The organism is Lysobacter firmicutimachus, assembly GCF_037027445.1.
Lineage (GTDB): Bacteria > Pseudomonadota > Gammaproteobacteria > Xanthomonadales > Xanthomonadaceae > Lysobacter > Lysobacter firmicutimachus.
The window spans coordinates 3,211,114-3,268,784 of sequence record NZ_JBANDL010000002.1; the positions used below are offsets into that span (position 1 = coordinate 3,211,114).

Annotated in this window: 28 protein-coding genes and 3 tRNA genes (2 of these 31 only partly in view); 13 read left to right on the plus strand and 18 right to left on the minus strand. The window is 66.9% G+C overall.

Annotated features, from left to right (window positions below):
- Together V2J18_RS14055 and V2J18_RS14060 are read left to right on the plus strand one after the other, a co-directional pair.
- Nucleotides 1-1,918 carry the 3' portion of an ATP-binding protein gene (locus V2J18_RS14055; RefSeq protein ID WP_336132066.1) on the plus strand. 803 nt of this gene lie to the left of the window's left edge, so only the last 1,918 of its 2,721 coding nucleotides appear in the window; its start codon lies beyond the left edge, outside the window; the stop codon is at nucleotides 1,916-1,918.
- On the plus strand, nucleotides 1,915-2,634 hold the full coding sequence (locus V2J18_RS14060; protein ID WP_064748081.1) for a response regulator: 720 nt from the start codon (nucleotides 1,915-1,917) through the stop codon (nucleotides 2,632-2,634). The genes V2J18_RS14055 and V2J18_RS14060 overlap by 4 nt, the downstream gene beginning before the upstream one ends.
- Nucleotides 2,635-3,010: 376 nt before the next feature.
- On the opposite strand, the gene V2J18_RS14065 is transcribed toward V2J18_RS14060, so the two are convergent.
- The 8 genes from V2J18_RS14065 to lexA form a co-directional block, all read right to left on the minus strand.
- Nucleotides 3,011-3,087, minus strand: a tRNA-Arg gene (locus V2J18_RS14065).
- 825 nt (nucleotides 3,088-3,912) lie between these two features.
- Nucleotides 3,913-3,989 (minus strand) — tRNA-Arg (locus V2J18_RS14070).
- A 125-nt stretch (nucleotides 3,990-4,114) separates the two neighbouring features.
- Nucleotides 4,115-4,207 (minus strand) — tRNA-Ser (locus tag V2J18_RS14075).
- 75 nt (nucleotides 4,208-4,282) lie between these two features.
- Nucleotides 4,283-4,486: a carbon storage regulator CsrA gene (gene csrA / locus V2J18_RS14080; RefSeq protein WP_064748080.1), complete on the minus strand. Its 204-nt coding sequence runs from the start codon at nucleotides 4,484-4,486 to the stop codon at nucleotides 4,283-4,285.
- A 144-nt stretch (nucleotides 4,487-4,630) separates the two neighbouring features.
- Nucleotides 4,631-7,264, minus strand: a complete 2,634-nt coding sequence (gene alaS / locus V2J18_RS14085) for an alanine--tRNA ligase (protein WP_064748079.1) — start codon at nucleotides 7,262-7,264, stop codon at nucleotides 4,631-4,633.
- A gap of 164 nt (nucleotides 7,265-7,428) precedes the next feature.
- The gene (gene recX / locus V2J18_RS14090) at nucleotides 7,429-7,926 is read right to left on the minus strand and encodes a recombination regulator RecX (protein ID WP_064748107.1); all 498 of its coding nucleotides are present in this window, start codon (nucleotides 7,924-7,926) and stop codon (nucleotides 7,429-7,431) included.
- Between the two features lie 552 nt (nucleotides 7,927-8,478).
- A complete protein-coding gene (gene recA / locus V2J18_RS14095) occupies nucleotides 8,479-9,504 on the minus strand; it encodes a recombinase RecA (RefSeq protein ID WP_064748078.1) in 1,026 nt (341 codons plus the stop codon).
- Between the two features lie 267 nt (nucleotides 9,505-9,771).
- Complete coding sequence (gene lexA, locus V2J18_RS14100) at nucleotides 9,772-10,419, minus strand: transcriptional repressor LexA (protein WP_064748077.1); 648 nt, start codon at nucleotides 10,417-10,419, stop codon at nucleotides 9,772-9,774.
- A gap of 114 nt (nucleotides 10,420-10,533) precedes the next feature.
- On the opposite strand from lexA, the gene V2J18_RS14105 reads away from it, so the two are divergent.
- Complete coding sequence (locus tag V2J18_RS14105) at nucleotides 10,534-11,475, plus strand: bifunctional helix-turn-helix transcriptional regulator/GNAT family N-acetyltransferase (protein WP_336132067.1); 942 nt, start codon at nucleotides 10,534-10,536, stop codon at nucleotides 11,473-11,475.
- 22 nt (nucleotides 11,476-11,497) lie between these two features.
- Here the strand turns inward: V2J18_RS14105 and V2J18_RS14110 are convergent, their stop codons facing one another.
- The 5 genes from V2J18_RS14110 to V2J18_RS14130 form a co-directional block, all read right to left on the minus strand.
- On the minus strand, nucleotides 11,498-11,998 hold the full coding sequence (locus V2J18_RS14110; protein WP_336132068.1) for a CinA family protein: 501 nt from the start codon (nucleotides 11,996-11,998) through the stop codon (nucleotides 11,498-11,500).
- Nucleotides 11,999-12,659: 661 nt separating this feature from the next.
- Nucleotides 12,660-15,134: a TonB-dependent receptor gene (locus V2J18_RS14115; protein ID WP_336132069.1), complete on the minus strand. Its 2,475-nt coding sequence runs from the start codon at nucleotides 15,132-15,134 to the stop codon at nucleotides 12,660-12,662.
- Nucleotides 15,135-15,184: 50 nt separating this feature from the next.
- Entirely contained in the window at nucleotides 15,185-15,397 is a 213-nt protein-coding gene (locus V2J18_RS14120; RefSeq protein ID WP_064749938.1) for a hypothetical protein, read from the minus strand.
- 448 nt (nucleotides 15,398-15,845) lie between these two features.
- Nucleotides 15,846-16,769 (minus strand): arginase, encoded by a 924-nt coding sequence (gene rocF / locus V2J18_RS14125; protein ID WP_064750170.1) that lies wholly within the window; start codon nucleotides 16,767-16,769, stop codon nucleotides 15,846-15,848.
- Nucleotides 16,770-16,869: 100 nt separating this feature from the next.
- Nucleotides 16,870-17,643, minus strand: coding sequence for a ferredoxin--NADP reductase (locus tag V2J18_RS14130; RefSeq protein WP_064750169.1), 774 nt, complete (start codon nucleotides 17,641-17,643; stop codon nucleotides 16,870-16,872).
- A 702-nt stretch (nucleotides 17,644-18,345) separates the two neighbouring features.
- On the opposite strand from V2J18_RS14130, the gene V2J18_RS14135 reads away from it, so the two are divergent.
- From V2J18_RS14135 to V2J18_RS14170, 8 genes are all read left to right on the plus strand, one after another.
- Nucleotides 18,346-19,134 (plus strand): sterol desaturase family protein, encoded by a 789-nt coding sequence (locus V2J18_RS14135; RefSeq protein WP_222423813.1) that lies wholly within the window; start codon nucleotides 18,346-18,348, stop codon nucleotides 19,132-19,134.
- Between the two features lie 99 nt (nucleotides 19,135-19,233).
- Nucleotides 19,234-28,728, plus strand: a complete 9,495-nt coding sequence (locus V2J18_RS14140; protein ID WP_336132070.1) for an HSAF biosynthetic non-ribosomal peptide synthetase/polyketide synthase — start codon at nucleotides 19,234-19,236, stop codon at nucleotides 28,726-28,728.
- The gene (locus V2J18_RS14145; RefSeq protein ID WP_336132071.1) at nucleotides 28,718-30,496 is read left to right on the plus strand and encodes a phytoene desaturase family protein; all 1,779 of its coding nucleotides are present in this window, start codon (nucleotides 28,718-28,720) and stop codon (nucleotides 30,494-30,496) included. The genes V2J18_RS14140 and V2J18_RS14145 overlap by 11 nt, the downstream gene beginning before the upstream one ends.
- Nucleotides 30,497-30,515: 19 nt before the next feature.
- The gene (locus V2J18_RS14150; RefSeq protein ID WP_064750168.1) at nucleotides 30,516-32,249 is read left to right on the plus strand and encodes a phytoene desaturase family protein; all 1,734 of its coding nucleotides are present in this window, start codon (nucleotides 30,516-30,518) and stop codon (nucleotides 32,247-32,249) included.
- A complete protein-coding gene (locus tag V2J18_RS14155) occupies nucleotides 32,246-33,709 on the plus strand; it encodes an MFS transporter (protein WP_064750167.1) in 1,464 nt (487 codons plus the stop codon). Before V2J18_RS14150 ends, V2J18_RS14155 begins: the two co-directional genes overlap by 4 nt.
- A gap of 138 nt (nucleotides 33,710-33,847) precedes the next feature.
- Nucleotides 33,848-34,861: a M15 family metallopeptidase gene (locus tag V2J18_RS14160; protein WP_064750166.1), complete on the plus strand. Its 1,014-nt coding sequence runs from the start codon at nucleotides 33,848-33,850 to the stop codon at nucleotides 34,859-34,861.
- 43 nt (nucleotides 34,862-34,904) lie between these two features.
- Nucleotides 34,905-35,666: a hypothetical protein gene (locus V2J18_RS14165; protein WP_336132072.1), complete on the plus strand. Its 762-nt coding sequence runs from the start codon at nucleotides 34,905-34,907 to the stop codon at nucleotides 35,664-35,666.
- 142 nt (nucleotides 35,667-35,808) lie between these two features.
- Nucleotides 35,809-36,870 (plus strand): DUF5694 domain-containing protein, encoded by a 1,062-nt coding sequence (locus V2J18_RS14170; RefSeq protein ID WP_336132073.1) that lies wholly within the window; start codon nucleotides 35,809-35,811, stop codon nucleotides 36,868-36,870.
- A gap of 67 nt (nucleotides 36,871-36,937) precedes the next feature.
- On the opposite strand, the gene lnt is transcribed toward V2J18_RS14170, so the two are convergent.
- From lnt to V2J18_RS14185, 3 genes are all read right to left on the minus strand, one after another.
- Entirely contained in the window at nucleotides 36,938-39,400 is a 2,463-nt protein-coding gene (lnt, locus tag V2J18_RS14175; protein ID WP_336132074.1) for an apolipoprotein N-acyltransferase, read from the minus strand.
- 24 nt (nucleotides 39,401-39,424) lie between these two features.
- Entirely contained in the window at nucleotides 39,425-40,042 is a 618-nt protein-coding gene (locus V2J18_RS14180) for a hypothetical protein (protein WP_336132075.1), read from the minus strand.
- 81 nt (nucleotides 40,043-40,123) lie between these two features.
- Nucleotides 40,124-41,212: an SGNH/GDSL hydrolase family protein gene (locus V2J18_RS14185; protein ID WP_336132076.1), complete on the minus strand. Its 1,089-nt coding sequence runs from the start codon at nucleotides 41,210-41,212 to the stop codon at nucleotides 40,124-40,126.
- A 208-nt stretch (nucleotides 41,213-41,420) separates the two neighbouring features.
- Between V2J18_RS14185 and V2J18_RS14190 the strand changes: the two genes are divergently transcribed.
- Nucleotides 41,421-41,762, plus strand: coding sequence for a hypothetical protein (locus V2J18_RS14190; protein WP_336132077.1), 342 nt, complete (start codon nucleotides 41,421-41,423; stop codon nucleotides 41,760-41,762).
- Nucleotides 41,763-41,982: 220 nt separating this feature from the next.
- Here V2J18_RS14190 and V2J18_RS14195 read toward each other — a convergent pair whose 3' ends face one another.
- Entirely contained in the window at nucleotides 41,983-54,462 is a 12,480-nt protein-coding gene (locus V2J18_RS14195) for a C80 family cysteine peptidase (RefSeq protein ID WP_336132078.1), read from the minus strand.
- 49 nt (nucleotides 54,463-54,511) lie between these two features.
- Nucleotides 54,512-56,209: a ShlB/FhaC/HecB family hemolysin secretion/activation protein gene (locus V2J18_RS14200; protein ID WP_079248386.1), complete on the minus strand. Its 1,698-nt coding sequence runs from the start codon at nucleotides 56,207-56,209 to the stop codon at nucleotides 54,512-54,514.
- Nucleotides 56,210-56,984: 775 nt separating this feature from the next.
- Between V2J18_RS14200 and mutS the strand changes: the two genes are divergently transcribed.
- Nucleotides 56,985-57,671, plus strand: partial view of a DNA mismatch repair protein MutS gene (gene mutS / locus V2J18_RS14205; RefSeq protein ID WP_336133116.1) — the 5' portion only. 1,857 nt of this gene lie beyond the right edge of the window; the window shows 687 of its 2,544 coding nt (coding positions 1-687); its start codon is at nucleotides 56,985-56,987; the stop codon falls past the right edge of the window.

Consider the following 57,671-nt stretch of genomic DNA (forward strand, 5'->3'; position numbering starts at 1 on the left):
GCGGCGCCTGGCCGAGCGGCGCGATGCGCCCTGGCTGGTAGTCACGGTGGAGACCGGCGGCGCGCCCGACGCACCGCGGCAGAGCGAGCTCGACCGCGCCTTCGCCCTGGCCCGGCGGCTCGGCGGCGAGGCCGTGGTCCTGCACGGCAACAGCATCGTCGACGCGCTGCTCGATCATGCCGAACGCGCCGGCGCATCGACGATCGTTTTGGGCCGCACCCGCGAGCGGCCGCTGGCGCGGATGATCAACCGCACCTTGACCCAACAACTGATCCAACGCGGCGCCCATTACGAGCTGACCATCGTCAGCACGCCCGAAGCGCGCGCCCGCGCGCGCCGTTCGCTGCGCGACAGCGGCAGCCGTCTGCGCGGCCTGCTCAGCCGCAGCGACGCCGCGCTGGCGGTGGTCGCGGTCGCCATCGCGACCCTGCTCGCCGGCTTCGCCGAGCGCTGGATCGGCCTGGACGACCTGTCCCTGGTGTTCATCGTCGCGGTGGTGATGGTGGCCGCGCGCACCCGCATGACCGCGGCGGTGCTCGCCTCGGCGCTGTGCTTCCTCGCCTACAACTTCTTTTTCATCGAACCGCGCTACACCCTGCTGATCGGGGCCAGCCAGGGCGTGACCACGGTGACCTTGTTCCTGGTCGCCGCCCTGGTCGCCGGGCGGCTGGCGTCCAAGCTGCGAATGCAGGTGCTGGCGCTGCGCGCGGCGAATGCGCACGCCACCGAACTGCAGACGCTGGGCCGCGAGCTGGCCACAGCCGCGGACGCGGGCCAGGTGGTACGCGCCGGCAAGCGCGCGCTCAAACGCTCGCTCGGCGCCGAGGTGTTCGTTTACGTCGGCGCGGCGCCGCTGGCCGGATCGAACCTGCCCGAACTCAGCGACAAGGACCGCGCCGCCGCCGACTGGGCGCTCAAGCACCGCCAGCCCGCCGGCCGTTACACCGATACCCTGGCCGGCTCGGACTGGTGGCTGTTGCCGCTGAGCGGCGACGCCGGCGACAAGCCCGCCGCGGGCCTGGTCGGGCTGCGCTTCGCACCCTCGCTGACGCGGCTCGGCCCAGAACAGCGCCGGCTCGCCGAAGCCATGACCGACGACATCGCCCAGGCGGTGTTGCGCACGCGCCTGGTCGCCGACCTGGAGGACTCGCGCGTCAGCGGCGAGACCGAACGCCTGCGCTCGGCCCTGCTGTCCTCGGTCTCGCACGACCTGCGCTCGCCGCTGGCCTCGATCATCGGCGCCGCCAGCAGTCTGGACCACTACGCCGAAGCGATGCCGCGCGAGGATCGCCACGCCCTGCTCGACACCATCCGCATCGAAGGCGAGCGGCTGGACCGCTATATCCAGAACCTGCTCGACATGACCCGGCTCGGCCATGGCGGCCTGGCGCTCAATCGCGACTGGATCGGCGTCGACGAACTGATCGGCTCGGCGGTCTCGCGACTGCAGCGCTACCAGCCGGGCGCGCGCTTCGACATCCGCATCGAACCCGGCCTCGCACCGATCTGGGTGCATCCGGCGTTGATCGAACAGGCCTTGTTCAACGTATTGGAGAACGCGGTGAAGTTCTCTCCGGACGATGCTCCGGTGACGGTGGACGCGCGCTGCGTCGACGGCGAGCCCGATGGTCCGGAACGCGTGCTGCGGATCGATGTCGCCGACCGCGGCCCGGGCATACCCGAGGACGAGCGGGCACGGATTTTCGACATGTTCTACAGCGTCGAGCGCGGCGACCGCGGCCGCCAGGGCACCGGTCTGGGGCTGGCGATCTGCCAGGGCATGATCGGCGCCCACGGCGGCAGCGTGGTGGCCTTGCCCGGCCAGCCCGACGCCCCGGGTCGCCGCGGCACCACGATCCGCATTACCCTGCCGCCCATCGAACCCGAACCCAAGGCCGACGCCGCCCCCGCGCCATGACCGAGGACCACGCCGCCCCCGCCTCCGCCGCACCCGCGCGCGTGCTGGTGATCGACGACGAACCGCAGATCCGCAAGTTCCTCGACATCGCCCTGCGCGCGCAAGGCTATGCGGTGGAGTCGGCGGACAGCGGCAATGCCGGCCTGGAACGCCTGGCCACGCGCGGCGCCGACCTGGTGATCCTCGACCTGGGCTTGCCCGACCGCGACGGCCATGACGTGCTGCGCGAACTGCGCCAATGGTCGGGCGTGCCGGTGATCCTGCTGACCGTGCGCTCCAGCGAGGCCGAAAAAGTCGCCGCGCTCGATGGCGGCGCCAACGACTACGTGACCAAGCCGTTCGGCGTGCAGGAGCTGATGGCGCGCGTGCGCGCCCTGCTGCGCGCACACGGCCCGCAAGGCGAGACCTTGCCGGTGTTCGACGACGGCCGCCTGCGCATCGACCTGGCCCGGCGCGAAGTGCAACTGCACGGCGAACCGCTGGCGCTGGCGCGCAAGGAATACGCCCTGCTGGCGCTACTGTTCCAGCATGCCGGGCGCGTGGTCACCCAGCCGCAGCTGCTGCGCGAGCTGTGGGGGCCGACGCACCAGGAAGACACCCACTACCTGCGCATCCTGGTCGGCAAGCTGCGACACAAACTCGGCGACGACGCCGCCGCGCCGCGCTACATCGCCACCGAACCCGGCGTCGGCCTGCGCTTCATCGACAAGCGTTGAGCCCTGCCGACGCGGCGGCGTCGCCCTTGTAGGAGCCGCGCAAGCCGCGACAGCCGCAGCGACGATCGGAAGCGATGCGGCCGAAACCCGGGAGCCGGATGGCGTCCCGATGCCGGCGCCGCTTGGCCGGATATCGGACAGAACGGCTGCGCTGCGCGTCGTCGCGGCTTACGCCGCTCCTACAGGAGATTCGGATGCGCTGGCTGCGCGTGGCCGCAGGGCGGCGTGCGCTGCATGCGTTTGCCGATTCTGGCGCAAGCGTCTTCGCTGCGCGCATAAGCGCGAATGGCGTGCGCTGTGCGCATGCCCAGGCCTGCGTGCGACGCGCGGGCAAAGAAAAACCCGGCAATCTTGCGATTGCCGGGTTCGAAAAAAGTGGCGCGCCCGGAAGGATTCGAACCTCCGACCCCCAAGTTCGTAGCCTGGTGCTCTATCCAGCTGAGCTACGGGCGCCCAAGGCGAAGAATTATGCCGTGTAATTCACGCGACGGGAAGTCTCTGCGCGGCATGGCGGGCATGTCGCGCATCGACGTCATGCGTATCGCCGATGCCCCGCACCTCAGGCACAGACAAGCCCCGCACCTCAGGCGCAGACAAGCCCCGCATCGGCGCAGCATCGCGCCGCCGCACGAAGTGCAGCCCATGAGGACGGTACGAGCCTGGCGCTATCGTGGCGGCGCGCACGCGTTCGGTTCGAAGTCTGGGCAAACGGCATGGTGGACGCGGCGCCTTGCGGTTGCGCGGGCTTCGGGCGCATCGCTTTCGAATTCCGCACGAGCCGACGCCAAAAAGTTCGTTCGGTTATCGGGGCTGCGGACAGAACGTTTTTTGCGCGCGCCTCTGCGGTGGGTCGCAGCTTGCGCCGCTCCTACCCTGTTCTTCGTGCGGCGATGAGGTGCGGCGGCGCTCGGCGATCGCGGTTGGGGCTGGTTGCGCGCAGGCCGACGCCGAGAAATCATCCGGCTATCGGGGCTGCGGACAGAACGCTTGCGGGCGCTGCTACGGTGGGTCGGGGCTTGCGCCGCTCCTGCCAGGGCGGCTGGCCGCGTCGGGCACGATCAGCGAGGCAAATCCAGTCCGTCCGATGGGTCGTCGGTACGAAACGGCCTCGGGGCCGGCCAGTACCGCCCCGATTGGAAAGCAGGCGGATTGCAGCAATCCGAGCCGGCCGGGTACGCCGAAACGATGCGGCTTGTGTGCCGGGATGCGGCTCGTCTGCCGGAAGGAAAGCGGACAAAGAAAAAGCCGGCGATCTTGCGATTGCCGGCTTCTTGATAATGGCGCGCCCGGAAGGATTCGAACCTCCGACCCCCAAGTTCGTAGCCTGGTGCTCTATCCAGCTGAGCTACGGGCGCTTAGTTGAAAAATTATGACGAACGAACCGCTTTCCGTCAATACCTTTCGAACCGTTTGCCGACCCGACCGTGTCGCACGGGATGGATCGGCAAAATAAAGCCGCCGGAGGCGGCTTCGGTACAACTGGCGGAGAGTGAGGGATTCGAACCCTCGATAGAGCTTTTGACCCTATACTCCCTTAGCAGGGGAGCCCCTTCAGCCTCTCGGGCAACTCTCCGCATCGATGAAGCAATGCGGGCGGGAAGCATAACGGCTCACCCAGTCCGCGGCAATGTCTCGCGACGATTTTTTTTTAACCGCCGCTGTTTTTGCCCGAATCGTCCGACGCGTCCTCGCCGCGCTGAATGCGCTGATAGATTTCCTCGCGATGGACCGCGACATCTTTGGGTGCGGTAATACCGATGCGCACCTGGTTACCCTTGACGCCGAGCACGGTGACCGTCACCGAGTCGCCGATCATCAAGGTTTCGCCGACGCGACGCGTCAGGATCAGCATTGAAAACCTCCTCGAGCCGGCACCGCGGTGCCGGCGTTGGCATTCTTTTCCACTAGGACGAATGCTTCAATTTGTACACAAACGTGAACCATATTAGCGACCGGCCAAACATGGTCGCAAGCGATAGGGATCACTGTTCGCCGTTCAGACAAGCCTACTCTCAACCCAATGCGCGACGCCCGCAAGAGCCGTCGACAAAGCCGGGCCGTCGTCGCCGCCGCCCTGCGCCATGTCGGGGCGTCCGCCGCCTTTACCGTTGATCTGACTGGCCACGTGCGAGAGGAGTTCCCCCGCCTTGACCTTGCCAGACGCGCTTCCGTTCACACCGGCGACCAAAGCCGCCTTACCGTCGCTGGCTCCCGCCAGCACGATCACCGCGTCGCCAAGCTGCTGCTTGAGGCGATCGACCGCCTCGCGCAACGCCTTGGCGTCGAAACCTTCCAACCGGGTCGCCACGACCCGGACTCCGCCGATCTCGGTCGCCGAAGCGGCCAGGTCCGCGGCGGCGCCGGAGGCGGCCTTGGCCTTGATCGCTTCGAGTTCGCGCTCGAGCTTCTTCTGCCGGTCGAGCAGCGCGCGCAGCTTGTCGGCCACGTCGGCGGCGTTGCCGCCGAGCAGGCGCGCAGCCTGCTCCAGGCGACGCTCTTCCTCGGCGACGTAGTCCAGCGCGCCCTGCCCGGTCACCGCCTCGATCCGGCGCACGCCGGCCTGGACGCCGCCTTCGGAAACGATCTTGAACAAACCGATATCGCCGGTGCGCGACACGTGAGTGCCGCCGCACAGTTCGGTCGACGCCTCGCCCATGCGCAGCACGCGCACGTTGTCGCCGTACTTCTCGCCGAACAGCGCCATCGCGCCGAAATCCAGGGCTTCCTGCATGCCCATGTGATGCACTTCGGCTGCGTAGTTGCGGCGCACGTCGGCGTTGACCTGGCGCTCGAGCTCGGCGAGCTCGGCATCGCTCAACGGGTTGAAGTGCGAGAAGTCGAAGCGCAGGCGATCCGGAGCGACCAACGAGCCCTTCTGGGTCACGTGTTCGCCGAGCAGGCGACGCAGGGCCGCATGCAGCAGGTGGGTCGCCGAATGGTTGAGCACGGTCGCGGCGCGGCGCGCCGGGTCGACCGCGCCGAGCACGCGGTCGCCGACCTTGAGGCTGCCGGCGGTCAGGCGACCGACGTGGCCGTGGAACTGGCCGGCGAACTTCTGGGTGTCTTCGACCGCGAAACGGGTGCCGGCTTCGTCGAGCTCGCCGGTGTCGCCGACCTGGCCGCCGCTTTCGGCGTAGAACGGGGTGCGGTCGAGAATCACCGCGCCCTCGTCGCCGATGCGCAGCTCGTCGACGGCCACGCCGTCGCGGATCAACGCCACGACCTGCAGGCCGCCTTCGGTGAGACGGTCGTAACCCAGGAACTCGGTCGGCGCCAGGCGCGCGGCGACTTCGGCCGGCATCGCGGTCTTGTTGCCGAACTTGCCGGATTGGCGCGCGATCTCGCGCTGCTTCTCCATTTCGACTTCGAAGCCGGCCATGTCGACGCTCAAGCCGCGCTCGCGCGCGATGTCGCCGGTCAGGTCGGCCGGGAAGCCGTAGGTGTCGTAGAGCTTGAACGCGTCGGCGCCGGCGATGACGCCCTGCGAGCGCGCGGCGATTTCGTCGAAGATGCGCATGCCCGAGTCGAGCGTCGCGGCGAAGCGCTCTTCTTCGGCGGCCAGCGCCGCGGCGACGAAGTCGGCCTTGGCGGTCAGCTCGGGATAGGCGTCGCCCATCACCTCGACCAGGGCCGGAACCAGCTTGTGGAAGAAGGTGCCCTTCTGGCCCAGCATCCAGCCATGGCGCAGAGCGCGGCGGATGATCCGGCGCAGCACATAGCCGCGGCCGTCGTTGGACGGCAGCACGCCGTCGACGATCAGGAAGGAGCAGGCGCGGATGTGATCGGCGATCACCCGCAGCGACTTGTTCTCCAGATCGGCGGTGCCGGTGGCCTGGGCCGCGGACGCGATCAAATGGCGGAACAGGTCGATTTCGTAGTTGCCGTGCACACCCTGCAGCACCGCCGCCAGACGCTCCAGGCCCATGCCGGTGTCGACGCAGGGCGCCGGCAGCGGTACCAGGCTGCCGTCGGGCTGGCGGTCGAACTGCATGAACACCAGGTTCCAGATCTCGATGTAGCGGTCGCCGTCCTCGTCCGGCGAGCCCGGAGGGCCGCCGGCGATGTGCGCGCCGTGGTCGTAGAAGATCTCGGTGCAGGGGCCGCAGGGACCGGTATCGGCCATCTGCCAGAAATTGTCGGAGGCGAACGGCGCGCCCTTGTTGTCGCCGATCCGGACGATGCGCTCGGCCGGGATGCCGATCTTCTTGTTCCAGATCTCGTAGGCTTCGTCGTCGGTCTGGTAGACCGTGACCAGCAGGCGCTCGGCCGGCAGCTTCCACACGCCGGTCAGCAGCTCCCAGGCCCAGACGATGGCGTCTTCCTTGAAGTAGTCGCCGAACGACCAGTTGCCGAGCATCTCGAAGAAGGTGTGGTGGCGCGCGGTGTAGCCGACCTGATCGAGATCGTTGTGCTTGCCGCCGGCACGCAGGCAGCGCTGCACGTCGGCCGCGCGCACGTAGCCCGGCTTCTCGCTGCCGAGGAACACGTTCTTGAACTGGACCATGCCCGAGTTGGTGAACAGCAAGGTCGGATCGTTGGCCGGCACGAGCGGCGCCGACGGCACGATGGTGTGGCCCTTGCCCCGAAAGAACTCGAGGAAATCGCTGCGGATTTCAGTGGTGGTCTTCATGCCTGGGATAATCGCCTGGTCGGGAGCGCGGCGCTCGACCGAACCCATGCCACCGTCTATGGGGGCATCGACTGGAACAGGCAACCCGGGGACCCGAAAGCCGGTAAGCCTAGCAGGCCGAGGGCCCTAATGCGCAAGGGTTCGACACAAAAGTCTCCGGACGTTCAGTCCGGGTCCCGGGAACGATTCGCATTCCGCGCGGTTTCGCCGTCGAAGCCCCGCCGCAGCAGCAGATCGGCGGCCTTGCGGCGCAGCTTGGGGTCGGCCGCATGGTCCTCGCCGAAGCGGCGCCGGACCAGGTCGCGGGCGTTCTCGGCCCAGTCGCCCTCGTAGCCGGCCAGGGCGGCGGCGACGGCGTCGGCGGGCAGGCCGTGCATGGCCAGCTCGGCCCGAATATGCAGCGGCCCGTAGCCGTTGCCGGCGCGGCTGCGGACCAGGCTTTCGGCGAAGCGCTCGTCGTTCTGCCAGCCGGCTTCGGCGAGGCGGTCGACCGCCTCTTCGACCTCGCCCGCGTCCAGGCCGCGCGAGGTCAGTTTGCGGGTCAGCTCGCGCCGCGAATGCTCGCGCCGGGTCAGCAGGCCCAGAGCGCGCTGGGTCGGGCTTTGCTCGCGGCTGCCGCGGCGCCGGCCACGTGCCGTCGCGGCATCCTCGGGATCGAACAGGCCGGTGGGCGGCGCCGCAGCGGGATCTTCGAACTCCGGGGCGGGCGCCGAATCCGGAGCGGGCTCCGCATCGGAACCGGATCGAAGCCAGGCGGCCTGGCTCTCGTCGGGATCGAGGCCGGGGACGCCCGCGCAGCCCACACCCCGACGCCCGGCGCCACCGCCAAGCCGCGAGCGGACATGCGACAGCTCCTCGTCGCCCTGCCCGTCCGCATCGGCACGACGCGACGACGGCACCGAGCGCGGTTCCATGCTCCCCCGGCGGGTCGCCGTTTCCGGATCCAGCCCTCCGGGGGCATCGACGCGTTCGCCTGGGGCGTCGCGTTCGTCAGAGACGCGGGGCGTCGTCGGTCGCGCGCCGGCACGCTCGCTGGCGACGCGAGCGGCGCGACCGGCCTCGATCGCTCGAATCCGCGCACGCAGCGCTTCGCGCTGCCTGGCCGCAGCCGAGCCGGCCGGCAGGTCGCCCTGCCCGGCCGCCCGATCGTCGTTGCGGCCACGGCCGCCGGAAGAGTTCCGATCCGCCGTCATCGCTGCGAACGCTCAGCCCGCTCAGCCCTCGTCTTCATCGCCGCGCGGCGCTTCGCCGGGGACGTACTTCTCGCGCAGCGCCGTTTCCAGGCGCGCGGCCATCTCGGGGTTTTCCTTGAGGTACTGGCGGGCGTTCTCCTTGCCCTGGCCGATGCGCTCGCCGTCGCAGCTGTACCAGGCGCCGGACTTCTCGACCAGCTTGGCCTCCACGCCCATGTCGATCAGCTCGCCTTCGCGTGAGATGCCCTCGCCGTAGAGGATCTCGGTGACGATCTGCTTGAACGGCGGTGCCAGCTTGTTCTTGACCACCTTGATCTTGGTCTGGTTGCCGATGATCTCGTCGCCCTTCTTGATCGAGCCGATGCGGCGGATGTCCAGGCGCACCGAGGCATAGAACTTCAGCGCATTGCCGCCGGTGGTGGTTTCCGGGCTCTGGCCCGGCATCATCACGCCGATCTTCATGCGCAGCTGATTGATGAAGATCACCAGCACATTGGAGCGCTTGATGTTGCCGGTCAGCTTGCGCAGCGCCTGGCTCATCAGGCGGGCCTGCAGGCCCGGCAGCTGGTCGCCCATTTCGCCTTCGATTTCGGCCTTCGGGGTCAGCGCGGCGACCGAGTCGACCACGACCATGTCGACCGCGGCCGAGCGCACCAGCATGTCGGCGATTTCCAGCGCCTGTTCGCCGGTATCGGGCTGCGAAACCAGCAAGTCGTCGATGTTGACGCCGAGCTTGCCGGCGTAGATCGGGTCGAGCGCGTGCTCGGCGTCGATGAAGGCGGCGGTGCCGCCGTTCTTCTGGCACTCGGCGATGGCCTGCAGGGTCAAGGTGGTCTTGCCCGAAGACTCCGGCCCGTAGATCTCGACCACGCGGCCCTTGGGCAGGCCGCCGATGCCGAGCGCGATGTCGAGCATCAGCGAACCGGTGCCGACGACCTCGGCGGCCTCGACCGCGCGGTCGCCCATGCGCATCACCGAGCCCTTGCCGAACTGCTTCTCGATCTGGCCCAGGGCGGCCGCAAGCGCGCGCTTCTTGTTCTCGTCCATCGTGGTGTCCTTGCTAAGTCTTGTCGTGGTGGGGGTACGTTAGAGGGCTCGTATCGCAGAGACTGAGATCGTGGCGCCTGGATTCAAGTTATCTGCACCGGCCGATGCCGGCTGCCGGGAAACCGCCGCATCCCGGGTCGGATTTGTCCGCGCCGCGGCCCAGGAAACCGCGCCCAGTGCGCGCTGCGCGGCATCGGCGGCGTGCACCGCGACGCAGTCGCGTGGCGTACCGTAACCGTCGCAGGCGGGATCGACGCAGCCCATGGCTCAGCGGTTCGGCCGCACCAGGCCGCAATACAGCCCTTCGATCGCGAAGTCCTGGTCGGGCTGGACTTCGATCGGCGCGTAGTCGGGATTGCGCGGCAACAGACGGATGCGGTCCTTGCCGATCTTGAGCAGCTTGACCGTGATTTCGTCGTCGATGCGGGCGACCACGATCTGGCCGGAGCGCGCGTCGCGGGTGCGGTGCACGCCGATCAGGTCGCCGTCGAAAATGCCCTCGTCGCGCATCGAGTCGCCCTTGACCTTGAGCAGGTAGTCCGGCGACGGGAAGAACATGTTGCGATCGAGCAGGACGTAATCGTCGGGCTCGACCCCGGCGCCGGCACCGATCGGCGCGCCCGCCGCGACCCGCCCCAGCACCGGCAGGCGCAACGCCTCTTCGTTGGCCGGAACCAGGCTGAGCTCGCGCTGGGTCTGCGGCGGCGGCTGCAGCACGCGGATAGCACGCGCCCGTCCGGGCACGCGCTCGATCGCGCCCGCGGCCTCGAGCGCGTCGAGGTGGTACTGCGCGGCGCGCACGCCTTTGAAACCGAAGGCCTTGGCGATTTCGGTCTGCGAGGGCGGCAGGCCCTCGGCATCGATGCGCTCGGCGATCAGGGCCAGGATGGCTTGCTGGGTGTCGGTCAGGCTCATGGTTAGTAGTAATACTACTAACTCGCGCCCCGGGCAAGACCGCTCGTCCGCGAATTAATTGACTGAGTCAATTACATGCCGCAGGCTGCCCTCATCCTCCCGCGAGTCTGCGTCATGACGTCCGAAATCGCCCCGTCCCAGGTCGACGCCGTCCGCGCCTTCAACCGCTTCTACACTCGCCGGATCGACGTACTGCGCGAGGACTTGCTCGACAGCCCCTACACCCTGACTCAGGCACGGGTGTTGTTCGAACTGGCCCAGCGCGAGCCGGTGGCGGCACACGAGATCGGCCAGACCCTGGGCCTGGATCCGGGCTATCTGAGCCGGATCGTGCAGGCCTTCGTCGAGGCCGGGCTGGTCGAGAAACAACGCTCCGAACAAGACGCGCGCAGCTTCGCGCTGCGCCTCACCGCCTCCGGCCGCGCCGCGTTCGCATCGCTGGACCGCGACTCGCATCAAGCCACCGCGGCGATGCTGACGGCGCTGTCGCCGCTGGATCGCGAGCGCCTGCTGCGCGCGATCGCCGACGCCGAGCGCGCGCTGACCCCGCACGCGTTGCCGGCGCCGCAGCGGCTGCGCGTGCGCGAGCACGCGATCGGCGACCTCGGCTGGGCGATCGAGCGCCACGCCCGGCTGTACGCCGACGAGTACGGCTGGAACCATGAGTTCGAGGCGCTGGTGGCGACGCTGTTCGCGCAGTTCGCGACCCGGCGCGATCCGGCGCGCGAGCGCTGCTGGATCGCCGAGATCGACGGCGAGCGGGTCGGTTGCGTGTTCGTGGTCGCCCATGCCGGCGATCCCCAGGTCGCGCAATTGCGCTGCCTGCTGGTGGACCCGCGCGCACGCGGGCTTGGCGTGGGCCGGCGCCTGGTGGACACCTGCATCGGCTTCGCCGGCGAGGCCGGCTATGCGCGCATGCGGCTGTGGACCAACGATGTCCTGGTCGCGGCGCGGCGCCTCTACGAAGGCAGCGGTTTCGTCCTGGTCGAGGAGAACCGGCACCGCAGCTTCGGCCACGACCTGGTCGGGCAGATCTGGGAACGCGCGCTGCCCTGAGACCACGCCTGCCCTGCCCGGCTCAGACGGTCAGCGTTTGCAGCCCGTGCAGGGCCGCGGCCACGGTCTGGCGCCGCACCGCTTCGCGATCGCCGTCGAAATGGAAGGCTTCGGCATGCGGGTAACCGCCGCGGCGCTTCCAGGCGATCCAGACCGTGCCGACCGGTTTGTCTTCGGTGCCGCCGCCCGGGCCGGCGATGCCGGTGACCGCGACCGCGACGGTGGCGCCGGTGTTGGCCAGGGCGCCGGAAACCATCTCGATCACGGTCTCGCGGCTGACCGCGCCGAACTGTTCCAGGGTCTGCGGGCGCACGCTCAGCAAGGCCTGCTTGGCTTCGTAGCTGTAGGCGACGATGCCGCATTCGAACCAGGCCGAGGAGCCGGCGATATCGGTGAGGGTCTTGGCGATCCAGCCGCCGGTGCAGCTTTCGGCGGTGACCAGCATATGGTGGTTGAGGCGGGCGGCTTCGCCGATGCCGGCGGCGAGCGTCTGCAGGGCGGGGTCGGAGGTCTCGGGCGTCATGGCCGCCACTATAGCCGGCGCCGCGCGACGGGCTTTGCCGGGCGGGGCGGTTGCAGGCGAAGGCCGGGGCGGCGAGCGCGTGCAGGGCCGAGCGGGGACGTCCTTCCCCTGCCCTGCTGGCGGCGCGAGATCGAAGCTCCGCGGTCGCGGCTTGCGCCGCTCCTACCCCCACAACAACAACAGCGCCGGCGGGCGCTGTTGTTGTTGCTATGGATAGCTTGGCGCCGCTTCGATCTCGCGAGAACCACTGAAGCCCCGGAGGGCGGCCCGCAGGGAGGCGGGCCGTGCACAGCCAGGCCAGGGAGGGCCTGTGCGGAGCAGCCCCGCGTCAGCGGCGTCCCATAGCGGCTTTTGATTCGAAACGGCCATGGCGTTTTCTTTGGTTGCTTTTGACCGAAGGAAATCCAGTCGGACGTTGTCGCCTTGGACAAAGAAAGTGACCCGGCCGCTTGCGGGCGGAAGCTTTTCTTTGAGGCTTCGAGGCTTTACAGGCCTTCGAACGACAGACGCCGCGAGGCCGAAAGGACGCGGTCGCGGCTTACGCCGCTCCTACAGGGGCCCCAGGACAAAGCGGGGCGAGAGTGATGGATGGCGGTCGCGGCTTGCGCCGCCTTCACGGGGGGCGGACGCGACCGCTAGAGGCGGTCGCGCCGCGGGGCGGTCAATACATGACCCGCAAGGTGACGCCATAAGTGCGCGGGGCGCCGAGGAAGGCGTTCCAGGAACCGGTCTGCAACGGCGCGTCGAAGCCGACCTGCTTGTATTCCTCGTCGGTCAGGTTGATCGCCCAGGCCTCGACCATCCAACGCCGGTCCTTGGCGCCGATGCCGAGCCGGGCGTTGACCACGGTATAGGCGTCCTGGCCCTTTTCCGGATCGAGGTCGGAACCGGTGTTGTAGTCGGAAGAGTACTTGGCGCCGATGTGGGCCCGGCCGACCAGGCTGGCGCCGAAGTCCCACTGGTACGTCGCCGAAGCCGACGCCGACCACAGCGGCGCGAAGCTGGCGCGCGCGCCGGGCAGCTTGGCCAGGTCGGCGTCGGGCAGCGGATCGTCGCCGTAGCGAGTGTCGGCGTACATCAGGCCGCCCTGCAGCATCAGGCCCTTGAGGCCGGTCTGCCACAGGATCTCGGTGTCGATGCCCTTGGACACTACTTCCGGAATCGAGCGCACCACGAAACTGGTGCCGAGGAAGCTGTTGAGCTGGAAGTCGCTGTAGGTCTGGTGGAACAAGGTCGCGTTGAGCAGCAGGTTGCCGTCGGCCCAGGTGGTCTTGGCGCCGAGCTCGTAGCTGTCGACGAACTCGCCCGGGAACGAGGTGTCGGCGACCGGACGGATGCCGGCCGTGCCGCTGGACAGGCCGTTGGAGGACTGCACCCGGTCCAGGTTGAAACCGCCGGCCTTGTAGCCGCGCGCCGCGGACGCGTAGCCCATGACGTGCTCGTTCCAGCGATAGGCGGCCTTGAGCGTGCCCGACCATTCCTTCTCGTCGCGTTCCTGATTGGTCACCCGGCCGTTGTGCAAGGTGTTGGCCCAGGGCAGGCACATGAAGCCGATCACCTGCGGCACCAGCGCATTGACCGCCGCCAGCGGCACGCCGCGCGCGGCCAGGGCCTGGCCGACCCGGGCCGGATTGGCCATCGCCGCGCCGCAGCCCAGGCCGCCGTTGGGGTTGCTGTAGACCGAGTCCAGCTCCTTGTTCTCCTTGGTGTAACGCAGGCCCAGGGTGATATCGAGCGCGTCGGTCGCGTGCCAGGTGTTGTTGGTGAACAGCGCCACGCTCTTGCTGTTCTGGTCGTAGCGGTCGAGCGCGCCGAGTCCGCCGAAGCTGCTGCCGAACGGCCGCCCGCTGGCTTGCGACAGGAAAGTCGCGGCGTTGGCGGTGTTGACCACTCCGGCCGGGAAGCGCGCGGCGATCTGGCCCAGCACCGCGGTCGACAGATAGGGCTCGTAGTGCGCGCCCAGGCTGTAGGAATCGTGGCGCTTGAGGTCTTCGTCGGAATAGAACAGGCCGACCATCCAGTCGAGCTTGTCGGTGGCGCCGGTCAGGCGGAACTCCTGGCTGAACTGCTTGAAGCCGGTGAAGGACTCGTCCGAGTCCGGGTTGCGATAGATCATGTCGACGGCGGTGAAATCGAAGTCCAGGCCGTTGATCGCCTGCCAGTCGCGCGAGGCGGTGATCGAGGTCAGGGTCGCGCCGCCGAACCAGGGCGTGATCCAGTCGATCTGGGCCGACACGCCCTTGTCCTTGATGTCCTGGCTGGTGGAGCGGTTGCTCCAGGCCACGCGCGCGAACGGGTCGGCCACCGGCGCCACGCCGACGCCGCCGACCAGGGCGTTGATGATCGCCGCGGTCGGGCCGCGCACCGTGGTCAGGCCGACGCAGCAGTTCTCCTCGCGGCTGGTGTAGTCGGCGATGAAGTTGATGTCGAGGTTTTCGGTCGGCTCCAGCAACAGCTGGGCGCGCAGGGTGTGGAAATTCTGGTCGCCGTCCTCGCGCTCGCGGCGCGGGCCGCGGCCGACCTCGACATCGCTGAAGCCGTCGCGCTTGCGCTTGGCGCCGTAGATGCGGAAGGCGGCGTTCTCGCCGATCGGCGTGTTGAACGAAGCCGCGGCGCCGAGGGCGCCGTAGTTGCCGACGGTCAGCTCGCCTTCCACGGTGGTGTCGTAGCTGGGGCGGCGGGTGATGACGTTGATCACGCCGGCCGAAGTGTTCTTGCCGAACACCGTGCCCTGCGGGCCCTTGAGCACCTCGATCCGCTCGATCTCGCCCAGGTCGCCGAAGCCGACGCCGTTGCGCGGGCGGTACACGCCGTCGACCACCACCCCGACCGAGGACTCCAGGCCAGCGTTGTCGCCGACCGTGCCGATGCCGCGGATGCGCGCGACCGTCTGCACCTCGCTCTGGGTGCTGGTCACGGTCAGGCCCGGCACCAGCATCTGCGCGTCCTTGATGTCGCGCACGCCGCTGTCCTGGATCAGCTGCTCGGGCAAGGCGGTGATCGCGATCGGCACGTCCTGCATCGCCTCCTCGCGCTTCTGCGCAGTGACGGTCAGCCCGGCCAGGGTCTTGGCTTCGGTGTCTTCCGCGGCCGTCGGCGCCTGTTGCGCCTGCACGTTCGCGGCGAGCGCGGCCATGCTCAAAGCGATGGCCAAGGACAGGGACCTGCGGGCCGGCGGGCGAGCGATCATTGAGTTTTCCCCTTGATGGCGAACGACGAGTCGAGTTCGGCGACGCGGTCCGCGGCCGCGACGCGCGGCGTCGTGGCATCCGGAGCGGCTCGCATCACCAGATCGTTACGTAATTCGGAAGCGATGTCGGCCGCAGTGCGAAAGCGTGCGTGCGGCCGTGCCGCCGAAACTACCACGACGATCACGATCAGCGTGCCGCGGCGCAGCACCGGCGTCGCGCGGAACGCGGTCCGCAGGGAAAGGCGGACGCATTCGCACGAACGTTCGGATCGAATTCCACCAGGAGCGGCACCAAGGTGTGCTGCGATGCCTGCGCTTCAAGCGCCGTCACGCCCCGTCGCGGACGGTGTGGATTCCGGCGACCGCAGCGCTTTCGGTTACGGCCCGCGTTGCGCGGCGCGGCGGGACGACCGAAAAGACGCAAGCGCCGCTTTCCGCCGCGGCCTTCCAACCCCCAACCCCCAATCCCCAATCCCCAATCCCCAATCCCCAATCCCCAATCCCCAATCCCCAATCCCCAATCCCCAATCCCCAATCCCCAATCCCCAATCCCCAATCCCCAATCCCCAATCCCCAATCCCCAACCCCCAACCCCCAATCCCCAATCTCCAATCCCCAATCTCCAATCTCCAATCCCGAATCTCCAATCCCGGCCCATCAAGCCCGCACCAGCGTCGACTTGCCGAACAGGCTCTCGACCAGATCGATCGCGACCAGGGCGGTGTGATTGTCGCGATCCAGGATCGGGTTGAGTTCGACGATGTCCAGCGAGCCCATGCAGCCGCTTTCGGCGATCATCTCCATCGCCAGTTGCGCCTCGCGGTAGTTCGGTCCGCCGGCGACCACGGTGCCGACACCGGGCGCGATGCTGGGGTCGAGGAAGTCGACATCGAAGCTGACGTGCAGATGAGTGTCGGCGTCCACGCCGTCCAACGCTTCCTCCATCACCCGCTTGATGCCGATGTCGCCGATCCGGCGCATGTCGTACACCGGCAGGCCGAGCTGCTTGATCAGCTGCCTCTCGCCCGGATCGACCGAGCGCGTACCGATCTGGCGCATCTCGCCGACCTGCATCGCCGGCGCTTCGCCGCCGAGCCGGGTCAGGCACGGCGGCCCCATGCCGATCAGGCAGGCCACCGGCATGCCGTGCAGGTTGCCGGTCGGGGTGATCTCGTGGGTGTTGAAGTCGGCGTGCGCGTCCAGCCACAACACGCGCAGCTTCTTGCGCCGTTCGCGGCAATGGCGCGCGACCGCGGTGATCGAGCCCAGGCCCAGGCAATGGTCGCCGCCGAGCAGGATCGGCATGCGCTCTTCGCGCAGTTCCGCGGCGACCGCGTCCATCACATTGCGGTTCCAGGCCACCACTTCGTCGAGATGGCGATAGCCGCCGACCGGCGCCGACCAGGGGTTGGGCGGACCGTCGAGGTTGCCGCGGTCGGCGACGTCGAGGCCGAGCCCGCGCAGGGCTTCGGTCAGGCCGGCGATGCGCAGGGCTTCCGGCCCCAGGCGGGCGCCGCGCGCGCCGGCGCCGACGTCGGTGGGCGCGCCGATCAGACTGACCGGCGTGGCAGTGCGAGTCATGGTGCGAATCCTCAGGCAGGGGCGCAACGCCGCGCCGCCGGCAAGGCAACGATGGCGATGGCGGGGGATGGAAACGGCCGGCGCGGAGCGCGCGGCCGGGTCACTTCTCCACGAAGGCGCGCTCGATCACGAAGTCGCCCGGCTCGCGGGTGCGCGGCGAAGGCTTGAAGCCGCGTCCTTCCAGCAAGGTCGAAGTGTCTTCGAGCATCTGCGGGCTGCCGCACAGCATCACCCGGTCTTCCAACGGATTCAGCGGCGGCAGGCCGAGGGTCTGCGCCATCAGGCCGTCGGCGATCGCATCGGTGATCCGGCCGCGGTTGCGGAACGGCTCGCGGGTGACGCTCGGGTAGTACTTGAGCTGGCGGCGCACGGCCTCGCCCAGGAACTCGTGCGCGGGCAACTCGCGTTCGAGGAAGTCGGCATAAGCCAGATCGCTGACATGGCGCACGCCGTGCGCCAGGACCACGGTCTCGAAGCGCTCGTAGGTGGCCGGGTCGCGGACGATGCTCAGGAACGGCGCCAGGCCGGTACCGGTGCCGAGCAGGTACAGGCGCTTGCCCGGATTGAGATCGTTGAGCACCAGCGTACCGGTGGGCCGGCGGCTGACCAGGATCGAGTCGCCGTTGGCGATGTGCTGCAGGCGCGAGGTCAGCGGGCCGTCGGGCACCTTGATGCTGAAGAACTCCAGATGCTCTTCGTAGTGCGCGCTGGCGATCGAGTAAGCGCGCATCAGCGGCCGGCCCTCGACCTCCAGGCCGACCATGACGAAGTGGCCGCTGTCGAAGCGGAAGCCGGGGTCGCGGGTGGTGCGGAAGCTGAAAAGGCTGTCGTTCCAGTGCTTGACCTCGATGACGCGTTCTGTCGCCAACTGCATCGTCCTGACTCCTTGTTATGGAAAATCCCGGCCGCATCCGCGCGGGACGATATTCGTCACGCGTCTGACGTGCGGGCGTCATTATTGGGTGCCAGCGCGCGCGGCTCGCATCGTCGCCGGCGGCGATTCGGCCCACCAATACCAGCACATAATATTTCCCACTTGGGAATCAATGTTCCAAAGAATGATCGGCGTCACTCGCGCAGCGGGACTGCGCCTTTGACGGCGACTCGCGCTTGCGTCGATTATTAGCCGCCCGAGTAATCCGGCCGATTAAATCGGCGTTCGCTTCGAATCCCCTTCTGCCCACCAGCGACCATGCGCTGACCGCATGCGTCAGCTGACGCTCTTGGTCACCCCTGAGGCTCGCATGGACGTCCAGCAGTCAGGCATTGCCGCAAAAAAATCAGCCACTTGCGCCGTGCGCTCGACGGACGCATCGCACCCGCGCCGCGCGCCGCGGGATTCGCGGCGCATATTCGCGAATATTGCGGAAATATTCTCATGAGCGCGCCTCCCGACTCCGAGCGAATGGTGATTGGCGTCGCGCTAGAGAATTGTGACCAGAAACTCGAAGATTCGGTTTCACCGCATTTTCACGCCACGTCCGGAAAAACGACGGCGGTCGCGCCGGCGCAGCCTTGGCGCGACCGGCTGCGTTATATCGCCCATCCTTTGCTGATGCTGGCGGTAGCGGTTTATGTGAGCGCCGGATTAATCCTGGACTGGGACCCGGGTCCGGCCAGTTTCGCCTTCGTATTCGCCAGCATTTTCTACCTGGCGATACTCGAATTTATTATTCCGTACGAGCGCGCATGGCAGCCGAGCGGACGCGAGTGGGGCCTGTACGCGGTCTACTTCGTGCTCACCGTGGCGGCCGGCGCGCTGGCCCAATTGCCGGTCGCCGCGGCGGTGGCGGCGCTGTCGCCCCTGCATCCGACCCTGCCGTTGTGGGCCGAGATCCCGCTCGCGCTGCTGTTGAGTTCGCTGGCCAGCTACGCGATCCATCGCGCCGGCCACGACATTCCGCTGCTGTGGCGCCTGCACGGCGTGCACCACGTGCCGGACAAGGTCAACGTCGCCAACAACGGCGTCAATCACGTGTTCGACGTGGTGCTGTCGCAGTTCACGGTGCAGTTGCCGCTGGCCTTGGCCGGCTTCTCGGCGCCCTCGCTGTTCGCGGTCGGCATCTTCGTCATCGCCCAGGGCTACTTCGTCCACGCCAACATCGACGTGCGCCTGGGCTGGCTCAACCAAGTGCTCGCCAGCCCCGAGCTGCATCGCATGCATCACAGCTGCGACCGCAGCGAAGCCGGCCACTTCGGCTCGGATCTGTCGATCTGGGACCGGTTGTTCGGCAGCTACACCTGGCGGCCGGATCGGCGGCCGCGCGGGATCGGCCTGTTCGATCCCGGTTCGTTTCCGCGCACCGGCGCGGTGTTCTCGACCCTGATCCATCCGCTGCGGCCGCGCAAGAAGCGCGCGTCCTGAGCGAAGCGTTCCCCGATGGCGCGCATCGGCGCCACGCCTCCCCTCGCCCGTCCCTCACCTCCCCGGCGTCGCCAGACGTAAAGAACTAAGGACTCGATCATGACGGACCCCAGCAAGAACGCCCCCCACCGCGACCACGCCGACGGCGCCGCGCCCGCAGCCGCCGAAGCCGCCGCGCAAGCGGCCGCCGACCGCGCCCACGAGCCGCTCGAGCGCATCGCCATCGTCGGCATCGGCTGCCGCCTGCCCGGCGGCGCCTGCGACCATCGCGGCTTCTGGCAGAACCTGATCGAAGGCAAGGACTGCCTCACCGATACGCCGCTCAACCGCTACGACGTGGCTACCCTGGGCAGCCGCGACAAGAGCAAGCCCGGCCGCCTGGTCGGCGGCCGCGGCGGCTACATCGACGGCTTCGACGAATTCGATCCGGCGTTCTTCGGCATCAGCCCGCGCGAAGCCGACTACATGGACCCGCAGCAACGCAAGCTGCTGGAAGTGGCCTGGGAAGCCCTGGAAGACGGCGGCCAGAAGCCGGCCGAACTGGCCGGCCGCGACATCGGCGTGTTCGTCGGCGCCTTCACCCTGGACTACAAGATCGTCCAGTTCGCCGACCTCAGCTTCGAGACCCTGGCCGCGCACACCGCGACCGGCACGATGATGACGATGGCGTCGAACCGGATCTCGTACTGCTTCGACTTCCGCGGCCCCAGCCTGTCGATCGACACCGCCTGCAGTTCTTCGCTGGTCGCGGTGCACCTGGCCTGCCAGAGCCTGCGCCGGCGCGAGACCAGCCTGGCCCTGGCCGGCGGCACCCTGCTGCACATGACCCCGCAGTACACCATCGCCGAAACCAAGGGCGGCTTCCTGTCGCCGGAAGGCAAGTCGCGCACCTTCGACGCCGCCGCCAACGGCTACGTACGCGCCGAAGGCGTCGGCCTGGTCGCGCTCAAGCGCCTGGACGACGCGGTGCGCGACGGCGACCCGATCTACGCGGTGATCGTCGGCACCGGCGTCAACCAGGACGGCCACAGCAACGGCATCACCGTGCCCAACCCCGACGCCCAGGTGGCGCTGATCGAACGCGTCTGCCGCGAGGCCGGCATCGCCCCGGGCAGCCTGCAATACATGGAAGCGCACGGCACCTCGACCCCGGTCGGCGACCCGATCGAGGCCAAGGCGTTGGGCCGCGCGCTGGCGGTCGGGCGCAAGCCGGGCGACGAATGCTATGTGGGTTCGGTGAAGACCAACATCGGCCACACCGAGGCCGCCGCCGGCGTGGCCGGCCTGATCAAGACCGCGCTCGCGCTCAAGCACAAGACCATTCCGCCGCACATCAACCTGCAGACGGTCAACCCGGACATCGACCTGGCCTCGATGCCGTACAAGATCCCGACCCAGGTCACGCCGTGGCCGGCGCATGAGGGCCCGGCGCGCGCCGGCGTCAACTCGTTCGGTTTCGGCGGCACCAACGCGCACGTGCTGCTGGAAGAGGCGCCGGCGCGCACGCCGCGGGCGACGACCGCCGACGACAGCGCCGGCCGCGCCGCGGGCGGCTACAACGTGCTGCCGTTGAGCGCGCGCGACGCCTCGGTGCTGCCGGCGCTGGCCGAAGGCATCGCCCGCGAACTGGATCGCGAAGGCGACGAGGCCGTCGATCTGCGCGACCTGGGCTACACCCTCGCCCATCGCCGCCAGCACTTGGAGTCGCGCCTGTCGATCGTCTACGACAGCCGCGAATCGCTGCGCGAGCGCCTGGCCGCGTTCGCCGCCGGCGAAGCGCATCCGCACCTGGTCGCCGACGAACGCCGCGCGACGCCGCCGAAGCTGGCCTGGGTGTTCACCGGCATGGGCCCGCAGTGGTGGGCGATGGGCCGGCAGTTGTTCGAGAACGAACCGGTCTACCGCGAGGTCATCGAGCGATGCGATCGCGAACTGGCCAAGCATGTCGACTGGTCGCTGATCGCGGAGATGAACGCCGCCGAAGCCGATTCGAAGATGAGCGAGACCTGGCTGGCGCAGCCGGCCAATTTCGCCGTGCAGATCGCACTGGCAGCGATGTGGCGGGCCAAGGGCGTACGTCCCGACGCGATCGTCGGCCACAGCACCGGCGAAGTCGCGGCCTTCTACGAGGCCGGCGTCTACACCCTGGAACAGGCGGTACGGGTGGTCGTGCACCGCAGCCGCCTGCAGCAGAAGCTGGTCGACACCGGCACCATGCTCGCGGTCAGCCTGACCGAAGCCGAAGCGCTGCGCCGGGTGCGCCCCTACGGCGACCGGGTCTCGGTCGCCGCGGTCAACAGCCCGACCGCGATCACCCTGGCCGGCGATCAGGACGCGCTGGCCGAACTGGCCGAGAAGCTGCAGGCCGAGCAGCTGTTCGCCAAGTTCCTGGCCGTGCGCGTGCCCTATCACAGCGCCAAGATGGACCTGATCAAGGACGAGCTGCTGGAATCGCTGGACGGGCTGGCGCCGCATCCGGCGCAGGTGCCGCTGTACATGACCGCCAAGCCCGGCATCGCCGCCGGCCACGAACTCGACGCCGGATACTGGTGGGAGAACGTGCGCAACAGCGTCGGCTTCCGCGCCGCGATCGACCAGATGGCCCACGACGGCTACGACCTGTTCCTGGAGATCGGCCCGCACCCGGTGCTCGGTCATTCGATCAACGAATGCTTCGCCGCGCGCGGCGCCAGCGCGCGCAGCCTGCCCTCGATCCGTCGCCAGGAAGACGAAGCCGCGCGCTTCGCCGCCTCGCTGGGCGGCCTGCACAACCTCGGCGCGGCCATCGACTGGAGCGCGCTGCATCCGCAGGGCCGTCCGCTGCCGCTGCCGCGCTATCCGTTCAAGCGCGACCGCTACTGGGTCGAGCCGCGCCCGGTCGAACAGGTCCGCCTCGGCCAGCTCGACCACGGCCTGCTCGGCCGGCGCATGGCCGTCGCCGAACCGACCTGGGAAGCCAAGCTCGACGCCGAGCGCATGCCGTACCTGGAAGACCATCGCATCCAGGGCAACGTGCTGTTCCCCGCCGCCGGCTACATCGAGATGGCGACCCAGGCGGTGCGCGCGCTGACCGGCGGCCACGAGGCCGCGATCGCCGACATCGAACTGCGCAAGGCGCTGTTCCTGTCCGACGCCGAAGCGGCGACGGTGCAGCTGTCGTTCGCCTCCGACGGCGCGACGTTCCAGGTCTCCAGCCTGTCCGCCGACGGCCAGGATCGCACCGTCCACGCCAGCGGCAGCGTGCGCGCCAGCCAGGGCCGGCGCACCGGCGCGCCCCTGGACCTGCGCGCGGTGCGCGAACGCAGCCCGCTGTTCCTGGCGCGCTCGGCCTGTTACGACGCGCTGGCGAAGATGGGCTATCACTACGGCCCGGCGTTCCAAGGCATCGAGGAAGTCTGGGTCGGCCGCGGCGAAGCCCTGGCCCGGATCGTGCCGACCGAACGCCTGCACGGCGACGCCGCCGGCCACCATTTCCATCCGGCCATGCTCGACGCCTGCTTCCAGACCCTGCTGACGCCGCAGATCCTGCAGCAAGCCGAAGACGGCCCCGCAGACACCGGCATTCGCTTGCCGCTGTCGATCGAGGAAGTGCGCACCGACGCGATCGGCGACCGCGCCCTGTGGGTGCATGCCAGCGTGCGCCACGACGGCGGCGACGAGCTGATCGGCGACATCGCCGTCTACGACGAGCATGGCGCGCCGCTCGGCCATGTCGCCGGCTTCCGCGCCGCCAACGTCGAGAACGCCAGCGCCAAGGTCAACCTGGCGACGATCGACAACTGGCTGGCCGAAACCCGCTGGGTCGAACTGCCGCCGATCGCGGCCGCCGACGAAACCGTCGCTGCAGCCGTAGACGAAGCGGCGCCGGCCGACGAGAGCGCCGCGGCGGGCTGGCTGATCCTCGCCGACGCCCAGGGCGTGGGCGACGAACTGGCGACGCTGGCCCAGGCGCGCGGCGAGCGCGTGCACATCGTCCGCCCCGGCAAGCGCTACAAGCTGGAAAAGGATCTGCGCGAATCGACCGTGGTGCCGGGTGCGTTCAAGGACCTGCAGCGCCTGTTCGCCGACCTGGCCAAGGCCGGTGAAGGCGCGTTCGCCCGGGTCGTGCACTTGTGGAATCTCGACCAGCCGCACCTGGAACAGGTCGACGCGACCGAACTCAAGGCCGGCAACGCCCGCGGCGCCTATTCGCTCATCGCGCTGAGCCAATCGCTGCTGGCTTCGCAGCCCGATGCGCGTCTGCACGTGGCGACCCGCGCCGCGCAGGCGGTGGCCGACCGCGACGACGTCGAACCGCTGGGCGCGCCGGCCTGGGGCATCGGCCGGGTGTTGTGGTATCAGGAACTGGTCGCCCAGCGCGGCAAGCTGATCGACCTGCAGGCCGCCGGCGAGGAAACCGCGGAGGCCGCCGACGCCGCGCGCCGCAGCGAAGCCCAGGCCCTGCTCGCCGAAGTGCTGCAGCAAGACGAGGACGAGATCGCCCTGCGCGACGGCAAGCGCTACACCAGCCGTCTGCAGCCGGCCGCTGGGCTGAACAAGCCGTTGCCGTTGCGCCTGCGCGCCGACGGCGCCTACCTGGTGACCGGCGCGTTCGGCGCGCTGGGCCGCCTGCTCTGCCGCACCCTGGTCAAGCGCGGCGCGCGCAAGCTGATCCTGGTCGGCCGCAGCAAACTGCCGCCGCGCGCGCAATGGCGCGACACCGATCCGGCCAGCGCGATCGGCCGCAACGTACGCTTCATCAAGCAGTTGGAGCTGCTCGGCGCCGAACCGATCCTGGCCCAGCTCGACGTCACCGACGAAGGCGCGCTGGCAGCCTGGCTGCAGGACTACAAGCAACGCGACCTGCCGCCGATCCGCGGCGCTTTCCACCTGGCCGGCCAGGTCCGCGACACCCTGCTCGGCGAAATGACCCGCGATGCCTTCGACCCGGTCTACGACCCCAAGGTGATCGGCGGCTGGCTGCTGCATCGGCACCTGATCGACCAGCCGCTGGAGCACTTCGTCCTGTTCGCCTCGATCGCTTCGCTGGTGACCACCGCCGGCCAGACCAACTACGCCGCCGGCAACGCCTTCCTCGACGCCCTCGCCCACCATCGCCGCGCGCTCGGCCTGCCGGCGCTGAGCCTGGACTGGGGCCCGTGGGCCACCGGCATGATCGAAGAACTCGGCCTGATCGACCATTACCGCAACAGCCGCGGCATGAGCTCGCTCTCGCCCGACGCCGGCATGGACGTGCTCGAACGCGTCATCGGCCAGGACCGCGCCCAGTTGTTGGTCGCGACCGTGGTCGACTGGCCGATCTTCCTCGCCTGGTACGCCTCGCCGCCGCCGTTGGTGAGCGAACTGGCCAAGCACGGCGCCGGCGCCGACAGCGGCGAGCGCGGCAGCTTCGTCGAAACCTTCCGCGCCGCCGATGGCGACACCCGCCGGCGCCTGCTCGACGAGCGCTTCCACGCCCTGATCGCCCAGGTGATGCGGATCAAGAGCGAGCAGATCGACACCGACGCCAGCCTCAACGCGCTCGGCCTGGATTCGCTGCTGGCGATGGAGCTGCGCGCGCGCATCCACACCGAGCTCAAGGTCGCCCTGCCGGTGGTCACCCTGCTCAGCAGCAGCTCGATCGGCACCCTCGGCGACCAGCTCTACGCCGGCCTGGCCGAACTGGTCGCGGGCGACGGCGAAGACGCCGGCGACTCGGGCTTCGTCGCCCACGGCGACGAAACCCGTTACCCGCTGACCCAGAACCAGAACGCGCTGTGGTTCCTCAAGCAGCTCAACCCCGACGGCTTCGCCTACAACATCGGCGGCGCGGTGGAGGTACGCACCGAACTGGAACCGGAACTGATGTTCGAGGCCGTGCGCCGGCTGATCGCGCGCCATCCCAGCCTGCGCGCGAACTTCATGCTCGACCAGGGCCAGGCGGTGCAGAAGATCTCGGCCGAAGGCAAGCACGACCTGGCCCTGTTCGACGTCCAGGACAAGCCCTGGGACGAGGTCTACCAGCAGATCATCCGCGAGTACCGCAAGCCCTACGACCTCGAGCACGACCCGCTGGTGCGCTTCCGCCTGTTCAAGCGCGGCAAGGACCGCTGGGTGATCATGAAGGCCGTCCACCACATCATTTCGGACGCGATCTCCACCTTCACCTTCATCGAGGAACTGCTGGAGATCTACGAGGGCCTGCGCCGCGGCGAACAGGTCGAGCTGGCGCCGGTGCGCGCGCGCTATCTCGATTTCCTCAACTGGCAGAACCGTTTCCTCGCCACCCGCGACGCGGCCAAGATGCTGGACTACTGGCAGGACCACCTGCCCGCGCAGGTGCCGATCCTCAACCTGCCGACCGACAAGCCGCGCCCGATCGTGCAGACCCACAACGGCGCATCGGAGTTCTTCGCCCTCGACCCCGAGCTCAGCGCGCGCATCCACCAGCTGGCGCGCGACAACGGCGTCACCGTGTTCATGGTGCTGCTGAGCGCCTACTACCTGTTGCTGCACCGCTACACCGGACAGGACGACGTGATCGTCGGCAGCCCGGTCATGGGCCGCACCCAGGAGGAGTTCGCCCAGGTCTACGGCTACTTCGTCAATCCGCTGCCGTTGCACGTCAACCTGGCTTCGCAGCCGAACATCGCCGAGCTGCTGGCGCAGGTGCAGCGCATCGTGCTCAACGGCCTGGACAACCAGGAGTACCCGTTCGTGCTGCTGGTCGAGAAGCTCGGCCTGCAGCACGATCCGAGCCGCTCGGCGGTGTTCCAGGCGATGTTCATCCTGCTCGCGCACAAGGTCGCGACCGAGAAATACGGCTATCGCCTGGAGTACATCGAACTGCCGGAAGAGGAAGGCCAGTTCGACCTGACCCTGTCGGCCTACGAGGACGAAGCCGACCAGCGCTTCCACTGCGTGTTCAAGTACAACACCGACCTGTTCCTACCACAGACCATGCAGCGCCTGGCCGGACACTACGTCAACCTGCTCGAGGAACTGACCCGGGCCCCGGCCACGACCTCGATCGCCCGGCTGCGCTTGCTCGGCGACGACGAGCGCCGCACGGTGCTGGAACAGTGGAGCGGCGCGGCCGACACCGTCGCCGCCGATCGCCCGGCGCACGAACTGATCGGCGAGATCGCCCGCGCCCGTCCCGACGCGATCGCGGTGTCGGCGCCGAGCGAATCCGGCGCGGTGCGCCAGCTCGGCTACGGCGAGTTGGAGCGGCGCTCCAACCGCCTGGCGCGCAAGCTGCGCGAGCTCGGCGTCGGCGAAGGCACCGTGGTGGCGTTGTGCCTGGACAAGTCGCCCGAGCTGATCGTGACCCTGCTGGCCGTGCTCAAGGCCGGCGGCGCCTACCTGCCGCTGGACCCGGACTACCCCGCTGAGCGCCTGGCCTATATGGCCACGCACGCCGAGGCCAGATTCGCCGTGGTCGACGAAACCCGCCGCGCGCGCCTGGCCGGCTGGGGCGGCGAGGTGCTGACCCCGGACGACCTGCACCTGATCGCCGACGCCGACACCGACGCCTCGGCCCTGGATCTGGCCGTGCCGCTGTCCGCGACCGCCTACGTCATCTACACCTCCGGCTCCACCGGCAAGCCCAAGGCGGTGCGGGTCACCCACGCCAACCTGGCCTCGGCCTACGCCGGCTGGCAGCGCGAATACCGCTTGGGCGAGACCCAGGCCCATCTGCAGATGGCCAGCTTCTCCTTCGACGTGTTCGCCGGCGACCTGGTGCGGGCGCTGTGCTCCGGCGCCAAGCTGGTGCTGGTGCCGCGCGAACTGCTGTTCAACACCGAGCGCCTGTACCGGACCATGCTCGACGAGCGGGTCGACGCCGCCGAGTTCGTGCCGGCGGTGGTGCGCTCGGTGATGGACTATTGCGAACGCGAAGGCAAGCGCCTGGACTTCATGCGCCTGCTCGCGGTCGGCTCGGACGTGTGGAAGGTGGAGGAGTACCGGCGCCTGCGCGCCCTGGCCGGGCCGTCCAGCCGGGTGGTGAACTCCTACGGCCTCAGCGAAGCGACCATCGACAGCACCTACTTCGAAGGCCCGACCGACGACCTCGATCCCAGCCGCATGGTGCCGATCGGCCGGCCGTTCCCGAACAGCGAGCTGTACATCCTCGATGCGCACCGCCAGCCGGTGCCGGCCGGGGTGCCGGGCGAGCTGTGGATCGGCGGCGCCGGCGTCAGCGCCGGCTACGTCGGCGACGATGCGCAGACCGCGCAGCGCTTCGTCGAGCTCGAACTCGGCGACGGCCGCCTGCGCCGGCTGTACCGCACGGGCGATCTGGCGCGCTGGAGCGCGTCCGGCGAAGTGCAACTGATCGGCCGCGTCGACAGCCAGGTCAAGGTGCGCGGGCACCGGGTCGAGATCGGCGAGATCGAATCCCAGCTCGCCGCCTGGCCGGCGATCCGCGAAGCGGTGCTGACCGTGCGCGAAGACGGCCGCGGCGAAGCCTCGCTGTGCGCCTATTGCGTGCCGGCCGAATCCGGCGTGGCCTTGAACTGGCGCGCGCTGCGCGAGCATCTGGCCAGCTATCTGCCGACCTTCATGATCCCGGCGCGCTTCGTCCAGCTCGACGCCCTGCCCTTGTCGGCCAACGGCAAGGTCGACCTGGCCGCGCTGCCGGCCCCGGACGCCAACGCCGGCGCGGCCGAGTTCGAGCCGCCGACCACCCTGTTCGAACTGCGCATGGCCGAACACTGGCAACGCCTGCTCGGCCTGGAGCAGGTCGGCCTGCAGGACGACTTCTTCGAGGTCGGCGGCAGCTCGATCAAGCTGATCGAACTGATCTACAACCTGCAGACCGAGTTCAACATCGCCATCGCGGTCAGCCAGCTGTTCAAGGTCACCACCTTGCACGGCATGGCCAAGACCGTAGAAGCGATCAGCACCGGCCGCATCGCCGGCGCCCAGCCCTACCTGCGCTTCAACGTCGGCCACGGCCAGACCATCTTCTGCTTCCCGCCCGCCGGCGGCCACGGCCTGGTCTACCGTCAGCTCGCGGTGCATCTGCCGGAGTACGAGTTCGTCTCGTTCAACTACATCCTCGGCGACGAGAAGGTGGCCAGCTACGCCGACCTGATCGAAGGCATCCATGCCGACGGCCACTGCACCCTGTTCGGCTACTCGCTGGGCGGCAACCTCGCCTTCGAAGTAGCCAAGGAACTGGAGCGCCGCGGCCGCGAGGTGCCGAACGTGGTGATCATGGACTCGTACCGGATCCCGGAGTCGTTCGAACTCGGCAACGAGCACTTCGAGGCCTTCGAACGCGAACTCAGCGAACATCTGCGCAAGCACACCGGTTCGGACATCGTCGCCGAGGAAACCCTGCAGCAGGCCAAGGACTACATCCGCTTCTGCAGCCAGACCCCAAACACCGGCGTGATCTCGGCCCCGGTCAGCGTGATCTCGGACGAAGACAAGGTGGTGTTCTACGGCAACGGCCAGCGCGGCACCTGGCACGGCAGCTCCAGCACCCGCACCGAAGTGTTCAAGGGCTTCGGCAAGCACGCCGACATGCTCGACCAGGACTACATCGCGCTCAACGCCGCGCTGGCGCGCGGCATCCTGGTCGGGGAGGTCAGCGATGCCGGCTGATTCCGGACACCGCCCCGAAGCGCCGGCGCCCGCCGGCGCCAAATCCCCCGTCGGGCCGCGCTGGGAGGCGCGCGCCCGCGGTCCCGGCGACAAGCCGCGCGTGATCGTGATCGGCGCCGGCGTGGCCGGCCTGGCCTCGGGCTGCTACGGCCAGATGAGCGGCATGGAAACCCGCATCTTCGAAAAGCACGTGTTGCCGGGCGGATGCTGCACCGCCTGGTCGCGCCAGGGCTACATCTTCGATTACTGCATCGAATGGCTCAACGGCACCGCGGTCGGCAACGACGCCAACCGGGTCTGGCGCGAACTGGGCGCGCTAGACGGCAAGTCGATCCGCCTGTTCGACAGCTTCAACACCGTCAGCGACGAGCACGGCCGCTCGGTCACCTTCTACAACGACCCCGACCGGCTCGAACGCCATCTGATCGAACTGTCGCCGGTCGACGCCCCCCTGATCCGGCAGTTCTGCGCGGACTTGCGCCGCTTCGCCGGCATGGCCTTGCATCCGTTCCTGAAACCTCCGCCGCTGGAGAACTGGCGCGACAAATACGCCACCCTGCGCCAGGTGTTGCCGGCGTTCCGGCTGTTCTGGCGCAACGGCGCGACCCAGATGAACGATTTCGCCGACCGTTTCCAGGACCCGTTGCTGCGGCGCGGCTTGCGCAACATCTTCTTCCAGGACCCGGGCAATTTCTCGCTGGTGCCCTACCTGTACAACATCGCCGAGGCGCACAACGGCAACGTCGGTTTCCCGCAGGGCGGCTCGCTCGGGCTGTCGCGCTCGATCGAGTCGCGCTACCTCGAACTGGGCGGGCGCATCGATTACCGCGCCCGGGTCAGCCGGATCCTGGTCGAGAACGGGCGCGCGGTCGGTATCGAGCTCAAGAACGGCGAACGCCACTACGCCGATCACGTGATCGCCGCCTGCGACGGCCTGACCGCACTGCGCAGCCTGCTCGACGGCAAGTACGGCAATCCACGCGTGGACAAGCTCTACGACCAGGTGCTCGATCGGCCGGGCGAGCGCTATCCGGGCGTGGTCTCGGCCTTCGTCGGCTTCGAGGGCGACCTGCCGCCGGATACGCCGCACAGCACCACGTACCTGCTCTCGGCCGAGGACGCCGCAGCCCTGCCCGGCGCGATCCAGGGCAGCCTGGTGGTGCAGCTGCGTTCGCGCTACTGCGACGGCTTCGCCCCGCCCGGTCATTCGATCCTGCACTGCACTTACTTCAGCGACTACGACTACTGGAAGCGCCTGCGCAGCAGCGACCGCAAGCAGTACTGGGCGCTCAAGCGCCAGGTCGCCGAGTTCGTGCGCGACTTCCTCGAACGCCGCCACCCCGGCCTGGGCGCGCGCATCCGACTGGTCGACGTCGGCACTCCAGCCTCGACCGAACGCTACACCGGCAATTACAAGGGCGCGATCCTGGCCTGGAAATCACCGGAGGCCGACGATTTGATGGCCGATCTGGTCAAGAAAGACCGCATGCGCCTGCGCGGGCTGGGCGGCTTCTCGATGGCCGGCCATTGGGTGGGCGGCGGCGGCCTGATCCGCTCCGCCGCCACCGGCCGCTTCGCGATCCAGTTCCTGTGCCGGGAATTCGGCCTGCCGTTCAAGGCCTGGGAAAGCGGCAACACGGCACCGTGGCGGATCGAACAGCTCGGCCACTTCCCGCAACTGGACAAGGGACCGCCGCTGGAGCGAAGCGTGCCGAAACTGCGCGCCGTCGAATCCCCCGCCCCGATCGCAACGGCGCCCGTCGCCTGACCGCCAAGGAAGCCAGGACATGTCGCACACACCGGGCAACAGAGAAAGCATGATCATCATCGGCGCGGGGCTGGGCGGCCTGTCCACCGGCTGCTACGCGCAGATGAACGGCTACAAGACCCAGATCTTCGAGATGCACGAAATCCCCGGCGGCTGCTGCACCGCCTGGGAGCGCGGCGATTTCACCTTCGACTGCTGCATCAGCTGGCTGCTCGGCAACGGCCCGGGCAACGAGATGCACCAGATCTGGATGGAACTCGGCGCCCTGCAAGGCAAGCAGATGCGCCACTTCGACGTGTTCAACATCGTCCGCGGCAGCAACGGGCAGGTGGTGTACTTCTACTCCGACCCGGACCGGCTGGAAGCGCATCTGCTGGAAATCTCGCCGGCCGACGCCAAGCTGATCCGCGACTTCGTCGGCGGGCTGCGCAAGTTCCGCAAGGCGCTGGCGGTGTACCCCTTCCTCAAGCCGGTCGGGCTGATGGGGCGCTGGGAACGCTGGAAGATGCTGGCTTCCTTCATCCCCTACTTCAACGCCATCCGCAAGTCGATCACGGTGCTGATGACCGACTACTCGGCCAAGTTCAAGGACCCGTTCCTGCGCGAGGCGTTCAATTTCATCCTCTACGAAAAGCACCAGAACTTCCCGGTGCTGCCGTTCTACTTCCAGCTCGCCTCGCACGCGAATCTCTCGGCCGGCGTGCCCGAAGGCGGTTCGCTGGGCCTGGCCAAATCGATCGAGGCGCGCTACCGCCGGCTCGGCGGCCAGGTGCACTACAACGCCAAGGTCGAGGAGATCCTGGTCGAGGACGATCGCGCGGTCGGCGTGCGCCTGAGCGACGGTCGCGAGTTCCGCGCCGACATCGTGGTCTCCGCCGCCGACGGCTACACCACGATGATGCGCTTCCTCAAGGGCCGCTACCTCAACGACACCTTCCGCAAGCTCTATACCGAGACCATCAACGAACCGCACATGGTGTTTCCGGGCTATTTCATCGCCTTCCTCGGCCTGGACAAGCCCTTCCCCGAAGGCGAGCCGTGCACCACGTATCTGCTCGAACCGGAAGAGGCGGAGGAGATGATCGGCATCCGCCATCCCAGCATCAACGTGCAGTTCCGCAGCCGGCATTATCCCGAACTGGCGCCGGACGGCACCAGCATCGTCTACGCCACCTACTTCTGCGACATCGCGCCGTGGCGCGCGCTCAACGAAGGCCCCGAGCAGGTCAGCCGGGTGCGCAAGGGCGAGGAACTGCACACCCTGCCGGTGCGGCGCGGTCACGAGTACCACGCCGCCAAGCGCCGGGTCAGCAACGCCATGATCCGCTTCCTGGAAAAGCGCTACCCCGGGCTCAAGGACTCGATCAGCGTGCGCGACGTGTCCAGCCCGCTGACCCAGGTGCGCTACACCGGCAACTTCGACGGCACCGTGCTCGGCTGGCAGCCGTTCGTGGAAAGCGGCGAGACCCTGGAGGAAGCGATCAAGGAACACGGCCCGGTGATGCAAGGCTTGTCGAACTTCTACATCTCCGGCGTGTGGGCGACCACCGGCGGTCTCATCCGCGCCGCCGCCGCCGGCCGCCACGTCATGCATTTCATCTGCAAGGACGACGGCAAGGACTTCACCGCCAGCATCGATGAAACCGCGCCGCCGCCGACCCACCTGATCGTACCGGTCGGTCCCGCCGCGCACGGCGTGGCGGCGCCGCAGGGCTTTCCGCAACTGGCCGCGGCGCGGGCGGTCGGCGCATGAGCGCGGCCGCGGCGACGGATCGCCGCGCGGTCGGCGGGCTGATGCTGGCGGTGTTCCTGGGCGCGCTGGAGCAGACCGTGGTCGCGACCGCGCTGCCGGCGATCGTGCGCGAACTGCAGCGTATCGACCTGCTCGGCTGGACGATCTCGATCTATCTGCTCGCCACCGCCGCGGCCACGCCGGTGATCGCCAAACTCGGCGACCTGCACGGCCGGCGCCGGCTGATGCACGCCTGCGTCGCGCTGTTCGTCCTGGGCTCGCTGGCCTGCGCGCTGGCGCCGAGCCTGCCGGCGCTGATCGCCGCACGCGCCGTGCAAGGCGTCGGCGGCGCCGGACTGATCGTGATCGCGCAGGCGTCGGTCGCCGAAATCGCCGGGCCGCGCGAACGCAGCCGATACACCGGACTGTTCGCGATGGTGTGGGCGTTGGCCGGCCTGATCGGACCGGTGCTCGGCGGCTTGCTGACCGATACGCTGGGCTGGCGCGCGGTGTTCTGGATCAACTTGCCGCTGGGCGCGCTGGCGCTGTGGGCCGGCGCACCCGCGTTGCGCCGGCTCGGCGCCGGCCGGCCGGGCGGACGCATCGACCTGGCCGGCACCGCGCTGTTCGTGTTCGCCACCTGCGCCCTGCTGACCGCGCTGTCCTGGGGCGGCGGCCGCTACGCGTGGCTGTCCGCGCCGGTGCTCGGCGGCTTCGGCCTGGCCGCGCTGGGCGCGCTGGCGTTCGCCCGCCGACAAGGCCGCAGCGCCGAGCCGATGTTGCCGCCGGCGTTGCTGCGCGATGCGGTGATCGGCCCGGCCTTGCTGGTCTGTCTGCTCATGTACGGCTTCTACATCGCCGTGGCGGTGCTGATTCCGGCCTACTTCCAGATCGGCCACGGCCTGCCCGCTTCGCGCGCCGGGTTGCTGCTGGTGCCGGCGCTGGTGTCCGGCGCGATCGGCGCGTTATGGGCCGGGCGCTACGCCGCACGCAGCGGCGACTATCGGCGCCCGGTGTTGGCCACGCTGCCGATCGCGATGCTGGCCGCGCTGGCGATGGGCGTGTGGGCGCAGTCGCTGAGCCCGCTGGCGGCGGCCCTGTTGTTCGCCGCCGTCGGCCTGGGCACTGGCCCGTGCAGCGCGCTGGTCAACGTGATCGCGCAGAACGCCGCACCGGCCGAGCAGCTCGGCGCGGTCACCGGCGCGATGGCGTTCGCGCGCACGCTGGGCGCGGCGATCGTCACCACCGCCGGATCGGCGCTGATCCTCATGCACGTGCGCGGCAGCGGCGGCGAGTTCGCCGGCGCGCGGTTGAGCGAACTGGCCGCCCAGACCTTGCCGGCGCCGACTCGCGAACTGTTCCGCGCCGGCTTCGCCCAGTTGTTCTTCGCCACCGCGCTGGCGATGGCCGCGACCTGGCTGGTCTATGCGGCGATCCGTTCGCCGGTGCTGAACCTGCGCCCGGCCGCGGCCGAGTCCTGAGACAAGCGCCGAATTGCGAACCCGCTCGCAGTTCGGCGCCCGGATCGGCCCCGGGCTAGGGTCGTTCCCAGGTAGCGCCAGCCCAGGCCGCGTCGTGCAATGCGCCTACAGGGGCGCAATTACGACGAGGGACCGCTCATGGACAGCGTCAACGGCGCATCGCGCAGCAACGAAACCCAGTCCGCCAACGCCAGCGACCCGGCCCAGGCCACACCGACCGCGAGCGAGCTGCGCGAAGACGAGCTGCGCGAAACGTTGCGCGAAAATCCGCAGGCGGTGGCTGCGCTGGACCGTCTGGTCGCCGACCGGAATTTCGCCCAACTGACCGACGAGCAGAAAGTCGAGTCGCTGAATTCCTTCGCCGCCGCACCCAACGCCGCCACCGCGAGCTATCTGCAAGGCGCCGCCGAACTCAGCCTGAATCCGCAGGCCACACCGAGCGGCCTGACCCCCGACGCCGGCACCCTGACGCTCGACGGCGTCACTTACGGCATCGAACAAGGGCGCCTGCTCGATGCCCAGGGCCGGACGGTCGGCACCATCCGCAACGACGGCAGCCTGCAATTGGCGGTCGAGACCGCGCCGCGCAGCGTCTACGACAACATCTCCACCCGGGTGCAGCTGCAAGAACTCGACGGCACCCAGATGCGCAACGTGCTCGACCTGCACGCGGCCGATCCGCGCGGCCGCCTGGACAACCCCAACCTCAACCAAGAGGTCGCCAACCGGGTCACCGCGGTGATCGAACAGGCCCGCCGCGAAGGCATGAACATGCGCGTGGACACCGCCTACCGCAGCTTCCCCGAGCAGGACGCGCTGTACGCGCAGGGCCGCACCGCGCCCGGCAACCGGGTCACCAACGCGCGCGGCGGTCAGTCCTGGCACAACTACGGCGTCGCGGTCGACGTGGTGTTCAACGACGCCAACGGCCGGCCGAGCTGGGCCGAAACCAACAACTGGGACCGCTACGGCCAGATCGCGGTGTCGCAGGGCCTGGAATGGGGCGGCAATTGGCAAGGCTTGGTCGACCGTCCGCATGTCGAGTACCACCCCGGCTTCGACGCCGGCGATGCGCGTCACATGCAGCAGAGCCATCGCCAGGGCGGGCTGGAAGCGGTCTGGGACCGCATGGGCATCGGCCAGCGGCCTTGATCCGCAGAACCGCCGCGCATCCGCGCGCTAGACTGCCTCGGCCATGAACGACGAACGTCTCGCCACGATCGACCGACGCCGCGCTGCGAAACCCGCAGCGCGGCGCCGCTGGGCCCGCATCGCCGCCGGCGCGCTGAGCCTGGTCTTGCCGCTGGCCTTGTCCGCCTGCCTGGCCGGGCCGCCGCCGGCCACCGCCAGCGCAGCGGCGATCGTCGATTCGCAACCGCTGACGGGCACCGGCGCGGTCGCCTTCCATCCGCAGCGCGCGCTGCTGGCCTGGGCCGACGGCAACCGCTGGCACACGCTCGACCTCGACAACGGCCGGCGCAGCGACCACCTCGCCGAGGCGCCGGTGGCCGACCTGGGCTTCGCCGCCGACGGCGATCTGTGGTTGATCGCCGACCGCGCCGAGCGTTGGCGCGACGGCCGCCGCCTGTGCCGCAGCGAGGCCGACGACCTCAGTCGCTGGTTCGGCGCCGACGCCGAGGGCGCGGCGGTGGCCCGCTACAGTCATTCCGACGGCATCGGCCCGCTGCGCCAGCAACTGTGGCTGTCGTCCGACTGCCGCACCGTGCGCGAAGACACGCGGCCTTTGCCCGCGCACATCCGCGACGTCGGCGACGACCCGGGCGAACCGCTGCGCACCGGCGCCGCGCCGGCGTCGAGCGGCCTGGCCGCGCAACTGCCCTCGCTCGGCGCCGACGGCACCGCCCCGCGCCGCACCCTCGCCCTCTCCCACGACGGCCGCTGGCGCGTACTCGAAGAAAACGGCCAGCGCATCCTGCGCCGCACCGACGCCCCCTGACCCCACGCTCCAGCGCTGGCCCTTCGACCTCGAATCCCCAATCCCCGCAGCCTCCGCGCAGCGGCCGCGACTGACACATGGCACTGTCGCGCCGCACGCCCGCCGTCCTACCGTCGCCGGACGTTTTCTACACGGTGCGAGCATGAGCAAGCAGTGGGCGGTGTGGGGGTTGGCGCTGGCGGCCGCGACGGCGCAGGCGCAGCAGGTCGATCTGTCGGCGCTGGACAAGAACATGCACGGCCGCCCGGCGCAGGTGCTGGTGCTCGGCACCGTGCATCTGTCGGACATGCCGAAGACCTTCGACGCCAAGGCGCTGGCGCCGCTGCTCGACCGGGTCGCCGCGTTCGAGCCCGAGATCATCACCATCGAGTCGATCTCCGGCGAAAGCTGCGACCTGGTCGCGCGCCACCCGGCCGTCTACAGCGCGGACGACTTCAAACCCTATTGCCGCGACACTTCGGACGCGCGCGCGGCGACCGGCCTGGACGTGCCGGCGGCGATCGCCGAAGCCAACCGGACCCTCAAGCAGTGGCCGGCCCAGCCCAGCGCGGCGCAACGCCGGCGTCTGGCCGCGGTGTTCCTGGCCGCCGGCGATTCGACCTCGGCCCTGGTGCAATGGCTGTACCTGCCGGCCGCCGAACGCCGCGCCGGCGACGGCCTCGACGCCAAGCTCGTCGCCCGACTGGAAAAAGCGCGCGCCGGGCGCAGCGAGAACGAACTGATCGCCGCGCCGCTGGCGGTGCGCGCCGGCTTGCAGCGGGTCCACCCGACCGACGACCACACCGGCGACGCCGTCGACGTCTCCGACCCGCAGGCCTACGGCCAGGCGATCATGGCCGCCTGGGCCTCGGCCAAGGAAGCCTCCAAGACAGTGCGCGAACGCGACGATGCGCTGCGCCGCGGCCAGGACATGCTGGCCCTGTACCGCTACATCAATCGGCCGGACGTGCTCAGCGTCGTCGCCGACGGCGATTTCGGCGCAGCGATGCGCGAGGCCTCGCCGCAGCGCCTGGCCCAGGTCTACGTCGCCGGCTGGGAAACCCGCAACCTGCGCATGGTCGCCAACATCCGCGCCAGCTTCCGCGAGCGTCCCGGCGCGCGCGTGCTGGCGATCGTCGGCAGCCAGCACAAGCCCTGGTTCGACTCGCTGCTGGGGCAGATGCAGGGCGTGGAGATCGTCGACCTGCAGCAAGTGCTGAAGTGAGTCGCCGATCCGGCCGTCGCCCGCTGTCCCAGCGGGCGCGGTCCGCCGGCCAGGCGCCGGTTCGCCGTCACACGGCCAACAGGCGCATCGCCAGCCACGCCGGAACGCCGAGGTAGAACGCCGCCCGCCCCAGCCACTCCAGCGCGTCGCGCAACGCCGCCGCGTGCGCGCTGCGCAGCGCGACCGCCAGCGCCGCGACCGCCTCGATCGCGATCCGCAGCGCGGCGGCGAACAGCATCAGGCCGATCGACCACGACGCCCACCAGATCGCCAGGCCGGTCAGGTAGGCGACCAGCCCGTAGCTGTAGTACTCGCCGAACGTACCGCCGAAGGCGATGATCTGGTGCAGGCGGAACGCGACCAGCGCCAGCAGCAGCGGGAACAAGCCGAACGTCAGCAAGGCATGGTCGAGCCGCGGCCGGCGCGCGTCGGCGCGGCTTTGCGCCAATTCGGCCAGGCCGGCGGCGAACCGGCCTTCCAGGCGCCACGGCGCGCCCGCCGCCGCGGTCATGCGCTGCAACGCGCGCGGGTTCGCCCGCGCCAGGCCGCGCGACCACAGCGGGCCTTCGGCCAGGCGCAGATCGGCGCCGCCGCGCGGCAACGGGACGTACCAGGGCCGCAGCGCGACGATCGACGCCAGCGGAAGCTCGATCCGTTGCCGGCGCCGATCCAGCACCAGCAACCTCGCTTCGACACGCGCCTGAGCGGCGAAGCTGCGCTCGATCGCCCACGCCGCCACGAGCGGCGCGACCACCAGCACGGCGAACAGCATCAGCTGCGACAAGGACTGGATCTGCAGCCCGGTGCGCAGCAGCATGTCGGCGGCCAGCCACAGCAAGCCCGCGCCCGCGCACAGCCGCAGCGCGCCGCTCGCCGCTCGCCACAACGGCGTCAGTACGACGACCTCGAGCGTCGCTGGCGCCGCGTCGGCGGCAGCGGTGCGGCCGCGCGCGGTCCGCCACAGCGTGAACGCCGCCAGGCCGAGCAGGAACACCGCCGCGGCACGCCCGACCCAATCGCCCCAGCGCACCATCAGGGTCGGCGCCGGATCGCGGGCGCTGACGAACGCGGTCAACACCGCCTGGTCGCCGGTCGAGGTGCTGGCCAACACCTCGCCGGTGTCGTCGATGATCGCGCTGAGCCCGTTGGTGGTGACGCGCACCTGCGGCAGGCGGGTTTCGATGCTGCGGAAGGCCGCCACCGCCAGGTGCAGGCGCGCGCCGACCGGGTAATCGGTGAACCAGGAATCGTTGGACAGGCCGACGATGGCCTGCGCGCCGAGCCGGGCGCCGTCGATGGCCAAGTCGGTCTCCACATCGTCCAGGCAAATCAGCGGCACCACGTTGACCTCGCGCCCGTCGGCGCTGCGCAACGGCAGCACCCGCGCGCCGTCGCCCGGGCGCCAGCCGCCGGTCCACGGCAACCAGCGGCGCAGCCGTGGCCCGTCCAGCCAGGCCGGCACGTGCTCGGTCAACGGGAAGGGGTGAGTCTTGCGATACATGCCGAGCAAACCGCGGCCCGGTTCGAGGAAAGCGGCCGCGTTGTATTCGCCCTGTCCGTCGCGATCGTACGTACCGAACACCAGCGGCACGCCCGCGGCATCGACGAAGCCCTGGATCTCGCGATCCAGCGCCGCGCCGTCCTCGCTGCGCGGGTTGCCGTAGCTGGTCGGGTACACGGTTTCCGACCACAGCAGCACGTCGGCGCCGTGGTCGCGGATCGCCGACCACGACAGCGCGTAATGCGTGTCCAGCACCTTGCGCACCACCGCATAGGCGCCGATCTGCTTACGCAGGCGTTCGTAATCGGTGATGCAGGCCTGGACCATGGCCACGCGCAGCGTCGGCGCATCGGCGGCCGGCGGCGCCTGCAGGCCGTCGCGCCTTACCGCGCCATAACCGGCCATGCAGGCCACGATCCCGGCGCCCAACCATAGCGGCTTCAGCAACGCGCGCGCGCCGAGGCCGCGGCGCTCGATCGCGGCCGCCAGCGCCTCGTTGACCAGCAGCAACAGCAGCGTCAGGCCCGCGGCGCCGCCGAGATCGGCGACCTGGCGCAGCGTCGCGGACGGAAACAGGCCGTGGCCCAGCGTGTCGCCCAGCAGCTTGGGCGCCAGCCACTCGCAGGCCACCCAGGCGCAGGCCGCAGCCAGCGCGCGCAACAGCACGCCATAACGGCGTCCGGCCCATTGCCGGACCAGCGCGTAGGCCAGGAACTGCGGCTGCATCAGCGGCGCCAGCGCCAGCAGCAGCGCGGTCGCCGTCGCCGCGCCCATGCCGGTGTAGGCGCCGATCGCCGCACCGAACCAATGCAACACCGCGGCGACGAAGGCGACGCTCATCAACGCCGCGTTGGCCAACGCGCCCGAGGCGGTGCCGACGCGGTTCAAGGCCAGCAGCCACGGCACCAGGGCGACGAAGCCCAGCCCCCAGGCGGGGCCGCCGCGAGCGTACAGGCCGAGCAACACCGCGGTGGCGAGGATGCCGGCGTGGCTACGCCAGCGGGGCTGGGACAGCCGCTCCGTGGTCAAGTCGAAGAACTCCGTGTCGCGGTCTTAGCGCGGGGGGATCTGGATCTGCCGCAACGGCAGGCCGGGCGGCGCCAGCGCCGGCGGCACGACCCGGTCGGCCGGCATCGCGATCGGCCGGCCCTGCGCATCGTGCAGGACGAAATCGGGCGAGAACATCAGGATCGGCTCGATCGCTACGCCCTCGTCGGTCACCTGGTGGTGGCGCACATAGCCCGGCGGCAGCGCGAAATCCTCCGGCACCGCCAGCCCGATCAGCGGCGGGCTGGTGCCGGGCGGGTTGAACGCGCCCAGGCCGGTGCGGATGCCCGCCTGCTGCAGCGCCTCGATGACCTGCGCGCCGGTAGGCTCCGGATCGCCGGGCTGGAAGTAAGCGGCCAGATCGTCGGGATCTTGGTTCGGCATGGCCTGCCTCCCCTGCGTCGCGTCGCGCGGCGCGCGAGGCGCTGAAGCGAGCCGCTCGTCACTGGCGCCGTTCGCCGCATCGCCTGACGCATCCGCCTGGGCGACGGTGCCGGCAGCGCCGGAAGCCGGTTCGCGCATCGACCACCATCCCGCCAGTGCCAGCGCCAGCCCCACCGCGACGACCGCCGCCCACGCCAACTTGCCGCCGCGGGCGACGGGCGCCTTGTCGATCACGCGCATGCCCTCGCCGTCCGCGCGGGACGGCGGGGCATGCGGCGGGCGACGCTCGGCCACGGTTCGGTACTCCGCCGGTCGCGCCGATCAGGGATTGGCCGGTTGATACACCGACAGCGCCCAGCCCATGCGCTCGTGCCCGTACTGGTTCCAGATCGGGCTGCGGCCGTTGCTGAAGCTCGAGTAGCGCGGCGCGCCGGTGCCCGTGCTGCCGCCCCACAGACCGGCCGATACCGTGCCGCCGGTGTAGGTCGGATGGGTGTCGTCGGACTGGATGTAGTCGAACGAGCTGGACGAGGAGACGAACTTGGTGTTGGCGTCGCGCAGGGTCGAGCGCAGGGTCACCGCCGTGCGGTTGATGTAGCTGGCCTCGCTCTCGCCGGACACGTAGCGCAGCGCGTCGGCGTCGACCTGGCCGTCGCCGTTGCTGTCGTAGTCCGCGCCCATGTACTGGGCGAAGCTGTCCACGCACTGGAAGCCCTTCTGGCGCGCGTATTCGCACATCCAGTAGTTCATCTTGGCGATCGCCGGCAGGAACCGGTCGCGCAGGTTCACCGTCTGCCCGGTGCCGGCGTCGCGGCACGAGCTCTGCACGTTGTCGGCGTTGTAGCCCGGGTAGTACAGGTTGGAAATGACCTTCAGCCGGGTATTGGCGTGCGCGTTGGCGTTGATGTAATCCATCGCCGCCGCGACGTAGGTCTTGCAGGAATTGATCGCCGCATCCAGGCCGCTGTAGTCGCAGGTGCCGCTCTGCGACTTGAACGCCGAGCGCGCCTGCAGGCCGTCGTTGCCGCACATTTCGAAGCTCACCACCCGGGTCGAGGCGGCCTGCATGTAAGAACGCTCGGCGACGATCTTGTTCTCGTAGACGTCGCGCGCCACCGCGCCCGACTTGGCCCGGCGCACGCTCTCGATGTCGGCGTTCCAGCGCGCCGACAGGTACTCGCCGTCCACGGTCGGCGCCGAGTACCGCGCCGCGTTGCTGATCGAGCCGTTGTAGCCGGCGAAGATCGAATCGCCGTAGGCGACCACGCGGTACTTGGCCGTGGTCCCGGCCCGGTCGATGGTCCAGGACACGTTCTGGTTGAGCGTATTGGCCAGGCCCGGAGCCGACAGCGCGAGCAGCGCGGCAGCCGAGAGCCACCGCCCCGCCTTGTTGCGGAACAGAGTCTTCATCCGTAATTCCCCTTCGAGATGGAATGCGCCACGGACACCGGCCGGTGCCCGATGAGAAAACGCGAAACCCGAATCACGACGAGGAGGCTCCGGAACCCGGGGCGTTTCTCCCCCTGTCATCGCCCCCGGACGCTAGCGTACGGTTTCAAGCCGACGCAATGTGCGCTGCAACAGGCACAGTGAGCGACGTCACGTTTTCAAACACCCCGTGTTCTCCGTCGTCTCTACAATTGTTCAAAACTACGAATTGTTCAAAACTACGAAGATCATCAGCACATTTACGATTTGTGCGTCGCAGGCGAGCACAGGCATTGGCTTACAGCGGAACAATGCGCAGAACCACCAGCTTCAACCATCGATGGCGGTTCTCGCCTCAAAGCCAATCGTCGCCCCTCAAGCCGAGATCCGGGCCAAACCTTCCCGCAAGTCCGACACCTGGGTTGGCGTCGGCCGCCAGATCTCGAGCCGCCGCTTCATGATCAAGCCTCTTGGATTTGATCCGATCAGGCTAGAGGCTCGCTTGTCTGGCTGGCCCATTCGAACGACGTAGCGCACCGCTGGGCCATCGCCACGGCACCGGTTACTCGATAGTGATCGTGCAACCGGCGACACATGAACCATAGAGGCCGAGACTACGCCAACGGCCAGATGGTACCGTGCATAGCACGCATGCCCCAAGGAGCAGCGGCATCTCCTACTACTGCTCGACGATAGAGGGAGGCATCGCGCGTTGCGACCCGGCCTTCCCGAGTCGCACGCGCGCAACATCCTCATTTGCCAGTAGTTGGTTTCTGGGCTTTCGGAACAGCGGGCTTGGCGGTCTTATCGTCGCTACGGCCATAGTTCACGACACCGGGCCTGGTCGCCGAATCCTTGAACGTCCTAACCCCATCGGGGTTCCAGGTTTCCTTCACCTGAGCGCCGACGCTCTTGTAGTACTCGGCCAGTTCGTTGGCATCGTTGATGATCGACCATTTGCCGCGGTCCACCATCGCTACCGGAAACTCACCCGGCCTAGCCACCACGCCCAGAAGCCCTCCATCCTTTTTGACTTTGCCAGCTTCGTTTTTGAGCATGTAGCTGGAAAAGTTCACTTGCGGACCGTGCCGAATCACGTTGTGCTCGATGGCCTCGACGGGACGATTCTTGTCGACTGCGGCAACCGATCGATTGATTCCACCCATGATCGAGCGTTCGGTTTTGGACCCGACCAACGGCGTATGCGGCCGGCCCGCCCCGCGGAACGTCAGCATGTCGTGCGCGTCGTAGTCTCCGGTGAACGGCAGCGCCTGCCAATTCGCCTTTTTCTTGAGCGCGCTCAACGATTCTTCCAGCCGATCCATGTCGATAGGATAGACATTGCCATCGACCGCGTCGCCAAGGCCGTGTTCGCTGCTGAGATAGATCCCTTTGAGTTTTCCGTTCTTGTCCCAATGGCCTACGTAGCCTTCGATTCCGGCATCGCGCACTTTCTGCATTTCAGGAGAGTTTTCCCCATAAGCCTTCGCCATCGACGACGATTTGATAGTTTTTTCGAGGATGTCGTGTCCTTTCGCTGCAGCGCCTTTTTCAAGAGCCGCCAGCGTAGCCGGGCCGGCCGCTCTGAAACTGATCGCAAAGTTGCCTTGGCGCGAGGCCTCTTCGATCGCCAGCCGATGCTGCGGAGTCACGAATTCCCGCTCGACCTGCTTGATGATCGCACGGTCTTTCGGTGCGCTCGCGCTCGACCCACTTTCGGCCGGGCGTTTGTGCCCGGTTTCAGTCGTACCCGCACCGGTCTTCGACTTCAGCGGCGGGTAAGAAACGCCCGTGCCCGCACCGCCGCCGATACCCGTGCCCCGCTGCAAGGGCTCCGGACGCGCAGGGCTGGAAACACCACGGCCGAATGCCACTTGCGTCGTCTTCGGCGCTCCGACCCGATCGGGAGCGCGCTGACCACGCCCTTCCGCCGGTTTCGAAGCGCTCGCAAAGCCAGCACCTGCCTTCACAAGCGATTGCGAACCTTCCGCCTCCACCTTAGGGGCTTGTCCAACGCTGTCGGGGAAACTGCTCGCGTCATACGGAAGCGCCGTGACCTTGATGATTCGCTTTATTCCATCCTTCTTGCCTTTAGAAGTATCCGATAACGGTAACGATTCACGCTTTTCCATGAATTTCGGGTTCCCGGGAACAAGTACTTCATCGATGCGCAACTTCGTTCCCGGCGGCATCAACACCTCGTCTTCGCCCTTAAACGCGGCGACCGCCCCTATATCACGTGCAGCGTGCCCCGGCGGCAAATCGATTACCAAAATGGTGTCATTAATCCACGATTTACTCGGCGAGGTGCTCAGAAAAGATTCCGAGGTAACAATACTTCCCTCACTCATGTAAGAGCGCTTCAAACCCTCCAGTCCAGCCGTATCCAAAGCCAAACCACGATACGTGACCTCCAGCCCCTGCGGCGGCGGCAGCTTCAGCATCGCCCGTGTCATATCCCCCAAGAACGCGCGCGCTGCACTTTCAAATTCGGCTGAATTAAGGGGAGTATCGTTGTCATCCAAATAGCCCTTCGACAGCAGCATATCTCTCAACGCCGACGTATTCTCTTGTCCGCGCAGGAACTTATTGATAGGCGAGTAGCTCTGACCGGAATACGTCCGTATCAATGCAGCGTCATTGTCCGTCAGTCCCGTCATTCCCTGCTTTTCCGCCTCCCGCTTCGTCGCGGCCGCTTCCGCTTTCTTTTTGCTGGCAGCATCTGCCATCAACTTCGCAAAGTCCGCCCCGCTCGACGGCGGCGGCGGCGGCGGCAGACCTGCGGCCAGCGGCGGCGCAGACGCGCTCGCGTCGCCGCCTCGGTCGGACTCGTCAGCCGACGTATCGCTCGGCCTGCCCAGTCCGCCGGTCTCGACCCGACGCTTTTGCCCGCCATCATTCAGACCCACACGACCATCGTAGCCCTTGACCGGCACATCGATGCCGCGCGCTTGCAGGCCTCGGCCCACATCCTGCGCCAAACCCGGACGGGTGCAACTGCCGGTATCACAGCCCACGGTATTCACCTTGGCCAAGTCCACCGGCGCGCGACCGTCTTGCGACAACTCGTCGCGCAGTCCGGTCACTTCCTGCACCAATCCAGCCGCGTCCAGCCCAGCCAAACGCTTGCTGCTCGTGCCGCCTCCGGCACCATCGCCATGGCCGAACAGTTCGAGTTTGGTCCGGCCGCCGTCGGGGTGCAGCTTGCCGGCCACGACGACATGGTTGCCTTGCGCGTCGCGCTCCATCAGCACACTGTTATCCGGGTGCTTTTCGAACGCGCGCCGCGCCGACTGCACGCTGATCGCGTCGCCTGGCTGCAAATTTACGAGCACACGCTGGTCGTACTTGTCCGTAGGTTTCGAGGCGCCGCCCGTCCGCTTGCCGGCGTCTTCGGGTCGTTCCGCCGGAGCGAACGGATCGCAGCACACTCGCTCCCTGCGCAAGTCGCGCATCGCATCGAACCCGCGTTTAACCGCCTGATCCAACAACGCCTTCGTCTTGGGATCGTTCTTGAAACCGTCGAAATAGGCTTGGTAGTCCGCTTTGAACTTCGAAGCGTCCGGCTCGACAGTTTGATGCCCGTTGAGGATGCCGTGCTTCGCCTTGCCTTCGGTCTGGTTCAGCGTCCACAGCATTTCGTGCAACGAGTGCCCGCCGTCGTAGGTGAGGAACATTCCGGCGGCCAGCATCGCGTGACGAGGATCGATCTGTGCGCCCTTCTTGTTGGCTGCATCCACCATATGGACGATCAGGTTGGTCGAGCCCGACACCCCCGAACCGAATGGAATGCCATTTTCCAGTTCGAGCATGGCCGCGGTAGTCGGCTTTTCGCTCTTGTGCGCGCCCGACAACTCCCTCAAGCGCTCGCTATCCGGATAGATCGGTTCGTTACTGAGAGTCGGCCGCTTGGAGGAGCCTCCATCGGCGGACGTACCAGCCGCTGGCGGTTGATGGGCCAACGTAATACCCGCCATGCGGCCCGAGGGTATTACCTTCTCGCGAATGTCCGGCGGCGCGGCATTTGCGGCAAGCTGCGTGGAACGCTGGCCAATCTTGAGGATATTGCCCGGATCGACCCGTCCAACCGAGGACTGAATAGCCCCGTAGTTGTCGTTCGCCGTCCTCACGCCGGGCAACTCGATACTCCCGCTACTGCCACTTTTAAGTTCGGTGGCCAATTTGACTGCCAAGAACGGGCGAGCGATGACGTCCAAGCCGTCCTGAACCGGCTTGTTCAGAATCGTCTTCAATAGCTCCTTACGGCGCGCCACCACCTTGTCATACGCATCCGGATCCGCCGGAGACGTGAGCGAAAGAAACTCTTTGTACTCCGGATTCTTCTTTTCGAACTCGGCCATCCAGAAGCGCCGGTTATCGCTCTTGTCGAGCGTGCTACGCAAGGTCTCGATTGCTCTATCGAAGTTGCGGTCGCTTTCCTTTTCGGCGATGGACTTCCACAGCGCGGCTCCGAACTGCTCCATAGACCGCTTGACGTCCTCGGGTGGATTGCGCACGAGATGATCGACCATCGCAGTCTCGAAGGTGCGCCCGTAAACGTTGTCGAATAGGCGCGTCGCCGGCGGCTGCTGATCCCGGCCGTATTCAGCAAGTTCGCCATCCAAGCGCGCAGCCAGATCCTTGAGCTTCCGGCCTTGCGGAACCTCGCCACTGCCCAGAGACGTCACTGCCTTCTCCAACATCGACCGTACGTCGCCAGTTTTTAGGTCGTGCTTAAGCCACTGACTTTCTGCGTCGGCCAACAATCCTTCCAATGACTTGCGAGCCGGACCAGACGGCAGTTCGCTGATCGTCTGCTGTACCCCGGACATCCAGTTGGTCATCACCTCGGTGGGCACCCGAGCCATATCCCGCGGCGCCGGATTGGTCGGTTTCTGGAACTCCGCAACGGATTTTTGCAGATCGTGCGAAATCGCAGCCAATTCCCGCTGCGAAGCCTTCTTCTGGAAGTCATTCGACACCAAAGCGTCGACCCGAGACTTCAGCGTTTTGAACGCATCATCGTCGGACAGCTTTTTCTGATGGCTCTCTAGGATCCGACTCCATGCTTGTTCGGAATTCTCGCTTTCCGCCAAACTCTTGATTTCGGCGGTCAACGACTTCCACTCTTGTTCCAAGCGCTCCTTAGCCTTGGCCTTTGGGGCCTTATCGATCGAAGATTGCGGTGCGCCTTCCAGCATCGAAGCAAGAACCTCCGCTCGCTCCCTATCGACAGCGGCCTTCTCGAACTCCTTAGTCTGAACCGCGCCCAGCCGTTGCTTCAATTTGGCCAGTTCGGCGTCGGGCACGCTCGAACGGTAACGGTCCAATTCGTTTCTCACCACATCGTCGCTAAGCACTTTTTGCCCGCCATCGGCATCGGTCCGGCCGTCACCGCGACGATTACGGCCCAGCCCGCCCTCTTCAACCGGACGTTTGTGCCCGGTCTCGGTCAGCCCAACACGGCCATCGTAGCCCTTGACCGGCACATCGATGCCACGCGCCTGCAGGTCTTGGCCCACGTCCTGCGCCAAACCCGGACGGGTGCAGCTGCCGGTATCGCAGCCCACGGTATTCACCTTGGCCAGGTCCACCTGCGCCCGACCACCTTGCGACAGCTCGTCGCGCAGCCCTGCAACTTCCTGCGCCAGCCCGGCTGCGTCCAGTCCGGCCAGACGCGTGCTGCCCGCTCCGTCTCCGGCGCCATCGCCGTGGCCGACCAGCTCGAGCTTGGTCCGGCCGCCTTCGGCACGTAGCTCGCCTTCCACTACGGCGTGGTTGCCCAGCGCGTCGCGCTTGATCAACACGCTATTATCCGGATGCTTGTCGAAGATCCGCTTCGCGGACGCCTCGCTGGTCGCGTCGGACTCCAACTGCACGATCACGCGCTGATCGTATTTGTCCGTCGGCTTGGCCGCGTCAGCGGAGTCCTTGTTCACCGTCGTCAGCGATTGCGAACGGCCCGCTTCCACCTCAGGCCCCTGTCGATCATCTCCATTCGCTACCACCGAACGCGCAGCGTCCGACTGCGCTACCTCGGTATCGGCGCCATCTACGGCACGGCCGTTCGGCGAATCGGGCACTTCTGCCAGATTCGTGCGTCCCGTCTCCTGGTCGTTACCCACCCTGCCTCGGCCTCGCTCACTGCCGCCGGCACCGTCGGCGCTCTCGGCCGCGCGCGGCGCCTGCGTCCGCGATAGAGCATCGCCAGCGGCCGATCGAGAACGGCCGTCACCAACAGCAGGGCTGGCAACCCCGTCCGGCTTCGTAGCAACAGATTCGCCGCTGGACCTGCTCGGCGCATTGGGAACCACTGCCGGATTCGTGCGGCCCGCCCGCTGATTGTCGGCCAATCCGATGCGACCTCGGTCGCCGCCGCGGGTATCGGTGCTTTCGGCCACGCGCGGCAGTTGCACCTGCAACGAAGCATCGCCGGCGACCGACTGAGAACGACCGTCGTCCTGAGCAGGGCTCGTAGTGCCGTCCGGTTTCGCAGCTACCGATTCGGCTTCGGGTTTGCGCGGAGCAGTCGCTGCATCGTCCGCTTTGCGCGAAGAGCGACTTCCGTCCGACGCGCCGCTCTTTCCGCTATCCGAAGAGCCGATCTTCTTTCCCAGTGATTCTTTTACGTCGCCCACGCCGATGGTGATGCCGGCGGAGTTTCCGGCGATTTTCCTATCTTCGGTGACGGTTTCGAGCTTTCCAGCGTCTGTATTGACCCTGCCTCGAGTGCCGCCGGCCGCGTTGACGCTTAAGCCTGCCAATGTCGCATGCTGAGTGGCCTCGTAGTGCACTTGATCGACGCGCTCGATCGACAGGTCGACCGACGCCAAACCGGTTTTGCTGATACCTCCGCCGCCGCCGCCGCTGCCGCCGTCCTTATGCCGTGAGTCCTGCAATTCTTCGGCCACGATGCGCCCAGCGACGTCGAGACTTCCGCCGCCGTTCTCGTCGACCAGATGCCCACCTTTGAGATGAACGTTGCCACCGACCTTAGCCACCAGGTTTTTCGATGCCTTGATCCCCGACTGGGTATTGGTCAGCGCGCTGTTGTCGTAGTCCGCCCCGCCGCCGCCGTTCACCGAGAACGTGGGTGCGACGATGCTCTGCGTCGTCACGGCCGCGCCCACGGTAGCGCCCCAGTTGCCGGTCTCGTGCCGCATCTGGCTGGTGTCTTGGACAGACTCGACCTTCAGATTGCGGCCGACATCGAGCGTGACATCGTCCGCCTCGACCGTTGCGCCCACCAGCGCGGTATCGCGCTTGGACTTCAGCGTGACCGAGCCACCATTTACTTGGGTATGGGAATAGCTGGCACCGGATTCGACCGTCTTGTCGATACTGCCCTGATAGCCCGTAGACAAGCCAATCCCGGCGCCGCCCGGCGCCACCGACGCGCTGGCTTCGAGCAGAGTAACATCGTGAGACTGAGTCGTACTTTCCGAATGCGTGGTGGTCTTGGCAGCGCCCAGCTTGATATCGCGAGCCGAGTCCAACTCCACCGACCCTTTTCCGCCATCCAAAGTGACGCCACTCAAGGCGATATCACCCTGAGTGCTCTTGATCTTGATATTGCCGACGATCGAGCTGGTGTTCTCGCTTCGGGTCGAAGACTTCGACGTAGTTTCTTCGTGCCTGATCCCTACTTTCGTGGAAGAGGCGGCAAGATCATTGAACGCCAGGTTGGTCGCATCGCCAGCCGCCTGGAGTGCGGTCAGACCGGGGTCGACTTCCATGCCCTCCTTGGTCTTGTTCGCCAACGTCATCGATTTTCCGACTGTGTCGGCCACCGAGCTTTGAACCGAGCTGCTCAGACCGGCGAAAGTATTTTTGGTTTGGGTGCTACGCTCGTCCACGTCCTCGTACTTCGTGGTCTTGACGTCGGCCGCGACGATGGAGATATCGCCGTTGACACGATTGTCTCCCTCGCCCTTTACCGCGCGTATATCGGCGCCGCCCAAATCAGCGGTGCCGCCGGCGATCACATCGAGTTTGGATCCGAAGTTAAACTTGGCATTGCGATTCTTGACCGTATCGTGCGTGGTCGTTTCCTCTACACGCTCGTAGCCGATCCGGGCACTGCCCAGCTCTCCGGTTATCACCTTATCACTGCCCGCAGACTGGTTCTGCGGCGTCGCCACGGCGACCTTGGGGCCATCCAGGCCCCACTCGGCGCCCGCGCCATAGCCGCCGATACCTCCCTGCACGCCCACCACCAGACCTTCTTTGACGACCTTAGTTTCGGTATGACTGTAGTCTTGCGACGTCTTCGCCGTCGAATTCCGTCCGGCCTTGAAGGTGCCCTGGTCGGCCGCGTATTCGCCTCCTTCCAGCGCTATATCCCGACCGGCCTCAACCTTGAGCGTGCTGCCTTCTCCGCTCGCGACGATTTGGGTGCCCTGAGCGATCGCGCTCACCGTCTTGGTGGTTTCGCTGGAGGAGCCAAGACCAAGGAAACCAGCACTGCCGGTCTTATGCTGAAGCCGGGATTCAACCTCGTGGATATCGCTGGTCAGGACATCGTTGCCCGCCGTCAGCTCGATATCCTTGCCGGTTATCCGTGCCGCTTGCAACTTAATGTCTTTGTCCGCCTGAATAGACACTCGGCCCGTGGCATCGACAGCGCCCTTGTCCGCGACGATCAAGTCGCCCTTGTCGTTGTAGGTAGTTCGGGCCTGGCTGGCGAACGAGCCTTCTGTCTTGACCGCCACATCGGCCGCCGCAATCGAGGCGCCCACATTGGTGACGTCGCCCTTCGCGGAAATTTCGATCTTCCTACCCGCGCGAATTCCGCCATCCAACCCCATGCCCGACGCGTTGTCGACCGTCGACGTGGAATCGATCTTCACATTACCACGCGCAGATATCGAACCGTTGACGTTCGAAACACCGCCGGCGTCAGCGCTGATGCGTACGTCCTTGCCTGCGGAAACGCCGGCTACGCCATCGGCACGCCCTTCCTTGATCGCCGTCAACGTCTTCGATGCCAGATATAGCGTCGGCACTAGCACGTCTTGACCGTCGACCTGCGTCGCGACCAGCCAGACGATATCGCGATCAAGTTTGTCCAGCTGCGCCCGGGTCGGCTCGACCCCGACCGTCAAGCCGATAGCGTCGTCGACCTGGCCGGCATTGAACAGCAGCTGTTGGGCCAGACGCAGGCCATTGGAATGGTAGTAGGAATTGAGGAATCCGCCGGTCAGCCGCTTGACCTGCTGGTTGATCAGCTCGTTGATCAAATAGTTGTCGCCAATCACGCTGATCGTGCGGCCCGGGTTGTATCCGACTTGCTGGAAAAAATACTCCGAACCGTAGAACTGGCTTTGATCGATGAACGGCAGTCGCGTTTCATAAAGCGGATAGATGCCCGGATCGGACTTGGCGGCCTTGTCGGGACTCTGCGCGCGATTGGGAACGAACTTCTTGGCTCCGACCCCGCTCAGCGCGTTTTTCCACACATCCGCCGGCCGCAAGGATTGGATCAACTCGCCCAGATTGACCGCCACGGCGAAGTTGCCTTCCACCGTCTCCACTTGCCGGGACCCGACGGAGACAGTTAACGGCTTATTGTTTTCGCGCTTGGCGCCGTCGCCATTGATGAAGGCCCCACTGCCATCGGCGTGCAGAACGCTGCCGCCGGCCGCAATGGTCGCCGGCTTATCGGCCGTAAACTTCAGCGGATCCTTGCTTGCGACATTTCCCTTGAACGCATTCCAGCGCTCAATCAGCGTATCGTAGTCTACGGCCCTCCAATCCGGTCCGAAAACCTTGGATAGCAGCTGATTGTAGACCGGAATATCTTCGAACTGCTGGATCGCATAATTCACCTCGCGCGAGTCCCAATTAATCCCAGCGATGCCGAGACCCTCGCTCCATTCCTTGGAGTAGATATTGTCGAGCAGTTCCCAAAGGCTATTGAATTCCTTGTTTCCCCGCTGCTCCAGCGCTTTCACCTTAATTTCGATGTAAGTCTCGCGCTGCAGATACTCCTGCAAGCTCACCTGACGCATCACGCCGATGTTCTCGACGGTTCCGCCCACATGCAGATCGTTACCAGACAGGATCTGGCCGCTGTTTTTGACCGTCGCAGCCTTGCCTTTCTGCGCGGCTTGATTCAAGCGCATCTCTCCACCGGCTTCGATGACGCCTTGAGCCGTAACCTTAATATCGGAGCCCAACGTCTCTAGCCCCTTCCCTTTGTCGACGAAAGTGCCGTTGTAGGTCTGACCGATAGAAAGTTCGTACTTGTCTTTGCGGATGGCATTATGGTAGTCGATATGCTCCTTTCTACCTCTCGACTCCCCAGTGACTTTCACCCCGCCCGAACTGGTCACTTCGTTCTGTAGCCGCTCGGCGTCGATGGCGATATCGCGCTTAGCGACGATACGACCGCCCGCGGCATTCGTCACCGCCCGGGCATCGATCTTGACATCGCGCAACGCCTCGATCTCGGCGCCCGACTCGTTCCGCAGCTCGTCGCTGCGCAACTGGATATCGCCCTTCGCCCACAACAAGGAGCGGTTCCGGATGTCGCCGGCCGAGTTCAATGCGATATCGCCGCCCGAGAGGAGACCGTTATCGAGGTCGATGTCGCCGGCCGCATTGATGCGTATATCGCCGATGTTCTCCAGATCCCGGTCCGCGCTGTAGCGACCAACGTTCAGGGTCAAGGCGCCATGGGCCGAAGGGGCCAGCGTCGTGCCGGTCAGGCGGAAGTCCCCGCCGCCGCGAAGGGTCAGCTCGGCGTTGCGACCGCTGACGATCTTGCCGGTATTGGCGTACGAGCCGGCGTCCAACGTCGCGTCCTGGCCAGCTTCGATAGTCCCTTGCGTTTGATTGTCCAGTGCGGCGGCGCTGAGCTTGGCATCAGTGCTCGCCGCGATGCGACCGCTATTAGTCAGTTGAGCAGCCTTAGCCATAACTCGGTCGGCGCTCAGCTCACCGCTGTTATGAATGAGGTCCGCCGTCACGCTCAGCCCATCGGCCGCCTGCAACGCGCTGCCGGGCCCGGTGTTATCGACTCGGGCCGCCGCAATATCCAAGTTGCCGGCCGCAACAGTACCGCGACTGTTATTACGCAACGCCCGAGCAGCAATGGAAATCCGATCGGTCGCGGCGATCGTTCCGCCCGTATTGGTGATGTCGCGCGCCGCTCGAAATTGAGCGTTTCCGGCCGATTGCAAAGTCGCCTGATCGTTGACGATTTCGCCACCATCCAGACTGGTGGACTCGCCCGCCGCGATTATTGCGCCTTCTGCGTTCGTGATCGAGCCAGCGCTCTTCAGGTCAATGTACGTCGCCGAGACCGTACCCTTCTCTCGATTTTCTATTGAACCCGCCGTCGCGCTTACGTTCTTAGTCGCGCTGATTTCGGCCGCTTGATTGTAGAGTTCGCCCGTCGCGGTAATCGATACGCTGTCCGCCACGATGCCGGAACCATTGCTGTTTCGCACACCCGCACCTGACGTGATCGCGAGCGCCCCAAGCGAGCCTATCGTAGCCTGATCGAAATTGGTGACGCCGGACTTGGCAGAAACCGTCGCCGCCTTGGCGCCGAACAGCTTCGCCCTTCCGCTATTGCTCACCGCGCCCTCTCGGCTGGCGACAACGAGTTCGCCCGAAGAGGCGATAGACGAACCACCTTCGTTGACGACCCCTGCTGTAGCGGCGACGGTCGCGGTCTTGTCGGCCAGGATGCGACTCCCTCCGATGTTGTTCAACGTACCGTCGCTATTGATGTCCAAACGATCGCTGGCTTCTACCGAGGCGCCGCTATCGTTGTAAACACCGGCTCCAGAGCGCATATCCACTTTCGCTCCAGATATAGTCGCCCCGTCATTGCGCAGTGCGCCGCCGGCGCTCAGGGTCACGTCGCCACCGCCCCACACGGCCTGATCGGAATTGACGAGGTCGCCGCCCACATTCAAGCTGGAACGCACGCCGCCGTACACCTGCGCAAGCGCGCCGTGATTCAGCATCTGCGCCGCGCTCAGGCTCAAATCGCCTTGGGACAGCAACTGACCTCGATTGTCCACCTGGCCCGAAGCCGAAAGCGACAGGGCATCCACGCCGCTGACCACGCCCGTATTGGTCACGCTGCCAGCACGCACATTCAACGCCGCACCGGCCCTCACTTGACCGGTATCCGCGTTGTCCAAGCTACCCAGGACGAAGCCGGCGTTCTGCACGCTCTCGATCCGCCCGCTATTCACCAAGCCGGCCGCGCTTACCTGCACACCCGCATCGGCAGCGACGGTCGCGCCACGCTCGACGACAAGGGCCCCATCGGAAGAGATGTGAATATCGCCGCTGGACGTGATTGTTCCGGCGTGACGAACCCCAAGACCCGATTCGGTGCTGATCAACTGCACCGCCGAGCCGTGCATCGCACCCACCGCCGAGCCGCTGATGGCGTATTGCGGCGCGCCTTCGACCGCGCCATCCGCTAGTTTGCGCACTTCGCGCGTCCCGACGTCGTACGCGTTCAAACCCGCTGCAAACTTCAGTTGCGCGTCGCCTGCGACGGCGCCATTGAGCTCGATGCTCCTGGCGACAACGTCGAAGAATCGCAGTCCGGTCGTGTTGACTGGGCCCGCGATATTGACCTGCCCACCGCCGACTTCGAACCCAGCGCCGGCCTGAATCGGCCTGCCCGTGGTCAGAAGCAGGCTATTGGCATTAATCGTGGACAGGCCGTTGACGTAAAGGCCGTTCTGATTAGCGATGAGCAGATCCGCCGACTTGCCAAATACTTCCAATGCGCCGCTAATGCGCGATGCTTCATTACCGGTGACTTCTGCCAGAATCGCATTTGCGGGCCTGGACAGATTCGGATTATTGATCGTGTACCCGCCGATCTTCGAAACCCCATCCGCCTGGCTATTGTTGAAGACGACGCCGGGAGCGGAAACGTCGAACCGCGTGAACTTGTTGTGCGACAGTCCGCTCGCGTTAGGATCAACGATATTGATCAACGCGGTGCCGTTCGCGGTGTTTGATACCGACGGCGCGGATGCGCCAGCAGTTTGGTCTGGCGTCGCCTGCGCGAGCACGCTCCCCGGCAAGTGGCAAGCCAGCGCCAGCATTAGGCACAGAGCGCGCGGAACGAAGGCCCGCCCAGCCCCTCCGGCCGAACTCTGGGGCGATTTCTTCGCGCCGCAGGTTATTTCCGCGACGGGAATCAGGGCACCGGTTCGGATGTCGAAAATGAGGCGGTAGAGCTTGGCGTTCATATATCACCTGGTATGAGCATGCTTTCGGTCCGTCTTGCACGGGATTCGATTAGAATTTCAAATTTGCGGTCATATACACGACCGCCTCGTCCGGATAGCCCTTGGGCCGATCCACGGGTTTGGCATAAGACAGCGACCATCTGGTCATTGCGGTTTGCCCTCTGATTCCGATTACCGCGCCCGATAGACGCTCGGATGGGCGGCCGCGATCCTTGGCGACGCCTAAATCGAAACCGACGAAGGGTGTCAAGCGTCCTTTTGCGAGAGGCAGTTCCAAAGTGTTCGACAGATATGCGCCGCTGTCGCCATACACCGTGCCGCCCTTGAATCCGCGCACGGTGAATTCGTCGCCCAGGGTCATTTTGTTGGCCGCCAGAAGAGGCCCGTCGCCGTACTGCCAGCCCCCACGCGCGGCGTAGTTGAAGGCCGCGCGCCCTTGCCAAGAACGCGACCAACTGAAATTTCCCGATATTTTGTCGTACAGCGCCGGCCGGATGCCACGCACATCGGGCTGAGTGTCGTTCGCGCCCAGCCAGCTCAATCCTTTTCCATAGGCGACATCCAGGTAGTAGACGCCACCGGCGAGTTTTCCGACGCGAGTCAGGCCCAACGAGATATCGGTGTACTTGCGACTGTTGACGTCGAGCCGATAGCCGTCGATGAAGTTTTCGTTGCTGCGCTGGGCGAGCCGCGCGAAAAAAGTGTACTTGCCGGTCTGCTCTCGACCGAAAACCCGTTCGACCTTTAGGCTATTGTCTTCGGAACGGCCGCTCGACAAATAGCGCCCGAAATTCCCGCCGATAAGTCTTTTGTATTCCGATCGGGTGTGACGCAGTTCGAAGTCCCAGTAGCCCAACGGCACGGTGCCGTACGCGCTCCAATTTTTTTCCTGGTCCGGGCCTTCGCGAAAGTAGCGCTGACCGTAGCTAACGCCCCAGAAGTCGCTACCCGCCCCTTTGAACATCAGTTCGGCATTCACGCGATAGCGCCCGGCGTCATGATCTCCGGTTCCGGAGTTATCGAGCCCTACACTGAAGCCCCAGGGCTTCGAACGTCGCTGCGCGATATTCAGATACGAATACGAAAGCGTTTCCGCCGGCACGATATCGATCGTCGCTGCGCCCAAGCCTCCGTTAAGAATCTCTACGGATTGATCGATGTCGCGTATATTGAGTTTGCGTCCGGTCGTTTTCGGCAGCGTCGCCAGCAACAAGCGTTGTCGCCAGGTTCGCGCCGGAGCGCCATCGATTCGCCAGCCCTGCACCTGCCCCCAGTTCACCTGAACTTGCAACAGGCCCGACTTTATGTTTTGCCGATTCAAAGTGACCGTAGTGGTCACATAGCCCATTTGACCGTAATAGTTCGTCAGATCTCGGACCAAGGCCAGCATCTCACCTGCGCCCATGCGGGTGTTTTCATAGCGCGCCAGTACCTTATCTCTAGCTGCCGATGCCTCCGGATCTCCAATCACGATGATTTTGGTTATTAGGAAGGCCGCCCCACCTTCGCTTGCAGTTCCCTGACGCTGGGACGTCTCCGGCACAGGCCGCTTTTTCTCCTCGTCCAGTTGCCGCTGGATGTTCTCTTCCAGGCGTTGCCGTTCAAGGCGGTTGCGCACCGCATCGAGTTCATTGGGAGGCGCCATGCCGTGCGATTGCGCATAGCAGATCGGCACTGGCAGCAGCCAGATTCCGCCAATCACCAATGCACGGACCTTTGTTTGGAATTTTCGCCTAGAAGGAATCATGTGAGCCTCGAGTCCATCTGTCGCTCACGCCCGACAGCGTATGCGCAATGCAGTCCGACGCTGGAGAGTTGGGACTGCGTTGCCGGCGAGCACGCCGGAATGCGCACTTTTCGGCGCAGAGAGGGGATGCAATGGACGCAAATCCGAACATGCATCACAATTTAGATGCCTTCTATTGGCACCTCCATCGGCAAAGTTCCTAGACGATCGTTTTCGCGAAGCGGCCGAACTAAGACATGTCTTATTTGATCCATTTCACACATTTTTTTGCTGTCGTGCTTATCTCGAAGGCCCGCAAGTCCCCCAACCTCTCTGGGCATCTTTCTCTAAGCGTGAAGCGTGGCGTTGGCCGATGGCGATGCTCGCCCTTTTGCTCCCGCCCAGTCCCTGGACCAGCCCATGCTGACGGCTCGAACAATCATTACGATCTCGATTCAATAAGGAGCAGTCCGACTTGACCTCAGCTCTCCGAGCTGCGCCAACGCATCTCGCCTACGCCATAGACAAGCTGCAGACAGCTCACCGACGGTCTCGCAGCCGTCGAGGCGGCTGCTAGCCCTGGAAGCTGAGAGCACTCTCGCTAGCAAGGTGACTGGCCAAATATTGCGCAGCCGATGCCGACTCGGCCTAGCCACCCCGCCGGGCGGCCACCCCACCCGGACTGGCATACTGTCACCCCGCCGGCGCCCCGCGCCGCCCCGTTCATCGTCCAACGCCGCGCTACGTGTCCGCTTCCGAATCCTCCGCCCGCAATAACGACGCCCATACCCCGCTGATGCGCCAGTTCTTCGCCGCCAAGGCGGAGCACCCGGACGTATTGCTGTTTTTCCGCATGGGCGATTTCTACGAGCTGTTCTACGACGACGCGCGCAAGGCGGCGCGGTTGCTCGATATCACCCTGACCCAGCGCGGCGCTTCGGCCGGTCAGCCGATTCCGATGGCCGGGGTGCCGCACCATTCGGCCGAGGGCTACCTGGCGCGCCTGGTCGCGCTGGGCGAATCGGTGGCGATCTGCGAGCAGATCGGCGACCCGGCGCTGGCCAAGGGCATCGTCGAACGCAAGGTGGTGCGGATCATCACCCCGGGCACGGTCACCGACGAAGCCCTGCTCAACGAGCGCCGCGATACGCTGCTGCTGGCGGTGGCGCGCGGCAAGCACGGTTACGGCGTGGCCTGGGCCGATCTGGCCGCGGGCCGCTTCCTGGTCAACGAAGTCGCCAGCGAGGACGCGCTGGAAGCCGAGCTGGCGCGGCTGGAGCCGGCCGAACTGCTGGTCGCCGACGAGGACGGCTGGGCGCCGTTCGTGGCCGAGCGCACCGGCGTGCGCCGGCGGCCGCCGTGGCTGTTCGACAGCGACAGCGGCCGCCGCCAGCTGCTGCGTTTCTTCGGCCTGCACGACCTGTCCGGTTTCGGCCTGGAAGACAAGCCGCTGGCGATCGCCGCGGCCGCGGCCTTGCTCGGC

Bases quoted from the DNA above. Each gene is read 5' to 3' on its own strand.
- V2J18_RS14060 (WP_064748081.1), top strand. From the start codon at position 1,915: ATGACCGAGGACCACGCCGCCCCCGCCTCCGCCGCACCCGCGCGCGTG.
- csrA (WP_064748080.1), bottom strand. From the start codon at position 4,486: ATGCTGATCCTGACGCGTCGCGTCGGCGAAACCTTGATGATCGGCGAC.
- alaS (WP_064748079.1), bottom strand. From the start codon at position 7,264: ATGAAGACCACCACTGAAATCCGCAGCGATTTCCTCGAGTTCTTTCGG.
- recA (WP_064748078.1), bottom strand. From the start codon at position 9,504: ATGGACGAGAACAAGAAGCGCGCGCTTGCGGCCGCCCTGGGCCAGATC.
- lexA (WP_064748077.1), bottom strand. From the start codon at position 10,419: ATGAGCCTGACCGACACCCAGCAAGCCATCCTGGCCCTGATCGCCGAG.
- V2J18_RS14105 (WP_336132067.1), top strand. From the start codon at position 10,534: ATGACGTCCGAAATCGCCCCGTCCCAGGTCGACGCCGTCCGCGCCTTC.
- V2J18_RS14110 (WP_336132068.1), bottom strand. From the start codon at position 11,998: ATGACGCCCGAGACCTCCGACCCCGCCCTGCAGACGCTCGCCGCCGGC.
- V2J18_RS14115 (WP_336132069.1), bottom strand. From the start codon at position 15,134: ATGGCCGCGCTCGCCGCGAACGTGCAGGCGCAACAGGCGCCGACGGCC.
- rocF (WP_064750170.1), bottom strand. From the start codon at position 16,769: ATGACTCGCACTGCCACGCCGGTCAGTCTGATCGGCGCGCCCACCGAC.
- V2J18_RS14130 (WP_064750169.1), bottom strand. From the start codon at position 17,643: ATGCAGTTGGCGACAGAACGCGTCATCGAGGTCAAGCACTGGAACGAC.
- V2J18_RS14140 (WP_336132070.1), top strand. From the start codon at position 19,234: ATGACGGACCCCAGCAAGAACGCCCCCCACCGCGACCACGCCGACGGC.
- V2J18_RS14145 (WP_336132071.1), top strand. From the start codon at position 28,718: ATGCCGGCTGATTCCGGACACCGCCCCGAAGCGCCGGCGCCCGCCGGC.
- V2J18_RS14150 (WP_064750168.1), top strand. From the start codon at position 30,516: ATGTCGCACACACCGGGCAACAGAGAAAGCATGATCATCATCGGCGCG.
- V2J18_RS14155 (WP_064750167.1), top strand. From the start codon at position 32,246: ATGAGCGCGGCCGCGGCGACGGATCGCCGCGCGGTCGGCGGGCTGATG.
- V2J18_RS14160 (WP_064750166.1), top strand. From the start codon at position 33,848: ATGGACAGCGTCAACGGCGCATCGCGCAGCAACGAAACCCAGTCCGCC.
- V2J18_RS14165 (WP_336132072.1), top strand. From the start codon at position 34,905: ATGAACGACGAACGTCTCGCCACGATCGACCGACGCCGCGCTGCGAAA.
- V2J18_RS14170 (WP_336132073.1), top strand. From the start codon at position 35,809: ATGAGCAAGCAGTGGGCGGTGTGGGGGTTGGCGCTGGCGGCCGCGACG.
- V2J18_RS14180 (WP_336132075.1), bottom strand. From the start codon at position 40,042: ATGCGCGTGATCGACAAGGCGCCCGTCGCCCGCGGCGGCAAGTTGGCG.
- V2J18_RS14185 (WP_336132076.1), bottom strand. From the start codon at position 41,212: ATGAAGACTCTGTTCCGCAACAAGGCGGGGCGGTGGCTCTCGGCTGCC.
- V2J18_RS14195 (WP_336132078.1), bottom strand. From the start codon at position 54,462: ATGAACGCCAAGCTCTACCGCCTCATTTTCGACATCCGAACCGGTGCC.
- V2J18_RS14200 (WP_079248386.1), bottom strand. From the start codon at position 56,209: ATGATTCCTTCTAGGCGAAAATTCCAAACAAAGGTCCGTGCATTGGTG.